Origin of the sequence: Terrabacter carboxydivorans (genome assembly GCF_039532035.1) — a bacterium.
Classification (GTDB): domain Bacteria; phylum Actinomycetota; class Actinomycetes; order Actinomycetales; family Dermatophilaceae; genus Terrabacter; species Terrabacter carboxydivorans.
Window position 1 is genome coordinate 227,531 of record NZ_BAAARE010000004.1, and the last position, 56,654, is coordinate 284,184.

The 56,654-nt window shown below is 72.8% G+C and carries 51 protein-coding genes and 2 tRNA genes; 18 read left to right on the top strand and 35 right to left on the bottom strand.

Translation table 11 applies throughout. The features are described from left to right. Positions 1 to 13: 13 nt before the first annotated feature. Positions 14 to 196 carry a hypothetical protein gene (locus tag ABD297_RS06235; protein WP_344253962.1) on the bottom strand — a complete coding sequence of 61 codons (183 nt, stop codon included), beginning with the start codon at positions 194 to 196 and terminating at the stop codon, positions 14 to 16. A gap of 225 nt (positions 197 to 421) precedes the next feature. Beyond that, positions 422 to 4,000, bottom strand: a complete 3,579-nt coding sequence (smc, locus tag ABD297_RS06240; RefSeq protein WP_344253964.1) for a chromosome segregation protein SMC — start codon at positions 3,998 to 4,000, stop codon at positions 422 to 424. A gap of 138 nt (positions 4,001 to 4,138) precedes the next feature. On the opposite strand from smc, the gene ABD297_RS06245 reads away from it, so the two are divergent. Next, positions 4,139 to 4,807 carry an MSMEG_1061 family FMN-dependent PPOX-type flavoprotein gene (locus ABD297_RS06245; protein ID WP_344253965.1) on the top strand — a complete coding sequence of 223 codons (669 nt, stop codon included), beginning with the start codon at positions 4,139 to 4,141 and terminating at the stop codon, positions 4,805 to 4,807. A 27-nt stretch (positions 4,808 to 4,834) separates the two neighbouring features. On the opposite strand, the gene ABD297_RS06250 is transcribed toward ABD297_RS06245, so the two are convergent. Both ABD297_RS06250 and ABD297_RS06255 read right to left on the bottom strand, forming a co-directional pair. Continuing rightward, entirely contained in the window at positions 4,835 to 5,137 is a 303-nt protein-coding gene (locus ABD297_RS06250; RefSeq protein WP_344253966.1) for a chorismate mutase, read from the bottom strand. Between the two features lie 18 nt (positions 5,138 to 5,155). After that, a complete protein-coding gene (locus ABD297_RS06255) occupies positions 5,156 to 5,470 on the bottom strand; it encodes an acylphosphatase (protein ID WP_344253967.1) in 315 nt (104 codons plus the stop codon). A 107-nt stretch (positions 5,471 to 5,577) separates the two neighbouring features. On the opposite strand from ABD297_RS06255, the gene ABD297_RS06260 reads away from it, so the two are divergent. After that, positions 5,578 to 7,608, top strand: coding sequence for an acyltransferase family protein (locus ABD297_RS06260; protein WP_344253968.1), 2,031 nt, complete (start codon positions 5,578 to 5,580; stop codon positions 7,606 to 7,608). A 118-nt stretch (positions 7,609 to 7,726) separates the two neighbouring features. Here ABD297_RS06260 and ABD297_RS06265 read toward each other — a convergent pair whose 3' ends face one another. From ABD297_RS06265 to ABD297_RS06285, 5 genes are read right to left on the bottom strand one after another with little or no spacing between them, the layout of a single operon-like run. Beyond that, positions 7,727 to 9,433, bottom strand: coding sequence for a DUF5671 domain-containing protein (locus ABD297_RS06265; RefSeq protein ID WP_344253969.1), 1,707 nt, complete (start codon positions 9,431 to 9,433; stop codon positions 7,727 to 7,729). 1 nt (position 9,434) lies between these two features. After that, entirely contained in the window at positions 9,435 to 9,893 is a 459-nt protein-coding gene (locus ABD297_RS06270) for a hypothetical protein (RefSeq protein ID WP_344253970.1), read from the bottom strand. A gap of 58 nt (positions 9,894 to 9,951) precedes the next feature. Then, positions 9,952 to 10,827: an MOSC domain-containing protein gene (locus ABD297_RS06275; protein WP_344253971.1), complete on the bottom strand. Its 876-nt coding sequence runs from the start codon at positions 10,825 to 10,827 to the stop codon at positions 9,952 to 9,954. Further along, on the bottom strand, positions 10,812 to 12,737 hold the full coding sequence (locus ABD297_RS06280; protein ID WP_344253972.1) for a M3 family metallopeptidase: 1,926 nt from the start codon (positions 12,735 to 12,737) through the stop codon (positions 10,812 to 10,814). Before ABD297_RS06280 ends, ABD297_RS06275 begins: the two co-directional genes overlap by 16 nt. Before the next feature lie 53 nt (positions 12,738 to 12,790). Further along, positions 12,791 to 14,086, bottom strand: a complete 1,296-nt coding sequence (locus ABD297_RS06285) for a hydroxyacid-oxoacid transhydrogenase (protein ID WP_344253973.1) — start codon at positions 14,084 to 14,086, stop codon at positions 12,791 to 12,793. Positions 14,087 to 14,109: 23 nt separating this feature from the next. Here ABD297_RS06285 and ABD297_RS06290 point away from each other — a divergent pair, with 23 nt between their 5' ends. The 3 genes from ABD297_RS06290 to ABD297_RS06300 are packed head-to-tail and all read left to right on the top strand — an operon-like array spanning position 14,110 to position 17,560. Further along, positions 14,110 to 15,393, top strand: coding sequence for an NAD(P)/FAD-dependent oxidoreductase (locus ABD297_RS06290; protein ID WP_344253974.1), 1,284 nt, complete (start codon positions 14,110 to 14,112; stop codon positions 15,391 to 15,393). A gap of 60 nt (positions 15,394 to 15,453) precedes the next feature. Further along, positions 15,454 to 17,214 carry a sodium:solute symporter family protein gene (locus ABD297_RS06295; RefSeq protein WP_344253975.1) on the top strand — a complete coding sequence of 587 codons (1,761 nt, stop codon included), beginning with the start codon at positions 15,454 to 15,456 and terminating at the stop codon, positions 17,212 to 17,214. 13 nt (positions 17,215 to 17,227) lie between these two features. Further along, on the top strand, positions 17,228 to 17,560 hold the full coding sequence (locus tag ABD297_RS06300; protein WP_344253976.1) for a hypothetical protein: 333 nt from the start codon (positions 17,228 to 17,230) through the stop codon (positions 17,558 to 17,560). A 47-nt stretch (positions 17,561 to 17,607) separates the two neighbouring features. Here ABD297_RS06300 and mutM read toward each other — a convergent pair whose 3' ends face one another. The 8 genes from mutM to ABD297_RS06340 form a co-directional block, all read right to left on the bottom strand. Next, positions 17,608 to 18,468: a bifunctional DNA-formamidopyrimidine glycosylase/DNA-(apurinic or apyrimidinic site) lyase gene (gene mutM / locus ABD297_RS06305; RefSeq protein WP_344253977.1), complete on the bottom strand. Its 861-nt coding sequence runs from the start codon at positions 18,466 to 18,468 to the stop codon at positions 17,608 to 17,610. A gap of 5 nt (positions 18,469 to 18,473) precedes the next feature. Further along, on the bottom strand, positions 18,474 to 19,355 hold the full coding sequence (rnc, locus tag ABD297_RS06310; RefSeq protein WP_344253978.1) for a ribonuclease III: 882 nt from the start codon (positions 19,353 to 19,355) through the stop codon (positions 18,474 to 18,476). Positions 19,356 to 19,374: 19 nt separating this feature from the next. Then, positions 19,375 to 19,569, bottom strand: a complete 195-nt coding sequence (gene rpmF / locus ABD297_RS06315) for a 50S ribosomal protein L32 (protein ID WP_030146690.1) — start codon at positions 19,567 to 19,569, stop codon at positions 19,375 to 19,377. A 1-nt stretch (position 19,570) separates the two neighbouring features. Further along, on the bottom strand, positions 19,571 to 20,146 hold the full coding sequence (locus tag ABD297_RS06320; protein ID WP_344253979.1) for a YceD family protein: 576 nt from the start codon (positions 20,144 to 20,146) through the stop codon (positions 19,571 to 19,573). 89 nt (positions 20,147 to 20,235) lie between these two features. Further along, positions 20,236 to 20,724, bottom strand: a complete 489-nt coding sequence (gene coaD, locus ABD297_RS06325) for a pantetheine-phosphate adenylyltransferase (protein WP_344253980.1) — start codon at positions 20,722 to 20,724, stop codon at positions 20,236 to 20,238. A gap of 44 nt (positions 20,725 to 20,768) precedes the next feature. After that, the gene (gene rsmD / locus ABD297_RS06330; protein WP_344253982.1) at positions 20,769 to 21,350 is read right to left on the bottom strand and encodes a 16S rRNA (guanine(966)-N(2))-methyltransferase RsmD; all 582 of its coding nucleotides are present in this window, start codon (positions 21,348 to 21,350) and stop codon (positions 20,769 to 20,771) included. A gap of 1 nt (position 21,351) precedes the next feature. After that, a complete protein-coding gene (locus tag ABD297_RS06335; protein ID WP_344253983.1) occupies positions 21,352 to 23,610 on the bottom strand; it encodes an ATP-dependent DNA helicase RecG in 2,259 nt (752 codons plus the stop codon). A gap of 1 nt (position 23,611) precedes the next feature. Next, complete coding sequence (locus ABD297_RS06340; protein ID WP_344253984.1) at positions 23,612 to 25,405, bottom strand: DAK2 domain-containing protein; 1,794 nt, start codon at positions 25,403 to 25,405, stop codon at positions 23,612 to 23,614. 208 nt (positions 25,406 to 25,613) lie between these two features. Here ABD297_RS06340 and ABD297_RS06345 point away from each other — a divergent pair, with 208 nt between their 5' ends. Both ABD297_RS06345 and rpmB read left to right on the top strand, forming a co-directional pair. Further along, a complete protein-coding gene (locus tag ABD297_RS06345) occupies positions 25,614 to 26,390 on the top strand; it encodes a fructosamine kinase family protein (protein WP_425581135.1) in 777 nt (258 codons plus the stop codon). Positions 26,391 to 26,570: 180 nt separating this feature from the next. After that, positions 26,571 to 26,759, top strand: coding sequence for a 50S ribosomal protein L28 (gene rpmB, locus ABD297_RS06350; RefSeq protein ID WP_020142801.1), 189 nt, complete (start codon positions 26,571 to 26,573; stop codon positions 26,757 to 26,759). 239 nt (positions 26,760 to 26,998) lie between these two features. Here rpmB and thiL read toward each other — a convergent pair whose 3' ends face one another. Next, entirely contained in the window at positions 26,999 to 27,967 is a 969-nt protein-coding gene (thiL, locus tag ABD297_RS06355; RefSeq protein WP_425581137.1) for a thiamine-phosphate kinase, read from the bottom strand. Between the two features lie 255 nt (positions 27,968 to 28,222). Here thiL and ABD297_RS06360 point away from each other — a divergent pair, with 255 nt between their 5' ends. Further along, a complete protein-coding gene (locus ABD297_RS06360) occupies positions 28,223 to 28,456 on the top strand; it encodes an Lrp/AsnC family transcriptional regulator (RefSeq protein ID WP_030146698.1) in 234 nt (77 codons plus the stop codon). A 61-nt stretch (positions 28,457 to 28,517) separates the two neighbouring features. After that, positions 28,518 to 28,916, top strand: coding sequence for a DUF3515 family protein (locus ABD297_RS06365; RefSeq protein WP_344253987.1), 399 nt, complete (start codon positions 28,518 to 28,520; stop codon positions 28,914 to 28,916). Between the two features lie 103 nt (positions 28,917 to 29,019). Here the strand turns inward: ABD297_RS06365 and ABD297_RS06370 are convergent, their stop codons facing one another. Then, positions 29,020 to 30,159, bottom strand: a complete 1,140-nt coding sequence (locus ABD297_RS06370) for a D-alanine--D-alanine ligase family protein (protein ID WP_344253988.1) — start codon at positions 30,157 to 30,159, stop codon at positions 29,020 to 29,022. A gap of 49 nt (positions 30,160 to 30,208) precedes the next feature. On the opposite strand from ABD297_RS06370, the gene ABD297_RS06375 reads away from it, so the two are divergent. From ABD297_RS06375 to ABD297_RS06385, 3 genes are all read left to right on the top strand, one after another. Next, entirely contained in the window at positions 30,209 to 31,294 is a 1,086-nt protein-coding gene (locus tag ABD297_RS06375; protein WP_344253990.1) for a trans-sulfuration enzyme family protein, read from the top strand. A 140-nt stretch (positions 31,295 to 31,434) separates the two neighbouring features. Then, on the top strand, positions 31,435 to 31,842 hold the full coding sequence (locus ABD297_RS06380) for a phosphatase PAP2 family protein (RefSeq protein ID WP_344254019.1): 408 nt from the start codon (positions 31,435 to 31,437) through the stop codon (positions 31,840 to 31,842). Between the two features lie 122 nt (positions 31,843 to 31,964). Beyond that, on the top strand, positions 31,965 to 32,672 hold the full coding sequence (locus tag ABD297_RS06385; protein WP_344253991.1) for a VOC family protein: 708 nt from the start codon (positions 31,965 to 31,967) through the stop codon (positions 32,670 to 32,672). A 34-nt stretch (positions 32,673 to 32,706) separates the two neighbouring features. Here ABD297_RS06385 and ABD297_RS06390 read toward each other — a convergent pair whose 3' ends face one another. Both ABD297_RS06390 and ABD297_RS06395 read right to left on the bottom strand, forming a co-directional pair. Beyond that, the gene (locus tag ABD297_RS06390) at positions 32,707 to 33,708 is read right to left on the bottom strand and encodes an NAD(P)H-dependent glycerol-3-phosphate dehydrogenase (protein WP_344253992.1); all 1,002 of its coding nucleotides are present in this window, start codon (positions 33,706 to 33,708) and stop codon (positions 32,707 to 32,709) included. After that, a complete protein-coding gene (locus ABD297_RS06395; RefSeq protein ID WP_344253993.1) occupies positions 33,705 to 34,505 on the bottom strand; it encodes a lysophospholipid acyltransferase family protein in 801 nt (266 codons plus the stop codon). Before ABD297_RS06395 ends, ABD297_RS06390 begins: the two co-directional genes overlap by 4 nt. 113 nt (positions 34,506 to 34,618) lie before the next feature. Between ABD297_RS06395 and cofC the strand changes: the two genes are divergently transcribed. Next, the gene (gene cofC / locus ABD297_RS06400) at positions 34,619 to 35,488 is read left to right on the top strand and encodes a 2-phospho-L-lactate guanylyltransferase (RefSeq protein WP_344253994.1); all 870 of its coding nucleotides are present in this window, start codon (positions 34,619 to 34,621) and stop codon (positions 35,486 to 35,488) included. A gap of 149 nt (positions 35,489 to 35,637) precedes the next feature. Here the strand turns inward: cofC and ABD297_RS06405 are convergent, their stop codons facing one another. From ABD297_RS06405 to leuC, 3 genes are all read right to left on the bottom strand, one after another. Next, on the bottom strand, positions 35,638 to 36,429 hold the full coding sequence (locus ABD297_RS06405; protein WP_344253996.1) for an HU family DNA-binding protein: 792 nt from the start codon (positions 36,427 to 36,429) through the stop codon (positions 35,638 to 35,640). A 285-nt stretch (positions 36,430 to 36,714) separates the two neighbouring features. Continuing rightward, complete coding sequence (leuD, locus tag ABD297_RS06410) at positions 36,715 to 37,308, bottom strand: 3-isopropylmalate dehydratase small subunit (RefSeq protein WP_344253998.1); 594 nt, start codon at positions 37,306 to 37,308, stop codon at positions 36,715 to 36,717. 3 nt (positions 37,309 to 37,311) lie between these two features. Next, positions 37,312 to 38,772 (bottom strand): 3-isopropylmalate dehydratase large subunit, encoded by a 1,461-nt coding sequence (leuC, locus tag ABD297_RS06415; RefSeq protein ID WP_344253999.1) that lies wholly within the window; start codon positions 38,770 to 38,772, stop codon positions 37,312 to 37,314. 153 nt (positions 38,773 to 38,925) lie between these two features. Here leuC and ABD297_RS06420 point away from each other — a divergent pair, with 153 nt between their 5' ends. The 4 genes from ABD297_RS06420 (at position 38,926) to ABD297_RS06435 (ending at position 44,325) form a co-directional block, all read left to right on the top strand. Continuing rightward, complete coding sequence (locus tag ABD297_RS06420; protein ID WP_020142814.1) at positions 38,926 to 39,678, top strand: IclR family transcriptional regulator; 753 nt, start codon at positions 38,926 to 38,928, stop codon at positions 39,676 to 39,678. A gap of 229 nt (positions 39,679 to 39,907) precedes the next feature. Next, positions 39,908 to 40,906: a L,D-transpeptidase family protein gene (locus ABD297_RS06425; protein ID WP_344254000.1), complete on the top strand. Its 999-nt coding sequence runs from the start codon at positions 39,908 to 39,910 to the stop codon at positions 40,904 to 40,906. 108 nt (positions 40,907 to 41,014) lie between these two features. Continuing rightward, positions 41,015 to 42,022, top strand: coding sequence for a glucose-6-phosphate dehydrogenase (coenzyme-F420) (fgd, locus tag ABD297_RS06430; RefSeq protein ID WP_344254001.1), 1,008 nt, complete (start codon positions 41,015 to 41,017; stop codon positions 42,020 to 42,022). Between the two features lie 197 nt (positions 42,023 to 42,219). Further along, a complete protein-coding gene (locus tag ABD297_RS06435) occupies positions 42,220 to 44,325 on the top strand; it encodes a bifunctional lysylphosphatidylglycerol flippase/synthetase MprF (RefSeq protein WP_344254002.1) in 2,106 nt (701 codons plus the stop codon). Here ABD297_RS06435 and ABD297_RS06440 read toward each other — a convergent pair. The 10 genes from ABD297_RS06440 to ABD297_RS06485 form a co-directional block, all read right to left on the bottom strand. Further along, positions 44,310 to 46,037 carry an alpha/beta hydrolase gene (locus ABD297_RS06440; protein WP_344254003.1) on the bottom strand — a complete coding sequence of 576 codons (1,728 nt, stop codon included), beginning with the start codon at positions 46,035 to 46,037 and terminating at the stop codon, positions 44,310 to 44,312. The two genes, ABD297_RS06435 and ABD297_RS06440, sit on opposite strands and share 16 nt — an antisense overlap. A 134-nt stretch (positions 46,038 to 46,171) precedes the next feature. Then, positions 46,172 to 46,244, bottom strand: a tRNA-Glu gene (locus tag ABD297_RS06445). A 91-nt stretch (positions 46,245 to 46,335) separates the two neighbouring features. Beyond that, positions 46,336 to 46,407, bottom strand: a tRNA-Gln gene (locus ABD297_RS06450). Between the two features lie 57 nt (positions 46,408 to 46,464). Beyond that, positions 46,465 to 47,217, bottom strand: coding sequence for an HAD family hydrolase (locus tag ABD297_RS06455; protein WP_344254004.1), 753 nt, complete (start codon positions 47,215 to 47,217; stop codon positions 46,465 to 46,467). Further along, entirely contained in the window at positions 47,214 to 47,867 is a 654-nt protein-coding gene (locus ABD297_RS06460; RefSeq protein WP_344254005.1) for a GNAT family N-acetyltransferase, read from the bottom strand. The genes ABD297_RS06455 and ABD297_RS06460 overlap by 4 nt, the downstream gene beginning before the upstream one ends. Positions 47,868 to 47,877: 10 nt before the next feature. Further along, on the bottom strand, positions 47,878 to 49,317 hold the full coding sequence (gene gltX, locus ABD297_RS06465) for a glutamate--tRNA ligase (RefSeq protein WP_425581138.1): 1,440 nt from the start codon (positions 49,315 to 49,317) through the stop codon (positions 47,878 to 47,880). Between the two features lie 279 nt (positions 49,318 to 49,596). After that, positions 49,597 to 49,776, bottom strand: a complete 180-nt coding sequence (locus ABD297_RS06470; RefSeq protein ID WP_344254007.1) for a hypothetical protein — start codon at positions 49,774 to 49,776, stop codon at positions 49,597 to 49,599. Positions 49,777 to 49,799: 23 nt separating this feature from the next. Further along, complete coding sequence (locus ABD297_RS06475; RefSeq protein WP_344254008.1) at positions 49,800 to 50,579, bottom strand: fumarylacetoacetate hydrolase family protein; 780 nt, start codon at positions 50,577 to 50,579, stop codon at positions 49,800 to 49,802. A gap of 44 nt (positions 50,580 to 50,623) precedes the next feature. Beyond that, positions 50,624 to 52,087, bottom strand: a complete 1,464-nt coding sequence (locus ABD297_RS06480; protein ID WP_344254009.1) for a nitroreductase family protein — start codon at positions 52,085 to 52,087, stop codon at positions 50,624 to 50,626. Positions 52,088 to 52,160: 73 nt separating this feature from the next. After that, positions 52,161 to 53,696, bottom strand: a complete 1,536-nt coding sequence (locus ABD297_RS06485) for a phospholipase D family protein (protein WP_344254010.1) — start codon at positions 53,694 to 53,696, stop codon at positions 52,161 to 52,163. A gap of 94 nt (positions 53,697 to 53,790) precedes the next feature. Between ABD297_RS06485 and ABD297_RS06490 the strand changes: the two genes are divergently transcribed. Next, positions 53,791 to 54,681, top strand: a complete 891-nt coding sequence (locus ABD297_RS06490) for a 3-methyladenine DNA glycosylase (protein ID WP_344254011.1) — start codon at positions 53,791 to 53,793, stop codon at positions 54,679 to 54,681. A gap of 40 nt (positions 54,682 to 54,721) precedes the next feature. Here ABD297_RS06490 and ABD297_RS06495 read toward each other — a convergent pair whose 3' ends face one another. Next, on the bottom strand, positions 54,722 to 56,515 hold the full coding sequence (locus ABD297_RS06495; protein WP_344254012.1) for an HNH endonuclease: 1,794 nt from the start codon (positions 56,513 to 56,515) through the stop codon (positions 54,722 to 54,724). Positions 56,516 to 56,654: the final 139 nt, after the last annotated feature.

The following is a 56,654-nucleotide window of genomic DNA, read 5'->3' on the forward strand; positions in this document are numbered from 1 at the left end:
GGTCGGCGCGGCCCTAGTGGGTGCGGGCGCGCGGTCGGCCGAGGGTGGCGGCGCGGCGACGTGCCGAGCGTGCGACCCCTTCCCCCTTGGTGGTGAGCAGGTCGCGGCCGCCGCGGTGCGCGGGCACCGCCACGACGCCGACGACCGCGACACCGAGCACGGTGACGACGAGCATCGAGATGACCAGGAAGACCATGTGACAAGAGTGACGCATGTGACTGGCGTGACGCAAATAGCATGAAGTGACGATTTGGCAACTCCAACGTGCCGGCGCGCGGCCACTCCGGGCATCCCGACCGATCGGACCGAGCGACACCGAGCCACGCGCGCGACCCACCTCGGGCGACACCGAGCAGCCGGACACGGCCGGGCCGGCCCTCCCTGGCCCTCCCGGGCCCACCGAGGGCGTATGCCGGGTGCGTCAGGCCGAGCGGTCGGCGACGTCGCGCAGGCGCTGGCTCACGACCGTCGTGACGCCGTCACCCCGCATGCTGACGCCGTAGAGGGCGTCCGCGATCTCCATCGTCTTCTTCTGGTGCGTGATGACGATGAGCTGGGAGCTGTCGCGCAGCTCCTCGAAGAGCGTGATGAGGCGGCCGAGGTTGGCGTCGTCGAGAGCGGCCTCGACCTCGTCCATGATGTAGAAGGGCGAGGGCCGGGCCTTGAAGATCGCGACGAGCAGGGCCACCGCGACGAGCGAGCGCTCGCCACCGGAGAGCAGCGACAGCCGCTTGATCTTCTTGCCCGGGGGGCGGGCCTCGACCTCGAGGCCGGTGGTCAGCATGTTGGACGGGTCGGTCAGCACGAGCCGCCCCTCACCGCCCGGGAAGAGCCGCTGGAAGACGCGCTCGAACTGGACGGCGGTGTCCTCGAAGGCCTCGGCGAAGACACGCTCGACGCGCTCGTCGACCTCCTTGACGATGTCGAGCAGGTCTCGCTTGGAGTTCTTGAGGTCCTCGAGCTGCTCGGTGAGGAACTTGTGGCGCTCCTCGAGGGCGGTGAACTCCTCGAGGGCGAGCGGGTTGATGCGCCCGAGGGCGTTCAGCTTGCGCTCGGCCTGGCGCAGCCGCTTCTCCTGCGCCTCGCGCACGAACGGCACCGGGTCGGGCTGGGGCGCGTCGGGGTCTGCGTCGGGGTCGGGGACGGCCGGGACGAGCTGGTGCGGGCCGTACTCCTCGACGAGGTCGGACGGCGCGATGCCGAGCTCCTCGACCGCCTTGGTCTCGAGCTGCTCGATGCGCAGGCGCTGCTGGGTGCGAGCCACCTCGTCGCGGTGCACGCTGTCGGTCAGCTCGCGCAGCTCGGCCTGCAGCACCGAGATGTCACGGCGCACGACAGCCAGCTCGGCGTCGCGCTCGGTGCGCTCCGCCTCGCCTGCGGCACGGGCGTGCCCGGCCTGCTCGGCGGACTCGGCGAGCAGCTCGTGGGCCCAGGTCGCAGCCGCGCGCACGGCGTCGGCGACGGCGGCCTCACGGGCGCGGCGCTCGCGCTTCTCGGCGAGGCGCCGACGGGTCTCCTCCTCGTGCCGGGCGCTGCGCTCGAGCGCGTCGCCCCGGTCCTTGAGGGCTCGCGCCCGCTCCTCGCGGGTGCGCAGTGCCAGGCGCAGCTCCGTCTCGCTGGCCCGGGCCTCGCGCGCCACGGCCTCGAGCCGGTCGCGCTCCTCGGTCGACGGCTCGTCGGCGAAGTCGCCCTCGCCGCTGGCGGCCTCGAGGCGCTCGAGCAGCGCCGCGTGCTCGGTCTGGTCGGCCTCGAGGGCGGTCATGGCGTCGGCGATGGCCTTCTCGGTGCGCTCGACCTCGGACCGCGCGGCGCGGAGGGTCTGGCCCAGCGAGCCGAGCTTCTCGGCGATGGCGGCCATCCGGGCGTCGCTCTCGTTGAGCCGCTCGAGGGCGACCTCGACCGACTCGGCGAGCTCGGCGCGGCTCGACTCGGCACCGGCCACGCGGAAGCGGGCCTCCTCACCCTCCCGGGTGGCCCGGGCCATGGCGTCCTGGGCGTCGTCGAGGGCGGCCTGCAGCTCGATCAGGCTCGGGGCGCTCGTGCTGCCACCGCGGACGGCGCCGGGGGCGTAGACGTCGCCGCCGCGCGTGACGGCGGTGACGCCCGGGTGCTGGCGCACGAGGGTCCGGGCGGCAGAGCCGTCCGGCACGAGGGCGACGCGCTCGAGCACCTGCTCGACGGCAGGACGCACGGAGTCGGGGCACTCGACGACGTCGCGCGCCCAGCGGGCCCCGCCGGGCAGGACGGGCCACGACGCACGGTCGACGGCGGTGGCCGACTCGGAGACGAGCAGGCTGGCGCGGCCGTTGTCGCCGTCGCGGAGGGCGTCGAGGGCGGCCGCCGCGGCATCGAGGGACCCGACGGCCAGTGCCTCCGCGGCGGAGCCGAGCGCTGCGGCGACGGCGTTCTCGAGGCCGGCCTCGACGGTGACGAGAGAGGCGACCGACCCGAGGATCTCGTGTCCGTCGTCGGCGGCGGCGAGCAGAGCGGCGGCGCCGTCCTTGCGGCTCAGGCTGAGGCCCAGGGCCTCGACGCGGGCGGCGGCCGTCGTGCGGGCGCGCTCGGCGGTGGCCTCGGCCTCCTTCCAGCGGGCGAGCTCGGCCTCGGCGGCCTCGAGGCGCGCGGCAGCCTCCTCGTAGGCGGTGTCGAGCCCTTCCTCGCCCTCCTCGTCCTGGGCGACGCTCGACTCGAGGCGCGAGAACTCGTGCTCGGCCTCGGCGGCGCGGGCCTGGGCGGCCTCGATCGTGCTGCGCAGGCGTCCCACCTCGGCCTCACGGGCCTCGATGCGCGAGGCCTTGGCGCCGACCTGGCCGCCGAGCTTGGCCAGTCCCTCGCGCCGGTCGGCGGCGGCCCGCGCCTCGCGCTGGAGGCGAGAGGTCTCCTCGGCGTGGCCGCGCTCCGCGTCGGTGCGGTTCATGACCGCCTCCTCGAGCGCGGCCTTGGCCTCGGCGATCTCCTCCAGGAGGTAGGCCTCCTGCTCGCGCACCTCGGCGGCCTGCTCGCGCAGCTGCACGGGGTCGCGGCTCTGCCCGGGGGCGTCGGGCTCGTCGTCCTCGCTGAGCAGGCGCACCCGCTCGGCGGCGAGCGAACGCGTCGAGGCCATCCGCTCGACGAGGCGACCGAGCGCGACGTACTCGTCCTGGGCGCGGGTCAGCGCGGGGCGGGCGGCCTCGGCCGCCTCCTCGAGCGCGGACAGCCGGTGGGCGAGGTCACCGATGGACTCCTCGACCTCGGAGCGGCGCTCGATGAGGGCCGACTCGTCGGCGACCTCCTGCTCGAGCGTGGACGTCAGCTGGACGAGGTCGTCGGCGACGAGGCGCAGTCGGGCGTCGCGCGCGTCGGTCTGGATGACGGCGGCCTTGCGCGCGGTCTCGGCCTGGCGCCCGAGCGGGCCGAGCTGGCGGCGGATCTCCCCCGTGAGGTCGTGCACCCGGGTGAGATTGGCCTCCATCGTGTCGAGCTTGCGCAGCGCACGTTCCTTGCGCTTGCGGTGCTTGAGGACGCCGGCCGCCTCCTCGATGAAACCGCGGCGCTCCTCCGGGGTGGCGCGCAGGACGGTGTCGAGCTGCCCCTGCCCGACGATGACGTGCATCTCGCGGCCGATGCCGCTGTCGGAGAGCAGCTCCTGCACGTCGAGCAGGCGGCAGGGGGTGCCGTTGATGGCGTACTCGGACCCGCCGTTGCGGAACATCGTGCGCGCGATCGTCACCTCGGTGTAGTCGATCGGCAGGGCACCGTCGGTGTTGTCGATCGTCAGGGCCACCTCGGCGCGTCCGAGCGGCGCGCGACCGGAGGTGCCGGCGAAGATGACGTCCTCCATCTTGCCGCCGCGCAGCGACTTGGCGCCCTGCTCGCCCATGACCCAGGCGAGCGCGTCGACGACGTTGCTCTTGCCGGAGCCGTTGGGGCCGACGATGCAGGTGATGCCGGGCTCGAGCCGCATGTGGGTCGCCGAGGCGAAGGACTTGAAGCCCTTCAGGGTGAGGCTCTTGACGTACACGACCCGAGAAATCCTTTGTCCAGCCAGCCAGCGATCCCGGTCAGCGTACTAGCCGGTGGGCGCTGCCCCGGGGAGGCGAGCGACCTGCGCGTTCGCAGGGCCCCCGCGTGACGGCATACGACCGCCTACCGTGGACGGGTGGACACCGACGCGACCCGGCCCCGAGCGACCCCCGACCCGAGCGACGCGCACGCGGTCACGACGCTCGAGCGGCTGCTCGAGGTCTACCCGGGCGACCCGGCGCCCAACAGCCTCGCCAAGGAGTCCGCGACGATCACCCCGAGCCACGCGCGGATCATCGCAGCCGCGCCGTTCGTCGTCATCGCCACGGTCGGTGCCGGCGGCCTCGACCAGCCACCTCGCGGTGATGCCGCGGGCTTCGTCGTCGTGCGCGACGAGCGCACCCTCGTCGTGCCGGACCGCCGCGGCAACCACCGCCTCGACACGCTGCGCAACGTCGTCGCCGACCCGCGCGTCGGGCTCCTCTTCCTCGTGCCCGGCCTCGGCGAGGAGCTGCGCGTGCGCGGGACCGCGGTCATCTCGACCGACCCCGACGAGCTGGCCCGGCACACCGTCAGGGGCATCGCCCCGGCGTCGGTGCTCGTCGTGACGGTCGAGCGCATCTACTTCCAGTGCGCGCGGGCGGTGAAGCGAAGCCGGCTGTGGGACAGCAGCGCCCAGGTCGACCCGAAGACCCTTCCGACCGCCGGCACGATGACCCGCGAGGCGGGCGGGTTCGCCTCGGACGACGAGGCGGCCGCCTACGACGCGGCGCTCGACGAGCGGCAGGCAGCGACGCTCTACTGACGACCCGTCGTACGCGTCGTACGCGTCCTACGCGTCGCCGTTCGCGATGCGCTCGTGGTGGTGGATGACCTCGGCGATGATGAAGTTCAGGAACGCCTCGGCGAAGACGGGGTCCAGGCCGGCGCTGTCGGCGAGCGACCGGAGCCGCGCGATCTGACGTTCCTCGCGCTGGGGGTCGGCGGCGGGCAGGTGCTGCTCCGCCTTGAGCCGCCCGACCTGCTGGGTGCACTTGAACCGCTCCGCCAGCAGGTGCACGAGGGCGGCGTCGATGTTGTCGATGCTGCTGCGCAGCCGGGCCAGCTCGGCAGGGACCTCGGGCACGTCGCTCACGCGGCCAGCCTAGGTGGACTAGCGCTCCACGAAACCCGTGGTCCCGTCCCTCGGAACGCCGGCCTGCACGACGACGCTCTCGACGTGGCCGGGGCGGCGCGTCGTCGAGGGCGTCTCGCGCAGCAGCGCCTCGAGGGCGTCGACGGCGTCCGCGCTCCCCTGGGCCACGACCTCGACGCGGCCGTCGGCCGTGTTGCGGGCGTGCCCGACGATCCCGAGCTCGAGCGCGCGGGCCCGGGTCCACCATCGGAAGCCGACGCCCTGCACCGAGCCCCGCACGAAGATCGTGCGCCTCACGGTCTCACCGGCCGGTCCAGTCGATCGCTCGTCCACCCCGACACGGTATGCCGCGTGGCGCCGCGGTGTCGGCACCACCCGTCACTATGCTCACGGCAGGCACACCGGTGACTCCACTCACTGCAGCCCACGGAAGGAGCGACGTGACGACGTCGGCGATTTCACGGGCGGCTGGCACGAGCCAGACCGCCGAGGCGGCCACGGAGGCCGGACCGCGATCGGGGCGTGCCCGTCCGGTCGGCACCTCCCCGGGCCGCTCGGGCCGGATCGAGGGGCTCGACGGACTGCGGGCCCTCGCCATCGTCGGTGTTCTCGTCTACCACCTCAACGCGTCGTGGCTGCCGGGCGGCTTCCTCGGCGTCGACGTCTTCTTCGTCGTCTCGGGCTTCCTCATCACCACGCTGCTCGTGCGCGAGCACGAGCGCACGGGGCGCATCGCCCTGTCGCAGTTCTGGGTCCGCCGGGCCCGCCGCCTCCTGCCGGCCCTCGTGCTCTGCGTCCTGACCAGCGTCCTCATCGCGCGCGCGGTCAGCCAGGACCTGCTCGTCGAGGTGGGCCGCCAGATGCTCGGCGCCCTCACCTTCTCGACGAACTGGATCGAGATCACGGCCGGCAGCAGCTACTTCGACCAGACCGCGCCCCAGTTGTTCATGAACTTCTGGTCGCTGGCCGTCGAGGAGCAGTTCTACCTCGTGTGGCCGTTGGTGACCCTGGCCCTGCTCGCCGTGGCGAGCCGGGTGCGGGTGGGCGTCGCGCTCGCCGTAGGTCTCGCCTCCTCGGTGCTCATGGCGGTGATGTTCACGCCGGGCACCGACGCGACCCGCGTCTACTACGGCACCGACACCCACGTCATGGGTCTCATGGCCGGCGCCGCGCTCGCCTTCGCGTGGGCCAGTCCGCGGCTCGCGGGGTGGGTGGCCCCGTCCCGCTGGGGTCGCTTCGGGGCGTATGCCGTGCCGCTGGCCCTCGTGGTCCTGCTGGCCGAGATGTTCCTCCTCGACGAGCAGTCGAGCCTGACCTTCCGCGGCGGCATCGTCATGGCGTCGGTCGCGACCGCGGTCCTCGTCATGGGGGTGCTCGAGCGGCGCCCGGGTGGCATGACGGCGACCCAGCGGGTGATGCGGCACCCCGTGGCCGGGTGGGTCGGGGCGCGGTCCTACTCCATCTACCTCTGGCACTGGCCGGTCATCCTGCTCGTCGCCCTCGACAACCCGTCGGCCCCCGGCACGCCGTCGCACCTGCTGACACGACTGTGGTGCGTGCTCGTGACGCTCGCACTGGCCGACCTCACCTTCCGCTTCGTCGAGACGCCCTTCCGCACCCTGGGCTTCAGGGGTGTGGCCACGGCACTGCGACGCGGGCTGTCGATCCTGACCCTGCGCGGCCGGCGTGGACTCGCGGCGGTCGTCACGGTGCTGGCCGTCGGGACTACCGTCATCGTCCTGACGGCCCCCGACCAGAGCGAGACCGCCCGCCTGCTCGCGGCCAACGAGGCCGCGGCGGACGCGTCCGCGACGGCCGCCCCCACCGCCGCTGCCACGCCCGGGTCCGCCACGCCCACCTCCGTCCCGGCGGCGACGACGACGCGGGCGACCGCCCCAACGGGCGCGTCCCCGTCCCGGAGCGCGTCGGGCGCGAACGCGTCGTTCACGATGCCCACCGGCAACGAGATCGACGCCTACGGTGACTCGATCATGGTCGGCAGCCTGCAGGCGCTCCAGTACTACTTCCCCGGCATCCGCATCGACGCCAAGTCCAACCGCCGGTGGTCCGACGGGCTGACCGAGGTCTCGGCTCGCGGCGACGGCAACCGGCGCGCGGTCATCCTCGCCTTCGGCACCAACGCGGGTGTCGACGAGGACCGCGTCAAGCAGGTCCTCGACGTCCTCGGCCCCGACCGGATGGTCGTCCTCGTCAACATCATGGGCCCGTTCGCGCGCGTCGACACCGACAACGCCACGCTCGAGCTCGTCGCGCGCGGACGCCCCAACGTCGTGGTGGCCGACTGGGCGGACGCCATCCGGGCCCACCCCGACCAGGTCCAGTCCGACCGGATCCACCCGACGATCAGGGGCGCCCACCTCTTCTCCAAGACGGTGCGACAGGCAATGGCCGACCTCTCCGCCAGGAACACCGGCACGAAGGTCGTGCTCAAGGACCTCCCGATCCCCTGAGGCCGCAGGCCTGCCACGCCGCGAGGGCCGGCCGGGTGCCCGGGCGCCGTCATCGACGCCTGACCGCCCGGGCTGCCGCCGGGTCGCGTCGCCTGACGTCGCCGGACCGTCCCAGCCGTCAGGGAGGGGTGACGGGGATCGTGCGCAGCTCACCGTCGTCGCCGGCGAGCACCACCACGGCCGCGTCCGGCAGGTCGGCCAGGACCTCGTTGAGGGCATCGACCGTCCAGGGTGGCGCCGTCGTGTCGGTCCGCGCCAGCAGGCTGACGGCTCCGCCCGTGCGTGCGTGCACGGCCCGGACGACGTCCGGGTCGGCCGGCCCGACGAGCATGACGTAGCGCGGCCCGTGCCGCTGCTCCCCCAGCACGCCGCGGTCCGCCCGGAGCACCGTCCAGTGGTAGGCGGCCACGAGCCCGGACGTCACGATGATGCCGAGCGGGTAGCGCACGGCCTGGAGGGTCTGCGGCCCGACCGTGCCGGCGAAGACGTCCTGCAGGGCACTGACCACGCCCGCGAGCAGGGCGCCGACGGCGGCCACCCCGGCCACCCCGAAGAGCACGAGCACGTAGACCCGACGGCTGGCGGACCGCCGCTCCCCCACGGGGTCCGCCGCCACCTCCCGCTCCAGGCGTCGCCAGAAGAACCACCAGACCGGCCCTCCCACCGCCATGAGGGTCGCCGCGGCGATGACGGTGTCGAGCGGGTCGCTCCCTCCGACGAGGGCAGCGTCGGCGCCGCCCAGCCCCTCGACCCCGGCCACGATCATGACCACGAGGCCCACGGCTGCCGCCACGATCCCCACCCCCGCGAGCAGGTAGTCGTAGGCCCGGCGCACCTCGGTGCGTCCCGTGTCGGCCGCCGGGCGCAGGACGGCCCGGTGGTAGGCCCAGACCACCCCGCCCACGACGACGGCGCCGAGGGCCCACGGCAGCGCCTCGAGCTGCGACGTGCCACTCGCCCCGGCTCCTCTCAGGAGCCACACGAGGAGCCGGTCGAGGGCGACGCTCGCCCCCACGACCGCCGTGAGCAGTCCGCCGGCCACCCCGACGAGCAGGACCAGGACGTGCCACAGCGTGCCGCGCTGGAGGTGGCGCGCTGGCAGCAGCCAGCACACCGCCCAGACCGGCAGCCCTGCCGCGAGCGTCATGACTCCGAGCTGCACCGCGGAGGGCGCGTCGGGCGCGGTGCTCGTGGAGATCCCCAGGACCTGGCCGAGGAGACCGCCGAGGAGCAGGACCGTCCCCGCCGATGCGACGCTGAGCCCGACGGCGGCTCCGAGGAGCCCGGCCACCGTCAGCACGTCCCGCCCCACGACGCGGCGCTCGATCGCGCGGTGGACGAGCCAGACACCGCCCCAAACGACGATCTCGGCGAACTGCGAGCCACCGCTGAACGGCACTCCGAGTGCCCACCCGACCGTGATCTGGAGGGCGAAGACGACCGAGACGACCGAGACGACCGATGCGGCGGTCAGGTAGAGGGTGAAGCCGCGCGAGCGTGCCTCGGCGGCGTCGCTGCGGATGTGGCCCCTGGTCCACGCCGCGAGCACCACGTAGAGCGGCAGCCCGACGACCGCGAAGGCCGTCTGCTGGGCCAGCAGGTCCTCGAAGCCCTCCGTCGGCCGCCCGACGTCGATGACCCGGGCGAGCAGGCCGACGACGCCGGTGACGGCCACCATGAGGAGGCCGAAGAGGACGAGGTAGGTGAAGAAGCGGCGGATCGAGGTCCCGTCGGAGCCACGGGGACCGCCGTGCGACAACGCTCGTCTGCCGCCCCATGCCACCAGGGCGATGACGACGAGCGCCAGGACCAGTGTGCCGACCATCTCAACCTCCCATGTCGCAGAACTCGAGGGGCCACGGCGTCCCGGTGAGACGCCATGCGCGCTCGACGGTGCGGAGCGAGAACGTCCGCCGCTCCACGTAGCCTGAGCCGCCGAACGGGTCCATCCCGCCGTCGGCGAACCGGATCTCGACGTCCACGGTGGCCGTCGAGCCGCTCGCGCTGCTGGCGACGAGGTCGACCCGGGAACCGGGCGCGCCGTAGCCGGGCGCCACCGAGCCGTTCTCGAGGTCCCGGGCACGACAGGGTCCGGCGGGATCGATCCAGCCGGCGGCGTCCGCGGTGCGTCCGTCGAGGACGGCCGTCAGGTAGGACTGCACCGCTGCGACCGGCCCTCCAGCGGGGACCGCCGGCGGGGCGCGCCGTGAGGCGACGACCGCCGAGACGGTGGCCAGCGCGATGATCACGGCCACGACACCCCCGAGGACCCGACTCGTCCTCATGCCTCCAGTCTCGACCGGTTCCGTTGGCGCCGAGGACCTTCGGACGGTGATGTGGGACTCACCGACCCAGCGCGACGACCTCGTCCCCGACGCGCAGCGTGGCGTCCGGCCCGACCGGCAGCACCGGAGTCAGCCGGATGCCGAACCACGTGGCGCCCTCCCACTTCCGGTGCCGGGCCAGGGTGCGGATCGGCTCCTTGCCGGTGCTCAGGTCGTCGCGGTCGATCGTCGTCATCACGCACCGGTCGCACACCATCGTCGTCCGGAACGCGACGTCGCCGATGCGAACCGTCGCCCAGGTGTCCTCGGCGAACGGCTCTGCACCCGCGACGACGACATTGGGTCGGAATCGCTCGTGCCCCAACGGATCCCGCGGTTCCTCACCACGCTCGAGGGCGGTCTCGGCCACCCAGTCGTTCAGCCTCGCGAGAGACGACTCCGACGTGACGTGGAGCGGGGCGGCGTCCGAGAGCGAGTTGCGGTCGCCGTCGGCGCCACCGAGGTCCGGCCGGATCGGGCGGTGCGTCGTGTCGTCCTGCCACACCAGCCGCAGGGGTCGTCCCACCCGGGCCGTCAGCCAGTCGTCGGCGCGTGGCCCGGCTGGCCGGGCCCGGTCCTGTCCCGAGAAGCCGACGCGCACGGGCGGTGCGTCGTGGGGCGGCGCCACCTCGACCGGGTCGCCACCGGATCCGAGCAGCCGGACTCCGCCCCCGTCGAGCGGCTCGGCCCGCAGACCGAGCAGCGCGTGCTCCTCGCGGGCGGTGACCTTGGTGCCGTCCGGGTCGACGACCGCCCACCGCCGGTCACCGCGCAGTCCTTGCGCCTCGACGGCCGCGGCCTCGAGGGACACGCCGCCGAGCGACTTCACGGGGTATGCCGTCAGCGCCGTGACGTGCACACCCTCACGCCCGCGCGGCGTCACTCCGCGAGCCACGCGGCATACGCGTCGAAGGTGTAGGGCCGGCCGAGGAAGTCCTCGACGAGGTCGGCCGCGTCCCGCCGGCCGCCCTGGGCGAGGACCTTGTCACGGTAGGCGCCCGCGACCTCGGGGTCGAAGAGGTCGCCGTGGTCGAAGGCCGAGAACATGTCCTTGGCGATGACGAGCGACCACATGTACGTGTAGTAGGCCGAGCTGTAGCCGTCGAGGTGCCCGAAGTGGCACTGCATGTGCGTGCCCGAGAGGTGCGGGAAGACGGAGTAGCGCTCCATCAGCTCACGCAGGCGGTCCGTGAGGTCGTCGGTCTCGTGCACGTGGAAGTCGTAGGACAGCGCGGCGTAGAACATCTGCGTGCGCGCGTCGTAGCCCTTGCCGAAGTCGTCGGCGCGCCGCATGGCCCGCACGAGCTCGGCCGGGATCGTCGCCCCGTCCGTGTTGCGGGCGAAGGTCGCGAGGACGTCGGAGTCCCAGGCCCACTCCTCGAGCATCTGGCTCGGGGCCTCGACGAAGTCCCACTCGGTCGCGACCCCCGAGAAGCGCACCCACTCGGTGCGGCCGGCGAGGACGTGGTGCACGAGGTGGCCGAACTCGTGGAAGAGGGTGACGACCTCGTCGTGCTCCATGAGGCCACGGTTGAAGTTGCACACGAGCACGCCCTCGGCCAGCTGCGTGCCGGCGACGCCGCGGGCCAGGTCGAACTGGGCCGCGTGCTTGTACTTGCCCTCGCGCGGGTGCAGGTCGAGGTGGATGCGCCCGATGCGCTCGCCCTGGAACGACACGTCGTAGGTCGCGACCTCCTCGTGCCAGGTCCGGGCGTCCTCGCGCGGGACGAGGGACCACTCGAGGCCGAAGAGGCGGCCGGTGACGTCGAGCAGCCCCTGGCGCACCGACTCGAAGGGGAAGTAGGTGCGGACCTTCTGCGCGTCGACCGCCAGCTGCTCCTTGCGGACCAGCTCGGCGTAGTAGGAGACGTCGGCGCCGTCGATGTCGGTGGCGTCGGGCCGGTCCTGGCGCAGGCGCTCGAGCAGCACCGCCTTGTCGCGCTCGGCGCTCGCGGTGGACAGCTCGGTGATGCGGTCGATGAACTCGCCGATCGCCTTGCCGCTGCCGATCATCTTGACCTCGGCGTCGTAGTCGGCCCACGACGCGTAGCCCAGCAGCGCGGCGTGCTCGCGCCGGACGGCGAAGATCTCCTGCAGCACGCGGTCGTTGGCCGGCCAGGCGATGGTGAGGAACTCGGTCACGAGGTCACGCCGGGCCTGCGCGTCGTGCGCGAAGGTGCGGAACGGCACGACGTCCGGGTAGTCGGTCGTCACGGTGACGAGACCCTCGTCGTCCACGGGGTGCGCGTCGACCCAGTCCTGCGGGAGGCCGGCCAGCCGGTCGGGGGTGAGGCGGATGCTGCGGACGTTCTCACGGATGTTCTTGCTGAACTCCTGGCTCAGCAGGATGGCGCGCTCGCTCAGCTCGCGCAGCCGGTCGCGCGTCGTCTCGTCCTGGTCGACGCCCGAGCGGCGGAAGTCGCGCAGGGTGCGCTCGAGGACCCGCGTCGCGTCCGCGTCGAGGCCGGTCGCGTCCAGACCGGCGAGGACGGCATACAACCCGGTGTCGAGACCGAGGTCGGTGTCGAGCTTCTGCACCTGCTGCGCCACGGCCTCGGCGCGCTCGCGCACCGCCTCGTCCGGGTGGACCTCCGAGAAGAGCGACCCGACGGAGGCTGCGTTGGACAGCGCCGTCTGGGCGTCGTTCCAGACGCGGAGGACCTCGAGCGGCTCACGCGGCGGGTCGCTGCGCAGGCCCTCGACGAGGGAGCGCGCCAGCGCGAGCTGCTGCTCGCCGCGGGCGCCGACCCAGTCGAGCCAGTCGCTCTCGAGGGGCAGGGGCAGGTGGGTGGGCACGGTCGTCACAGTCGGCACTGTATGCCGCCGGCCGGCCCGGACGTCGAACCCCGGTCCCCGAGCTAGTCCCAGAGCTGCAACGACCGCGTCAGGATGCCGTGGAGGTCGTCCGGCCCGACCTCGCGCGGGCTCGTCGCCAGCAGCCGCTGCTGCTTGAGCGAGCCGTCGACGAGGTCGGCCACGTCGTGCTCGCCGTAGCCGACCTCCCCGAGCCCGTTCGGCAGGCCGATGTCGCGCATCAGGTCGACGAGGATCCCGGGGAGCACGTCCCGATCGTCCGAGTCCCACCGGGCGCCGTGGGCCGGGTCGAGCAGCCGGGCGGCCGCCAGATGACGGGCGGGGTCGGACTCGAAGGTCCACCGGAAGGCCTCGGGGGCCGTCAGCGCAACAGCCATGCCGTGGGGCACCATCGGCTCGTCCTGCGGGTAGCCCTCGGGGTGGAAGTCACGCACCCGACCGGCGATCGGGTAGGCGTTGGCGTGCGGCACGTGGACCCCGGCGTTGCCGAAGCCGAGCCCGGCGAACGTCGCGGCCAGCGCCATGTCACCGCGCGCCGCCTCGTCGGACCCGTCGCGCACCGCGGTGCGGAAGGCCTTGGCCAGCAAGGACATCGACCGTTCGGACCACATGTCCGAGATCGGGTTGCTGCCGCAGTACGGCACCCGCTCCCCGGGCTGCTTGCGCTCGTAGCTCGTGAACGGGCGCGCCGTCCAGCTCTCGAGCGCGTGGCACAGGATGTCCATGCCCGCGCTCGCCGTGACGCCGGCGGGCTGGGTCGCCGTCAGACGGGGGTCGACCACGGCCAGGCTCGGCCGCAGCCGCACGTGGCTGATGCCCGTCTTGACCTTGAGCGAGAGGACGTCGAGCACGCAGATCGTCGTGCTCTCCGCACCGGTCCCGGTCGTCGTCGGCACCGCGACGAGCGGCGCGAGGGGGCGGCTCGGGGCCCGTCCCGCCCCGACCGGCACGTTGACGTAGTCCATCAGCTCGCCGCCGTCGCTGAGCAGCAGGTCGACGGCCTTGGCGGTGTCGATGGCCGAGCCACCACCCACGGCGACGAAGCCGTCGAAGGGCCCGTCGGCGCGGGCTCGCTCGACGGCAGCCACGAGGCTCGCGTCCGTCGGCTCGACGTGGGCCGAGTCGTGCACCACCGCGTCGATGCCGAAACCTCGTATGCCGTCCGCGACCCGGTCGGGCCAGCCCGTCGACAGCACGCCCGCGTCGGTGACGACGAGCACGCGGTGCGCACCGAGTGCTGCGAGGTCGTGGCCGATCTCGTCGGCGGCTCCCGCACCGAACTTCAGCTGCGGGGCGCCGTAGGTGAAGACGGACTCGGGGTTCGCAGGCGACCACGTCATGGGGCCACCCTAGGCTGGGACCCATGTCCAGTGACGAGCGCGCCGGCACCCTCGTCGTCGGGGCCGGCCAGGCCGGCATCTCGCTCGTCACCGCCCTGCGCGACCTCGGCGACACCGGTCCCGTGGTGCTCGTCGGCGACGAGTCGGACCCGCCCTACGAGCGGCCGCCACTGTCGAAGGGCTACCTCCGCGGCGAGCACCACCGCGACTCGCTCGTCTTCCACGACGCGGCCTGGTTCGCCGACCTCGGCGTCGAGCTCGTCACCGGTGACCGCGTGGTGTCGCTCCGGCGGGACACCTCCGGCGGCAGCGCCACCACGGCCTCCGGACGCACCCTGACCTTCGGCCGGCTGGCCCTGACGACGGGGGCCGCCAACCGCACGCTGCCCGTCGAGGGCGCCGAGCTCGACGGGGTGCACTCGGTGCGGACCCTCGCCGACGCCGACCGGCTCGCACCACGGCTCCGTTCGGCCCGCCAGGTCGTCGTCGTGGGTGGCGGTTTCATCGGGCTCGAGATCGCCGCAGGGGCCCGCTCGCTCGGCGCCGCCGTCACGGTCGTCGAGGTGACCGACCGCCTCCTCGGGCGCGCCGTCACCCCCCTGCTGTCCGACGCCGTCCGCGACGCGCACCGGCGCCGAGGCACCCGGATCCTGCTGGGCGGCGACGCCGTCCGCGTCGTCGGGACCGACGGCGCCGGCGGTGCGGTGACCGGTGTCGAACTCGCGGACGGCACGACCGTGCCCGCCGACCTCGTCGTCGTCGGCATCGGGGCCATCCCCCGCACCGAGCTCGCCGAACAGCTCGGCCTCCACGTCGAGCCCCACGGCATCGTCGTCGACGAGCACGCCCGCACCTCCGACGGCCTGACCGTCGCGGCCGGCGACTGCGCTCTCGGCCCCAACCCGTTCACCCGCGGCGAGCCCGGACCCACGAGGCTCGAGAGCGTGCCGCACGCGACCGACCAGGCACGCACGGCCGCGGCGACCCTCGCAGGCCACGACACGGCATACGACAGCGTGCCGTGGTTCTGGAGCGACCAGGGCGACCTGCGGCTGCAGATGGCGGGCCTCCCGCACGGCGCAGACCGCACCGTGGTCCGGGGCGACGTTGCGGCAGAGCGGTTCTCGCTGCTCAGCTACCGCGACGACCTGCTCATCGCCGTCGAGTCGGTGGGCGTCCCTGCCGACTACCTCGCCGTGAAACGAGCGCTCGGGAAGGGTATGACCATCCCTGCCGACGGCGCGACGGACACCTCCGTCCCGCTCAAACGGCTCATCACACGGGCACGAGACACCGACCCGTCCTGACGCGCCCCGCGCCGGACGCTGCGTTAGCGTGAGTCGTCGCCCAACGAAGGGACTGAACGCATGCATGCACTGGCGGGTCTGCCCACCGCGGACACCCTCATCAGCGCCAAACCCGTCGACTACGTCATCATCGCGCTCTACTTCGTCTTCGTCCTCGGCATCGGGGTCATGGCGAGGCGCGCGGTGTCCGACTCGATCGACTTCTTCCTCTCGGGCCGGTCGCTGCCGGCCTGGGTCACCGGCCTCGCCTTCATCTCGGCCAACCTCGGTGCCGTCGAGATCATGGGCATGTCGGCCAACGGCGCCGAGCTCGGCATCTCGACCGTGCACTACTTCTGGGTCGGCGCCATCCCCGCCATGCTGTTCCTCGGCGTCGTGATGATGCCCTTCTACTACGGCTCGAAGGTGCGATCGGTCCCGGAGTTCATGTTCCGCCGGTTCGGCACCGGGGCCCACCTCGTCAACGCGATCAGCTTCGCCGTCGCGCAGCTGCTCATCGCCGGCGTCAACCTCTACCTGCTCGGCTCGATCGTGCACGCGCTGCTCGGCTGGCCCCTGTGGGTGGCGCTGCTCGTCGCGGCCGCGATCGTGCTGTCCTACATCACGCTCGGCGGCCTCTCGGCGGCGATCTACAACGAGGTGCTCCAGTTCTTCGTCATCGTGGCGGCGCTGCTGCCCCTGACCCTCATCGGCCTGCACCGCGTGGGTGGCTACCAGGGGCTCAAGGACAAGATCACCGAGTTCGCGTCGTCCCCGGCCGCCGCGGCCGCGAAGGTGCCCTCGGCCGACCAGCAGCTGCACTCCTGGCCCGGCGAGGCCCTCTCCGGCTTCAGCTCCCCGGTGTGGTCGGTCATCGGCATCGTCTTCGGCCTCGGCTTCGTGCTCTCCTTCGGCTACTGGACGACGAACTTCGTCGAGGTCCAGCGCGCCATGGCGTCCAACTCGATCTCCGCGGCCCGCAAGACGCCGATCATCGGCTCGTTCCCCAAGATGTTCGTGCCCTTCATCGTCATCCTGCCCGGCATGATCGCCGCGGTCCTCGTCCCGGAGATCACCAAGCTCAAGGCCGGCGGCTCACCCCCCGGTGGGGCCTCGGGCGAGGGCGTGAAGTTCAACGACTCGCTGCTGCTGCTCATGCGTGACGTCCTGCCCAACGGCCTGCTCGGCGTCGCCATCGCCGGACTGCTCGCCGCCTTCATGGCCGGCATGGCCGCCAACATCTCGGCGTTCAACACCGTCTTCAGCTACGACCTGTGGCAGCGCTACATCCGCAAGGACCACAGCGACGACTACTACCTGCGCATCGGCCGCCTCGCGACCATCGGCGCGACGGTCATCGCCATCTTCACCGCCATCGTCGCAAGCTCGTTCAGCAACGTCATGGACTACCTCCAGACGCTCTTCGGCTTCTTCAACGCGCCGCTCTTCGCGACGTTCATCCTCGGCATGTTCTGGAAGCGGATGACCGCGACCGCAGGTTGGGTCGGCCTCTCGGCAGGCACCCTGTCGGCCGTCCTCGTCGCCTTCCTCAGCAAGGACGCGTTCGGGACCCTCAGCCTCGGCGTCATCCCCCTCGGCGGCCAGGGCGCCGCGTTCGTCGCGGCCTCCGCTGCCTTCGTCGTCGACATCGTGCTGAGCGTCGTCGTCTCGCTCATGACCGAGCCCAAGCCGGCGAGCGAGCTGCGCGGGCTCGTCTACTCCGAGACGCCGCGCGAGGACCTCGTCGACCCCGAGGAGCGCAAGCTCCCGTGGTTCCGGCGCACGCTCCCCCTCGCGGGCCTCTCGCTCGTCCTCGTCCTCATCCTCAACTTCTTGTTCTGACAGGAGCATCGACATGAGTCAGAAGCACGATCTCGACGCTCCCGACCCCGACGGGGCACCCGAGGGGCGCCACACCGCGGGTGCCTTCGACATCCGCAACTTCATCGGGGCCCTGCTCGGTCTCTACGGGGTGATCCTGCTCGCCATGGGGCTCTTCGGTGACCAGGCGCTCGCCAAGACGGGCGGCGTCAACGCCAACCTGTATGCCGGCATCGCCCTCATCGTGGTCAGCGCCTTCTTCGTCGTGTGGGCACGGGTCAAGCCGATCGTCGTACCCGAGCACGTGGAGCGGCCCGACGACGACCCGGTGCGCCCGGCGCCGAAGCGCCGTCCCGGCGGGCACTGACACCCACCGGTCCCACGGTCCCGCAGCCCGTCCCTCGTCCTCGACGGTCAGGACGGGTTGCGGCGTCTCGGGCGGGGCTGGCACACCGGGCACGAGAACGACGAGCGGTTCATGAACTGCTCGCGGCGCATGATCGTGCCGCACCGGTCGCACGGGGTGCCCGCCCGTCCGTAGGCGTGGAGCGAGCGGTCGAAGTAGCCGCTGGCCCCGTTGACGTTGACGTAGAGCGCGTCGAAGCTGGTCCCGCCGTGGCCGAGCGCCTCGGACATGACGTCCCGGGCGTGGTCGAGGATGCGCGACAGCGTCGGCTTCGTCAGCGACGAGCACAGCCGCTCTCCGTGCACCTGCGCCCGCCACAGGGCCTCGTCGGCATAGATGTTGCCGATGCCCGAGACGAGGGTCTGGTCGAGCAGGGCGCGCTTGACGGCGCTGTCGCGCTGCTTCATCCGACGCACGACCGAGGCCTGGTCGTAGGCGGCCTCGAACGGGTCGGGCGCGATGTGGGCGACCGACTCGGGGATACCGTCGGCGCGCAGGGGTGACAGCGCCAGCCCGCCGAAGGTGCGCTGGTCGACGAAGCGCAGCTGCGGGCCGCCGTCGGCGAAGTCGAACCTGGCGTGGCAGTGCTTCTCGAGCGGTGCATCGGCCGGCTCGACGAGCATCTGACCGCTCATGCCCAGGTGGACGATGAGGGCGTCCTCGCCGTCGAGGGCCAGCCACAGGTACTTGCCGCGGCGGGAGGCCGCCGTGACGGTCACGTCGTGCAGGCGCGCTGCGAGGTCCTCGGGACCGGCGTCGTGGCGTCGGGCCACGCGCACTCCGGTGATCCGGGCACGGGTGACGTGCCGACCGACGACGTGGTCGGCGAGGCCACGACGGACGACCTCGACCTCGGGCAGCTCAGGCACGCGGCTCAGCCGTGGGACGAGCCCGGGGCGCCGGCCGGCCCACCGGCACGGTCCGAGGAGGTCGCCGACGCGACGGCACCGGCCGACGTGCCCGCGTGGTCCAGCGGGTCGAGGACGGGCGCGGCATCCACCGCGGTCACGGCGCCCACCGGCTTGCGACGGGCGTCGAGCGTGTGCCAGGCCTCCTTGGCGGCCTTCTGCTCGGCCTCCTTCTTCGACCGGCCGTGACCTTCACCGAGGACCTCCTCGCCGACGACGACGCGGGCGTGGAACTCCTTCTCGTGGTCCGGTCCCTGCTCGCCGACGCGGTACTCGGGCGAGCCGAGCGCCGACCCGGCGGCCATCTCCTGCAGGCTCGTCTTCCAGTCGAGCCCGGCGCCGAGGGTGGCGGCGTCCTCGATGAGGGCGTCGAAGTGGTGGTGCACGAAGCGCGCGGCGTAGTCGATGTCCGTGGAGAGGAACACCGTGCCGATGAGGGCCTCGAGGGTGTCGGCGAGGATCGAGGCCTTGTCGCGGCCTCCGGTCGCCTCCTCACCCTTGCCGAGCATGACGTACTGCCCGAGGTCGAAGGTGCGGGCGACGTCCGCCAGGGCGCGCATGTTGACGACCGCCGCGCGCAGCTTGGCCAGCTGGCCCTCGGCGAGGTCGGGGTGCTCGCGGTAGAGGGAGTCGGTGACGACGAGTCCCAGCACCGAGTCACCGAGGAACTCGAGACGCTCGTTGTTGGGCAGGCCACCGTTCTCGTAGGCGTACGAGCGGTGCGTCAGGGAACGCAGGAGCAGCGGCTCGTCGATGTCCTGGCCGACCACCTCGCGGAGGTGGGCGATCAGAGCATCGACGGGCCGCTGCGGCACCGCCGGAACACCCCCAGCGCCAAGGTCGCTCATGGGGCTGCTCACGGTGTGATCAGGCCTGGTGCTCGGTGCGCTCGGCAACGGCGTAGTGACGGCCCTTGTACGTGCCACACGAGGGGCACGCGATGTGCGGCTGGGTCGCCGCACCGCACTGGGGGCACGTGGTGAGCGTCGTCGGCGTTGCCTTCCAGTTCGCGCGACGCGAACGGGTGTTGGAGCGCGACATCTTCCGCTTCGGGACAGCCACGTCAGTTCCTCTTCTCTTGCGGGTCGTCGCTCAGCAGTCCACTGAGGGACGACCACCTCGGGTCGATCACTTCATGTTGATGGTCCGGGTCCTCCGCGAGGTGCATCCCACACTCGGAACACAACCCCGGGCAGTCCGGCCGGCACACCGGTTGGAACGGCAGCGTCGGCACGACAGCGTCCCGGAGCACGGGCTCGAGGTCGATGAGGTCACCGACCAGCTCGTGCACCTCGTCCTCGTCCGAGTCGGCTCCCACCTCGTGGTGGTGCGCCGCCCGGTCGGCGTAGGCGAACAGCTCCTGGAAGCGCCCCTCGACATCGAGCTCGAGAGGATCCAGGCACCGCACGCAGACGCCGGTCGCCGTGCCACTGACCGAACCCGTCACGAGGACACCCTCGACGACGGACTCGAGTCGCACCTCGACCTGGACCGGATGACCGGCCGGGATCGAGATGACGTCGGTTCCGAGGTCTTCGGGGAACGTCACCGTGCGCGAGAGCTCCAGCATCGTTCCCGGTCGCCGAACGAGCTCCCTGGTGTCGAGCACCAGAGGAGAACGAGGATCGAGAAGGTCCATGGCTCCTGCGCACAGTTGAGGATTCGGCCCGCGCCAAGACGGACGTGGACCGACCTCCAAGGCTACTAGAGGCGCGCCGTGCGCCCAAATCAGGCGAGACGGTCGGTCAGGGCCGCGAGGACGGGGTCCGGGACGAGCCCCCGGACGTCGCCGCCGTAGCGCACGACCTCCTTGATGAGCGAGCTCGACACGTGCTGCAGGGTCGGGTCGGCCGCGAGGAAGAGGGTCTCGACACCGGTGAGGTGGCGGTTCATGTGCGCCATGGGCAGCTCGTAGGCGAAGTCGGTCCCGCCGCGCAGGCCCTTGACCATCGTGGCGGCCCCGACCTCGCGGCACACGTCGACGACGAGCGTGCCCGCCCAGGCGCCGATGCGGACGTTGGGCAGGTGCCCGACGGACCTCTCGATGAGGTCGGTGCGCTCCGGCACGCTGAACGCGCCCTGCTTGCTGGGGTTGTGCAGGATCGCGACGACGACCTCGTCGAACAGCCTGCTGGCCCGGGTCACCACGTCGACGTGACCGTTGGTGATCGGGTCGTAGGAGCCGGGACACACACAGCGGCGCGCTTCGCTCGTCACGCGCCCAACCTACCGTCCGGGTCACGCCACCGGCGGGAGCCGGCTCAGGCGACGACCTCGCGCGGCGGCGGCTCCGCGAACCACACCGCGGTCTCGCCGTAGCGCTTCTCCCCCGACAGCTCGAGCCCGTCCGGCCACGTGGGCTGGGGCGAGCGGCTCGAGCGCTCGACGACGACGAACGCCTCCGGCGCGAGCCACTGCTGCTCGACGAGGGCGGCGAGCACCGCCGCCAGCGCCTCCTCGGACACGTCGTAGGGCGGGTCGACCAGCACGAGGTCCATGCGCACTCCCGGCGGAGGGCCCGCCGCGAGGGCGCGCTCCACGCTCTCGGCGAGGACCCGGACGCCGTCGTGCCCGACGACGGCGACGTTGGCGCGGATGACCTTCGCCGCCGCCCGGTGGGACTCGACGAGCATCACGAGCGCAGCCCCTCGGCTCGCAGCCTCGAGGCCGAGGGCCCCGGACCCGGCGTAGAGGTCGAGGACGTTGGCCCCGTCGAGCAGCCCGCGGTGCTCGAGGCGGCTGAAGAGCGCCTCCCTGACCCGGTCCGACGTGGGACGGGTCGAGGACCCCGGGGGCGTCTGGAGCCGCCGCCCACCGGCGGCCCCACTGATGATCCGCGTCATCTCATCCTCGCTCGAGCCACACGGCCTGGTCCTCGTCGAGGCGCATCGCGACGGCCGCCGCGAGCGCCGGGTGCTCACGCAGCCCGGGGTCGCGGTCGACGAGGGCGAACGCGTCCTCCCGGGCGTCGGCGATGATCTGCTCGTCCTCGGCCCGGCCGAGGCGCAGGTGCCGCACGGAGTTGCCCCGGCCGCTCTGACGTGCGCCCAGCACGTCGCCCTCGCGGCGCAGCAGGAGGTCGGCGCGGGCGAGCTCGAAGCCGTCGGTCGTCGCCGCCACCTGGTCGAGGCGCTCGGCGGCCCGCTCCCCCGCCCCCTGGGTCATGAGCAGGCAGAGGCCGGGCACGGCGCCACGGCCGACGCGCCCACGGAGCTGGTGCAGCTGTGAGATGCCGAAGCGGTCGGCGTCGACGACGACCATGACGGAGGCGTTCGGCACGTCGACACCGACCTCGATGACGGTCGTGGCCACGAGGACGTCGATGTCGCCCGCGGCGAAGGCGCGCATGGTGGCGTCCTTGGCGTCCGGGTCGAGGCGGCCGTGCAGCACCTCGAGGCGCACGCCCTCGAGCGCCGGGGTGGCGCGCAGCGTGGCGAGCATCGCGTAGACGCCGGTCAGCTCCTTCGTGGGAGCGTCGGGCCCGGCGTCCGGACCCGTCTCGTCGTCGCCGTCCCAGTGGGCGTCCCAGCCGGCGTCCTCGTCGGAGGTGTCCCGGGAGAGCGCCGCCGAGCCCGGCTCGTCGTCGACGTCACCGATGCGGGGACAGACGACGTAGGCCTGGTGCCCCTTGGCGACCTCCTCGGCCACGCGCTGCCAGGTACGGTCGACCCAACCCGGTTTCTCTGCGTCGACGACGTGGGTGGCGATGGGCGAGCGCCCGCGGGGCAGCTCGCGCAGGGTGGAGGTCTCCATGTCGCCGAAGACCGTCATTGCGACGGTGCGCGGGATCGGCGTCGCCGTCATGACGAGCACGTGGGGTGGACGGATCCCCTTCTCGCGCAGCGCGTCCCGCTGCTCGACACCGAACCGGTGCTGCTCGTCGACGACGACCAGCGCCAGGTCGGCGAACTGCACGTGCTTCTGGATCAGGGCATGGGTGCCCACGACGATGCCTGCCCCGCCCGATGCCGCGTCGAGCAGGGAGCGTTTGCGCGAGGCGGCGTTCTGGCTGCCGGTGAGCAGGGCCACGGTCGTGCCGAACTCGGAGCCCCCGAGCATCCCGCCCTGGGCCAGGTCGCCGAGCATCGCCGTGATCGACCGGTGGTGCTGGGCCGCCAGGACCTCCGTCGGTGCGAGCAGTGCGGCCTGGCCGCCGGCGTCGATGGCGGCGAGCATGGCCCGGAGGGCGACCACCGTCTTGCCCGAGCCGACCTCGCCCTGCAGCAGCCGGTGCATCGGGCGCTCGGACGCCAGCTCGGACGCGAGCACCTCACCGACCTCGCGCTGGCCCTCGGTCAGCTCGAAGGGCAGGCGGGCGTCGAACGCGGCGAGGAGGCCGCCCGGTCGTGGGAGGCGCGGCGTCGCGAGCTCGGACTCGGCGGCCTTGCGACGCTGGGCGAGGATCGTCTGGAGGACGAAGGCCTCGTCGTACTTGAGGCGGTCGAGGCCCCGGGCGGGCTGGTCGTCGACGGCGGGGCGGTGGACGAGCTCGAGCGCGACGGCCCGGTCGACGAGACCGCGCGCCACGCGTACGTCCTCGGGGACGGGCTCGCGGATGCGGTCGACGGTGTCGAGCGCCGTGTGCACGAGCTTGCGCAGCCGCAGCGAGTTGAGCTTGCCGGTGGTGGAGTAGACCGGCACTCGGTGCGTGCGGTACCACTCGACGGCGGCCTCCCCCGCCTCCTCGTCGTCGAAGAGCTCGTACTCCGGGTGGGTCAGCTGCAGGCGACGGCCGTAGGCGCCGATCTGCCCGACGAAGAAGCCGCGCACCCCCGGCCGGAGCTTGCCCTCGTGGCCGTAGGCGCTGAAGAAGGTCACGTCGAGCTCGTTGCCGAGGTCGTCGCCGATGACGACCGTCAGCATCTTGCCCCGGCGGTTGCGCATGGACCGGGTCGTCGCCGTCTTGACCTCGGCCACGACGAGGACGTCCTCGCCGACGTGGAGCGCGGACAGGTCGGTCAGCTGGCCCGGCCGGACGTAGCGTCGCGGCACGAACTCGAAGAGATCGGCCACGCTGAGCAGGCCCTTGGTGCGGGCGAGCTGCTCGGCCTCGTTCTTCTTGACGAGCTTGGTCAGGGGCGAGTCCTCGGTGAGCACGGGCACCTCACTCCACCCCCAGCAGCACGGGGTAGACGGCCTGGCCGCCGTCGATGAGCGACACCTCGATGCCGTGCTGCTCCCGCCTCGCCTCGTCGGCGACGGCCGGGAGCAGTCCCTCCGGGGCGTCGACGCCGGCGACGACGGTCACGAGCTCGCCGCCGCTCGCGAGGAGGCGGCGCACGACCTCGCGCGTCACCGAGAGCTGGTCGGAGCCGACGATGACGACGTCGCCGTCCACGACGCCGAGCACGTCACCGGCCTCGCACGGCCCGCCGCTCGTCAGGGCGGCCCGGTTGGCGACGGTGACGGCGCCGTGCCGGGTGGCCGACGCCGCCGCCTGCATCGCCAGAACGTTGGCCGAGGCCGGGGCCGAGGGCTCGAAGACGGCGAGGGCGGCGATGCCCTGCACGGCGGTGCGGACGTGCACGAGGTGTGCCTCGATGCCGTCGTCGGCGACGGCCCGGACCGCCGCCGCGGCAGCGAGCAGCGTGTCGCCGTCGTTGGGCAGCACGACGACGCCCGAGGCACCCCGGGCGTGCTGCTCGCGGATGGCGCCGATGAGACCGCCGGTGGACGCCCGCCGTCCGGGGCCGGAGCGCACGACCACGGCGCCGGCGTCCTCGAAGAGTCCCTCGAGCCCGACGCCCGCCGCGCACGCGACAATGGCTGCTCCGGCCCGTGGGACCGCGGCCGCCCCTGCGCCCCGCTCGAAGCGGCTGCCGGGCTCGTGCCCGTCGGTGAGTCGCGAGATGCGGACGCGGTGTGGTCGACCGGCCTCGATACCGGCCTCGACGGCCGCCCCGGCGTCGTCGACGTGCGCGTGGACGTTCCACTCGCCGTCGCCTCCGACGACGAGGACGGAGTCGCCGAGCTCGACGAGACGTGCCCGCAGGACCTCGACGGCGGCGTCGTCGGACTCCGCGAGGAGGTACATCACCTCGAACTCGGGGATGCCCTCGGTGTCGACGCTCGCGGGACGTCCACCGGCCAGGCCCGCGCCTGCCGGGTCGGGCCGGCGGCGGGAGCGGCGGTCGGAGTCCTCGGCACCGGACCGGGCCCGCTGGCCGGCGCACACCCGCTCCAGGCACTCGAGCAGCACGACGAGCCCGGCGCCGCCGGCGTCGACGACCCCGGCCCTCGCGAGCACCTCGAGCTGCTCGGGGGTGCGGGCCAGCGCCTCGCGGGAGGCCTCGACGGCGGCCGAGGCCACGACGTGCACGCCGACCGGCGTCTCCCCAGGGGCGTCGGACGGTGCGCCAGCCGATGGTGCGTCAGCCGACGGTGCGTCGCCGGACGGTACGTCGCCGGACGTGAGGTCGGCGCCGCAGGCCCGCTCCGCCGCCTCGGCCATCGCGCTCGCCACCGTGAGGATGGTCCCCTCCTTGGGGTCCGTCACGGCCTGTCGCGCCCGCGCCTCGGCGTGGCGCAGACCGATGGCCAGCACCCGACCGTCGATCTCCGCGGCGCCGGCACAGCCCTCGGCCAGGCCCCTGGCCAGCTGGCTGAGGATGACGCCGGAGTTGCCGCGGGCCGTCCAGAGCAGGTGCTTGGCGAAGACCGCGAGCAGCGCGTCGGCCGTCGCGACGTCGCTCGTGGCCAGGGTGCGCTCGACCGCGCCGTCGAAGGTGAGGTAGAGGTTGGTCCCCGTGTCGCCGTCGGGCACAGGGAAGACGTTGAGGGCGTCGATCTCGGCGCGCCTTGCCGCGAAGAGCGACCGGGTCAGGACCGCCCAGCGGCGCACGGCGACGAGGTCGAGCAGCGTCAGCGGCCCCTCGGGCGTCGGCTCGGCGCCGGGCATCGGACCTCCTGCTCGTCGGACGTGACCCGGCGCCCGGACGTCGTCCGGACCTCGAACGAGTCGCGGGCTCGCCGGTCCTCGGCAGGCTAGCGCCTCGGTCGGACCGTCGCATGCACCGCTGCGTGCCGAGCCGCGGCCGATCGGATGTCGAGTCCCTGCCGATCGGATGCCGAGTCCGTGCCGATCGGGTGCGGCTAGCGTGGTCGCCGTGCCGACCCCCTCGTCCGCCCACCACCGCAAGTCGTGGGCAGCCGCCCCTGACGGCTTCTTCGAGGTCGAGGCGGCCGGCCTGCGCTGGCTCGGCGAGGCGCAGCCCCTCGGTGGGGCCCGGGTCGTGGAGGTGCGAGGCGTCGGCCCCGACCACATCGACCTCGAGCGCCTGCACCCGGCGCGCCCGACCCCGGAGGCCGCCGAGGCTCTCGGGCGGGGCCTCGCGGTCACGCACGGCGCCGGCGCCCCGGCCTTCGGGTCGCCGCCGCCCGGATGGAGCGGCGACGCGTGGATCGGCCGGCAGACCCAGGGCAACGACCCCACCACGTCGTGGGGACGGTTCTACGCGGAGCAGCGGGTGCGCCCGTTCGTGCGCCGAGCCGTCGACCGCGGACACCTCGACGCCGTCGGCGCCCGCACCGTCGACCGGGTGTGCGACCGCCTGGCGTCGGGCGACTTCGACGACCACCGTGCGCCCGCGCGGATCCACGGCGACCTGTGGTCGGGCAACGTCGTCTTCACTGCTGCCGGCGCCGTCCTCATCGACCCCGCGGCGCACGGCGGGCACGGCCTCACGGACCTGGCGATGCTCGCGCTCTTCGGGTGCCCCGGCCTCGACCGGGTCCTCGCCGCCTACGAGGAGGCCGCCGGGCTCGAGCCGGGATGTCGGGCTCTCGTGGGCCTGCACCAGCTGCACCCGCTCGCCGTGCACGCGGCGTCGCACGGGCCTGCGTATGCCGTCCAGCTCGTCGAGTCCGCCCGCGCCTTCGCGTGAGGCGGGCTCGGACCCCGGCCCGGCGGCCCGCTCCGCCGTTTTGTCGTCCGAGCGACTCGTCGGCTACTCTTTACCGGTTCCCCCCGTGCACTGCGGGGTGACGCGCGCCCTCGTGTGCGTCGACCCGATCCGGTGGTGGAGCACAGCATTTCGTCGACATCGAACTTTCAGGAGATACCCGTGGCTGCCAACTGCGACGTCTGCGGCAAGGGACCGAGCTTCGGTCACAACATCTCGCACTCGCACCGCCGCACCAAGCGCCGCTGGAACCCCAACATCCAGCGCGTTCGGACGCTGGTGGACGGTGTGACGCCGAAGCGACTCAACGTCTGCACCTCCTGCCTCAAGGCGGGCAAGGTCGTTCGCTGAACGTCCCTCACCAACGTTGAAGGCCGGTCCCCGCACGGGGGCCGGCCTTCGTCGTGTCCGTCGTGTCACCCGTCCCCGCTCCCCCCGAGCCGTGGCCGGTATGCCGGGCACCCGGCATACGTGATGGTCCGCGACGTCGTGCAGGTGATCGCGCAGGTGAGGTCGCCCCGGCGCACCGGGCGCGCGATCTCGCGGCCGGTCCGACGACGGACACCCCCGTCGACGAGCGGGGCTGCGGCTCAGCCGTTGCGGAAGTGGTCCCACCCGGTGTGCGCGACGGCCCGACCCGCGACGACGATCCCGTCCGCCTCACCCTCTGCCGGCGCCCGGACCGAACCGATGACCCGCCATCCGTCCGTCACCGAGCCGGCCGGGAAGGTGGCGAGCAGCGAGTGCTCCTCCCCTCCGGCGAGCACGCAGTCGAGGGCCACCTCGGCCCCGAGCGCCCCGGTCAGGGCGTCGACGTCGCCCGCGAGCGCCCCTGGGTCCAGGTCGACGACGACGTGGCTCGCGTGCGCCAGGCGGCCACCGTCGCGCAGCAGGCCGTCGCTGAGGTCGAGCATGGCGGTGGCCCCGGCGGCGGCCGCCTCGGGCCCGGCCGCGAGCGGCGGCTGGGGACGCCGCTGACGCTCGACCGCCACGGGCAGCCGCTCGACCGCATCGGCCCGGAGCAGCCGCAGCCCCGCGTCGGCGAGACCGAGCGTCCCGTGGACGGCGAGGACGTCGCCCGGGCGGGCCCCCGATCGCAGCACCGGCTCGCCGTCGAGGCGTCCGAGGGCCGTGACCGAGACCATGACGACGCCCGCCGGCGCCGACGACAGGTCGCCGCCGAGCACCGCCACCCCGGCCTCGAGGCAGGCCTCGGACAGGCCGCGGACGTGGTCGAGCACCCACTCGAGCGAGAGCTCGGGGTCGGCGACGAGAGTGACGAGGACACCGGTGGGCCGGCCGCCCATGGCGGCCACGTCGGCGAGGTTCTGCGCCACGACCTTGTGACCGATGTCGGCGCCCGAGGACCAGGCGTCGAGCCAGTCGCGGCCGAGCACGACGGTGTCGGTCGTGGCGATGACGCGCCCCGTGGTGCGCAGCACGGCGGCGTCGTCGCCGGGCGCCACCACGAGGTCGTCGCTCACCGGGAAGCCGGGCAGGATGCGGGCCAGCAGCTCGTCCTCGTCGAGGGAGCGCAGCGGGGTGCCGCCCGTCATCATCGGGCCTCGCTCGACGCGGTCGAGCCGTTCGGCCCGCTCGAGTCCCTCGAGCCGCTCGGTGTTCGGCACGGACCACTCACCCTTCCGGTGGACGGCCCTCGTCGGGCCCGGTTTCCAGGGGACGTGGAGCCCCATGGCAAGGTAGCGTCAGGGCACGGTCACAGTCACACTGGGACCTGCCGTTCCGACCGGCCGGTGCCGGGCCATCGCGCCCCCTCCCGGCCGACCAACGATCGACACACAGTGAGGTGACACGTGGTCCAGGCCTACATCCTGATTCAGACCGAAGTCGGCAAGGCCGCGAGCGTGGCGGAGCAGATCGCCGGCATCTCGGGCGTGACCCTCGCCGAGGACGTGACGGGTCCCTACGACGTCATCGCCCGCGTGGAGGCCTCCAACGTCGACGACCTCGGTCGCCTCGTCATCGCCAAGCTCCAGGACGTCCCGGGCATCACCCGGACCCTGACCTGCACGGTCGTCCACGTCTGAGGCCGGCCCCCTGACCGGACGCCCGTACCTCACGACGGCGGCGCTCATCGGCGCCGCCGTCGTGCTGTCCGCGTGCAGCCACGCCCCCGAGGTCGCGCTGGCCCCCCAGGCATCCGCGCCGGTGTGCACGTCGGCGCCCTGGCCCGGTGAGGTCAGCGGCCACCCCCGCGTCACCACGCAGCCCGACGACCGCTCGGTCGCGGCGTGGGGCGACCCGGCGATCATCGCGCGCTGCGGCATGGACCCCCTCGCCCCCACGACGCAGGACTGCGTCACCGTCGACGGCGTCGACTGGGTCGTGCGACCGCTGTCCGACGGGTCGGCGGCCACGACCTACGGGCGCGACCCGGCCATCGAGGTGCTCGCGCCGGCGACCTACGGCGCCGTGCCCCTGCTCCTGCCGGCCTTCACCGCGGTCGCCAAGACCCTCCCGGAGACCGGCCGCCACTGCGTCGGCTGACCCGGCCGCACGGCATACGACCGTCCGTATGCCGTGTACTGACCCGTCACGCCGACGTGAGGGACGAGCACGGCGGGCACACCAGCGCCCACCCGGGGGCACGTCAGCGCAGGCCCGTGCGCCTCTCGAGGGCGAGCGAGATGAGCTCGTCGATGAGGTCGGGGTACGCCAGGCCGGACGCCGCCCACATGCGCGGGTACATCGAGTGCGGCGTGAAGCCCGGCATCGTGTTGATCTCGTTGATGACGACGTCGCCCGAGGGCGTGTAGAAGAAGTCGACCCGGGCCAGGCCCTCGCAGCCGGCGGCCTCGAAGGCGAGCACCGACATCTCCCGGATCCGGTCGGCCACCTCGGCCGGCACGTCGGCCGGGCAGTCGAGCCGCACGTCGCCGTCGGCGAGGTACTTCGCCTCGAAGTCGTAGAACGCGTGGCCCGACACGACGACGGCCTCGCCGAGCTCGGAGGTGCGCGGCCCGTCGGTGTCGTGTCCGTCGAGGACCCCGCACTCGATCTCGCGTCCGACGACGGCGGCCTCGACGACGACCTTGGGGTCGTGCTCGCGCGCGGCCTCGACGGCGGCGCGCAGGCCCGACGCGTCGTCGACCTTCGAGATGCCCATGCTCGAGCCGGCCCGGGCCGGCTTGACGAACACCGGCCAACCGAGCGGGTCGACTCGCGACAGGGCGGCCTCGGGGTCCCGGCGCCAGTCGCGGTCGGTGATGACGACGTACGGTCCGACCTTGAGACCGGCGGCCTCGAAGACGACCTTCATCATCGCCTTGTCCATCATGACCGCCGAGGCCGTGACACCGGAGCCGACATAGCGCACGTCGGCGAGGTCGAGCAGGCCCTGGATCGTGCCGTCCTCGCCGAACGGGCCGTGCAGGAGCGGGAAGACGACGTCGACGTCGCCGAGCGCGCGCGGCGGCTCACCGGGCTCGAGGACGGTCAGCGAGCGGTCACCGGTGCTCAGGGGCACGACGACGGACGCCCCGGCGCCGTCGACCTCGGGCGTCCGGCCGGGAAGCAGCCGCAGCGGCTCGGGGTCGTCGGCGACGAGCACCCAGTGGCCGTCGCGGGCGATGCCGACGGGGACGACGTCGTACTTGTCGCGGTCGATGGAGCGCAGGACGCTCGCGGCCGTCGAGCAGGAGACGGCATGCTCGGAGGAGCGGCCTCCGAAGACGATGGCGACGCGGGGGCGGCGGCTCGGCTGGTCGGGCTGGGGCTGGTCCGTGGTCATCAGACGAGACTCTATCCCGCCCCGTGGGCACCGCTCGTACCCTGACGAGGTGGTCAGGGAAGAGGACGCGCAGCAGCTGCAGGTGGAGACGTTCCTCGTGGCGTCCGGTCGTCCCGAGCGCTCCCCCGGCGCGTCGGTCAACGTGGGCGTCGAGCTGACGTCAACGTATGCCGCGGACGGCGTCGTCAACTACGCCCGGTCGGGCAACCCGACGTGGAACGCCTTCGAGGAGGCTCTCGGCGGCCTCGAGGGCGGTCACGCGCTCGTCCACGCCTCCGGGATGGGGGCCATCTCGGCGGCGCTGTCGCTCGTCCCTGCCGGTGGCACCGTCGTCGCACCCGACACGACATACAACGGCACCGGCGACCTGCTCGTGGCGCACGAGGAGGCGGGCGGGACCGTCGTCCGCGTCCACGCCACCGACACGGCGGGCTTCCTCAGCGCCCTCGAGTCGGCGGACCTGCTGTGGCTCGAGTCGCCGACCAACCCGCTCATGGACGTCACCGAGCTCGACGTGGTGCTCGCGCGCTCGCGTGAGCTCGGAATCACGAGCGTCGTCGACAACACCCTCTCCACCCCCCTGCTCTGCCGTCCGCTCGCGCTCGGCGCCGACGTGGTCGTGCACTCGGTGACGAAGTACCTCTCCGGCCACAGCGACGTCGTGCTCGGCGCGACGGTCGTCGGCGACACCGAGCGGGGACGCGGGCTGGGTGAGCGGCTCCGCCGCCACCGCACCCTGCACGGGGCCATCGCCGGGCCGATGGAGGTCTACCTCGCCCTCCGTGGCCTGCGCACGCTGGCGGTGCGCTTCGAGCGGGCCAGCGCCAACGCGGCCGAGCTCGCCGACCGTCTCCAGGGCCACCCCGGCGTCGCACGGGTGCGCTACCCCGGCGCCGGCGCGATCCTGTCGGTCGACGTCGCGGGCGACGCCGACGCCGCCGAGCGGGTCTGCGCCGCGACCAGGCTGTGGCTGCACTCGACGAGCCTGGGCGGGGTGGAGTCGCAGCTCGAGCGCCGGCGGCGCCACCCCTCGGAGTCCACGGAGGTGCCCGTCAGCCTGCTGCGACTCTCGGTCGGCATCGAGCACGTCGAGGACCTCTGGGCCGACCTGGACCAGGCTCTCCGGGCCGTCTGAGCCCGACTCTGAGATCTCCCCCAGAATCCTCCGGGAGGGTTGGCCGTTCGCCGCGGGTCGTCCGCGGCCGCCGCCGACCCCTGCGAAGGATCCTCACGTGAGCAACCTGCTCGACCTCAGCACTGCGGTTCTGGGCGGGCCTGGGCACGCTCGTGGCGGTCGGGGCCAACCAGCCCGTGGCCGCGCTCGTGGCCGAGGCCCGGCCGTATGCCACCCACCCCTCCGTGCTCGTGCTCGTCGACCGGTCGACCGACTGGTCGTTCCCCTCCGACCACTCCGTCATGGCGGGTGCCGCTGCGATGGGGCTCCTGCTCGTGTCGAGGCGGCTCGGTGCCGTCGCGGCGGTCGCGGCGGTGCTGATGGCGGCCGTGCGGGTCTACGTCGGTGCGCACTACCCCCTCGACGTGGTGGCCGGCCTGGCGCTCGGCGCGGTCGTCGTGGTCGTCGGGTGGCTGCTCGTGCGTCGACCGCTCACCTGTCTCGTGCACCGCGGCCGGGCGCTGCCCGTCGTCGACCGCGTGCTCGCGCCCAGCGCCCTGGAGGCCTGAGCGCCACGACCGCCGGCGTATGCCGTGCAGGAGCGGTCGTCGGCCTGCCTCCCTCCGGCCGGGTTCGTCGTCGTCGCGCCTCGCGGACGTGGATCGTCCGAGTCCGCGCCTAGGTTGGGCGCATGGACATGCTGACGGGAACCCAGATCACCGAGGCCGCCCTCACCGACTGGCGCAAGCTGGGCCAGGGCCTGCACGGCCGCTACCTCGTCGACGACTTCGCGAGCGGTGCCCGGTTCGTCTCGGCGATCGCCCAGGCGGGTGACGCCACGGCCCACCACCCCCTCGTGACGATGGGCGACACGTACGTCGACCTGGTGCTCGTCAGCGACGACGCGGTCCACCGCGACGCCGACGGCATCGACCACGTCGTCGAGTGGGTGACGCAGCAGGACGTCGACCTCGCGCGCCGCATCTCCGAGCTGGCGGCCGACCTCGGCGCCCGGCCCGACCCGACCGCCGTCACGACCGTCGAGCTCGCCCTCGACACGGCGCATGCAGACGCGGTCTCCCTCGTGTGGGCGGCCCTGCTGACCGGGTCGACGGATGCCCGGGGCCGGGGCACCATCGGCGACGACGTGCGCGACGCGACCCGCCGCGTGCCGATCCTGTGGTTCCAGGAGACCGACGAGCACGAGACCCCGCGTCAGCGCTTCCACCTCGACGTGTGGGTCGCACCCGAGGTGGCCGACGAGCGCATCGCCGCCGCAGTCGCCGCGGGCGGGGTCGTCGTCGACGACAGCCAGGCCCCGTCGTTCACCGTCATCGCCGACCAGGACGGCAACAAGGCATGCGTCTGCACCTCGCTGCGAGCCGCCTCGGAGGGCTGACCACCGCCGGGAGCAGCGCGGAACCGGCTCGGCGTCAGTGCTTCTCGGCCTTGAGGTCGCGTGACATCAGGCGCGGGCCGACCTCGCTCGCCGAGTGCCCGTCACGGATGACCGCGACCACCTGCTCGCAGATCGGCATGTCGACGTCGTGCTGCTGGGCCAGCGTGAGGATCGACTCGCACGACTTGACCCCCTCCGTCGTCGTCCGGAGCTCGGCCGTCGCCTCGGCGACGGTCATGCCGCGCCCGAGCCGCACGCCGAAGCTGTGGTTGCGCGACAGCGGGGACATGCACGTCGCGATGAGGTCGCCCACGCCGGCGAGGCCCATGAACGTCTGGGGGTGGGCTCCCAGGGCGAGCCCGAGACGCGTCGTCTCGGCGAGGCCGCGGGTGATGATCGTGGCCTTGGTGTTGTCGCCGAAACCCATGCCCTCGGCCATCCCCGAGGCCAGCGCCACGACGTTCTTCGTCGCCCCGCACACCTCGGCCCCGGTCACGTCCGTGTCGGTGTAGGGGCGGAACCACGGCGTCGCACAGGCGGCGGCCACGCGCTCGGCCGTGGCCATGTCACGACAGGCGACGACGCCGGCGGCCGGCTGCCGACGGGCGATCTCCGGCGCCAGGTTGGGGCCCGACACGACGACGACGCGGTCGGCCTCGACGTGGGCCGCCTCGGCGATGACCTCGCTCATCCGCATCGTCGTCCCCAGCTCGACGCCCTTCATCAGCGAGACGACCGGCACCCCTGCCGGGATGGCGTCGCCCCACTGGACGAGGTTGTCGCGCAACGTCTGCGACGGGACGGCGAGCACGACGACGTCGGCGGAGTCGAGCGCCTCGGCGGGGTCGACGGTGGCACGGACCGCCGAGGGCAGGTCGAGCTCCGGCAGGTAGGCCTCGTTGCGTCCCCCGTTGATGGCGTCGGCGACCTCGGCACGGCGGGCCCACATGGTGACGCCGCACCCGGCGTCGGCGAGGATCATCGCGAAAGCCGTGCCCCAGTTGCCGCTGCCCAGCACCGCGACCCGCGTCGTCACGCCCCGTCCCCGTCCGTGTCGGCCGCCGGCCTCGGGCGCCCGATCTCGTGGTGCTTCAACGGGTTGCCGATCTCGGGGACCCCGTGGGTGCGTGGGTCGAAACGCTCGGTGGGTCGCTTCTCGCCGCGCAGCTCCTCGAGCAGCTCGGTGATGCGGTCCATGAGCCGGTCGGTCGCCTCGCGCAGGATCTTCGTGTCGATCGGCCGGTCGTAGAGGTCCGACAGGTCGACGGGCGGACCGGCATACATCATCATCGTCTTGCGCGGGAAGAGCGAGGGCCGGTGGCCGTAGGGCGACAGGATCTCCTGGGCACCCCACTGCGCCACCGGGACCAGCGGGCAGCGCGTCTCGAGCGCGACGCGGGCGGCGCCCGTCTTGCCGCGCATCGGCCACAGGTCGGGGTCGCGCGTGATGGTCCCCTCGGGGAAGATGCCCAGCGCCTTGCCGTCGCGCACGCCCTGGACGGCAGCGCGGTAGGAGTCGGTCGCCGCAGCCGAGTTGCGGTAGACCGGGATCTGCCCGCACTTCTTGAGCAGCCAGCCCGCGACCGGGATCGCGAAGAGGCTGTCCTTGCCGAGGAAGTAGGCCTCGCGGCCGCTGTCGAACATGAAGTGGGCGAAGACGAGAGGGTCGGCGTAGGAGATGTGGTTGGTCGACACGACGAAGCCACCCTCGGAGGGGATGTTCTCGAGCCCGCGCCAGTCGCGCTTCGTGACCCACATCAGCACGGGCCGGAGCACGAACGCGACGGCCCGATAGGCCCAGGGCAGCCGCCTCTTGCGTGCGCCGGCAGTCACGTGGTCACGTCCTTCTCGTCGTGCGCACGCCGGTCGACGTGGCTGGCTTCATCTTGTCCACCTCGCGGCGCGGTGTCGAGCAGCACGGCGGCGAGTGGGACGATATCGCCAGCATGACGATCTCACCCGACACGCCTCCCACCGCAGCCCGGTCCCTCCAGTGGCAGGTCGTGGTCCCCGTCAAGGACACGCGCCACGGCAAGTCGCGCCTGGCGCGCGCGGTCGGCTCGGACCGCGCCGACCTCAGTGCGGCCATCGCGACCGACACGCTCTCCGCCGCGCTCGAGGCCGTCGGGTCGGCACGTCTGGTCCTCGTCTCGAGCGACGTGACCCTGTCGGGCACGTGGCGGGACAGGGGCGTTCGCGTGGTCCCCGACCCTGGCGGCGGGCTCAACGACGCGATCCGAGCGGGTATGCGTGTGGCCGGTTCGGGCGCCCACGTGGCGGCCCTGCTGGGCGACCTCCCAGCACTCGACGCCTCCTCGCTGCGAAGGGCGCTGGAGGTCGCGGGCCTGCAGGGCGAGTCGTTCGTGCCCGATGCGGACGGGACCGGCACGGTGCTGCGCTGCGGCCAGGACTTCACGCCGCGCTTCGGCGCCGCCAGCGCCTCCCGCCACGAAGCCGACGGCGCCCTGCGCCTCGAGCTGCCGCTCCCCCGCCTGCGCACCGACGTCGACGACGCCCGGAGCCTGTCCCGAGCGAGACGTCTCGGTCTCGGCGCCGCGACGCGTGCGGTCCTGCACCACCGCGCATCTGGTTGGATCAGGAGCATGCAGGCCACGGTCCACCGCTTCGACCCCGAGACCCACACCGGCAGCGTGCTGCGCGACGACGGCGTGGAGCTGGCGTTCGAGGCGTCGGCCTTCGACTCGAGCGGCCTGCGCCTGCTGCGCATCGGCCAGCGGCTCACGGTCGAGGTGGTCGACGACCTCGTGGTCGCGCTGCACATCGTGGGCGTCGGTCCGGGACAGCCGATCCGCTGACGCGCACTGACGAGCCCTGACGCGCACTGACGGCGCTCGAGGCCCGACGGCCCGCGGCGGCCGGAGCCTGACACGCACGTGGGCCCGGCCGATCCCGGCCGGGCCCACGTGGGGCGAGCGGCGACCCGGTTGCGGGCGCCGCTCGGTGGTCACCTGGAGGCGGTCTTCTTCGTCGCGGCCTTGCGGGTCGTCGTCTTCTTCGCAGCGGTCGTCTTCGTGGCGGCGGCCTTGGCCGTCGTCTTGCGGGCCGTGGCCTTGGTCGTCGCGGCGGCCTTGGTCGCGGTCCTGGCGGCGGTCGCACGCTTGGCCGGAGCGGCCTTCGTCGCCGTCGTGCGCTTGGCGGTCGTCCTGGCCGGAGCGGCCTTCGTCGCCGTCGTGCGCTTGGCGGTCGTCCTGGCCGGAGCAGCCTTGGCCGTCGTGGTGCGGGCCGCGGCCTTGGTGGCGGAGGCGGCCTTGGTCGCGGTCTTGGCGGTCGTGCGCTTGGCCGGAGCGGCCTTGGTGGCAGCCGCCTTGGAGGTCGCCGTCGTCCGCTTCGCTGCGGCCTTCGCCGGAGCGGCCTTGGTGGCCGTGGCAGTCCGCTTCGCCGTGGTCTTCTTGGCCGGTGCGGCAGCGACCGAGGACCCGGCCGAGGCGCGCGAGGCAGCCGACTCGGTCTTGGAGAGCTTCTTGGCGCCCGACACGACCTCCTTGAAGTTCGTGCCCGAGCGGAACTTCGGGACGCGGGTCTTCTTGATCTTCACCGTCGCCCCCGTCTTGGGGTTGCGGCCGGTGCGCGCGGCGCGGTCGGCGCGCTCGAAGGTGCCGAAGCCGGTGATGCCGACCTTGCCGCCACGGGCGACCTCACGGATGACGACGTCGAGGAACGCCTCGAGCGAGTCGGAGGCGACCTTCTTGCTGCCGAGCTTGGCCTCGAGTGCGTCGATCAGTTCTGCCTTGTTCACGTCTTCCCCTCCAGAGGACTGTCGGTGTCAGGCGACCCGACGATGTGAGTCCGGAACCGGTCCGGCTAACTCCTGACGTTAGGCCGCTGCGGCGAGCACGTCCATCACCACTCAGTGGGTTTTTCGTTGTGTCGCAAGGAGTTTGACGGGTTCTGACCGGGCTGGAGAGGCCTCCGGGAGCCTGTCGACCCGCGCCCCGTGGAGACGCATAGGAAAACGGATCCCCCTGCCAGGCAAGGGGATCCGTTCAGATTCGTGGATCAGGAGGGCGTCCCGGTCCGACCGTCAGGCCGGGCTGGTCACCGGCTTGTGGCTCGGGCGCCGGGACTCGAAATCTGCGACGAGATCCTCGTGTCGAAGGGTCAGTCCGATGTCGTCGAGACCCTCGAGCAGCCGCCAACGGGTGTAGTCGTCGATCTCGAAGGGCGCCACGATCTCGCCGGCGCGGACCGACCGCGCCACCAGGTCGACCGTGATCTCGGCGCCCGGGTTGTTCTCGAGGTACTTCCAGATCAGCTCGACGTCGTCCTGCGAGACGATCGCGGTGAGCAGCCCCTGCTTGCCGCTGTTGCCGCGGAAGATGTCGGCGAAGCGGGAGCTGATGACGACGCGGAAGCCCCAGTTCATCAGGGCCCACACGGCATGCTCGCGACTCGACCCGGTGCCGAAGTCAGGACCGGCCACGAGGACCGAGCCGTCGGCAAACACCGGGTTGTTGAGGACGAAGGACTCGTCCTTGCGCCAGGCGGCGAAGAGGCCGTCCTCGAACCCGGTGCGCGTCACGCGCTTGAGGTACTCGGCCGGGATGATCTGGTCGGTGTCGACGTTGCTGCGGCGCAGGGGCACCCCGACGCCGGTGTGGGTCTCGAACTTCTCCATGGCTCAGGCCTCTCCGGTCGTCGCGGAAGCCAGCTCGCCGTGCGAACGGTCGGCGGCTCCGGGGGTCGTGTCGTCGAGGTCAGCCGGGCTCGACAGGGTGCCGCGGACCGCCGTGGCGGCCGCGACGAGCGGGCTGACGAGGTGGGTGCGACCGCCCTTGCCCTGGCGGCCCTCGAAGTTGCGGTTGGACGTCGAGGCGCTGCGCTCCCCAGGAGCCAGGGTGTCGGGGTTCATGCCGAGGCACATCGAGCAGCCGGGCAGGCGCCACTCGGCGCCGGCCGCGGTGAACACCTTGTCGAGGCCCTCGGACTCGGCCTGCAGACGCACCTTGGCCGAACCGGGCACGACGAGCATGCGCACGCCGTCCGCGACGTGGTGACCCTGCACCACGGCGGCGGCCGCACGCAGGTCCTCGATGCGCCCGTTGGTGCACGAGCCGACGAAGACGGTGTCGACCTTGATGTCGCGCAGCGGGGTGCCGGGCTCGAGACCCATGTAGGCCAGGGCGTTCTCGGCGGCGACGCGGTCGCTCTCGTCGGCGAACTCCTCGGGGTCGGGCACCGAGGCGGACAGCGGCAGGCCCTGTCCCGGGTTGGTGCCCCACGTGACGAAGGGCGTCAGGTCGGCGGCGTCGAGGTCGACCTCGGCGTCGAAGACGGCGTCGTCGTCGGAGCGGAGCGCGGTCCACTCGGCGACGGCAGCGTCCCAGTCGGCGCCGGTGGGCGCGTGCGGACGACCCTGGAGGTAGTCGAAGGTCACCTGGTCGGGGGCGATCATCCCGGCGCGGGCGCCGGCCTCGATCGACATGTTGCACACCGTCATCCGGGCTTCCATCGACAGGGCCTCGATGGCCTCGCCGCGGTACTCGATGACGTAGCCCTGGCCACCGCCGGTGCCGATCTTGGCGATGACGGCCAGCACGACGTCCTTGGCCGTGACACCGTCGGGGAGCGCACCGCGCACGTTGACGGCGAGGGTCCGGAACGGCTTGAGCGGCAGCGTCTGGGTGGCGAGCACGTGCTCGACCTCCGAGGTGCCGATGCCGAAGGCGAGCGCCCCGAAGGCGCCGTGGGTCGAGGTGTGGCTGTCGCCGCACACGACGGTCATGCCCGGCTGCGTCAGGCCGAGCTGCGGCCCCACGACGTGGACGATGCCCTGGTCGGCGTCACCCATCGGGTAGAGCCGGACGCCGAACTCCTCGCAGTTGCGGCGGAGCGTCTCGACCTGGACCTTCGAGACCGGGTCGGTGATGGGGCCCGGCGTCGTCGGGACGTTGTGGTCCTCGGTCGCGAGCGTCAGGTCGGGCCTACGGACGGGGCGCCCGGCGAGGCGGAGGCCGTCGAAGGCCTGCGGACTCGTGACCTCGTGGAGCAGGTGGAGGTCGATGTAGAGCAGATCGGGCTCTCCCTCGGCGCGACGAACGACGTGTGCGTCCCAGACCTTCTCGGCCAGTGTCCCTGCCATGACTCCCTCTGACTTCCCTCCGCGACGGCGTTCCGATGCCCGAGCGGCGCGCGCCATCGAGGACCGGGTCGCGACATCGCTCTTCCGAAAGACTGGACCTTTTATGGGTCAGGTGGATTGACGTCTCAGTGCCTGAGACGTCAGTATCAGTGCATGGACAACTCTTCAGGGGTCGGCGTTCTCGACAAGGCCGCGACCGTGCTGGGCGCCCTCGAGGCCGGACCGGCCACCCTCGCCCAGCTCGTCGGCGCCACCGGGCTCGCGCGACCGACCGCCCACCGTCTCGCGGTCGCCCTCGAGCACCACCGCCTCGTCTCGCGCGACATGCAGGGCCGCTTCGTGCTCGGCCCGCGCCTCGGCGAGCTGGCCTCGGCCGCGGGCGAGGACCGTCTGCTCGCTGCAGCCGGCCCCGTGCTCGGTGCCCTGCGCGACCACACCAACGAGAGCGCGCAGCTCTTCCGCCGCCAGGGCGACCAGCGCATCTGCGTCGCCGCGGCCGAGCGCCCCGTCGGCCTGCGCGACTCGATCCCCGTCGGCGCGACGCTGTCGATGCTCGCCGGCTCCGCCGCCCAGGTGCTGCTCGCCTGGGAGGAGCCGGACCGCCTCCACCGCGGACTGCAGGGTGCGGCGTTCACCGCGACGGCCCTCTCCGGCGTCCGCCGCCGCGGCTGGGCCCAGAGCGTCGCCGAGCGCGAGGCCGGGGTCGCGTCCGTGTCGGCCCCCGTCCGCGGCCCGTCGGGTCGGGTCGTGGCCGCCGTGTCCATCTCCGGTCCGATCGAGCGCCTCTCGCGCCAGCCCGGCCGCCTGCACGCCGCCACGGTCGTCGCCGGCGCCAACAAGCTGACCGAGGTTCTGCGCCGCCACCACGCGATGCAGCAGCAGCAACAGCAGCAGCACAACGCCTGAGCACCTCCTGCCCGCGGGGCGCTCCGTCCCGACCCCCGCGCGACCCCCCGGCCCGACCCCGTCGCACGCCACCACGGCTCGACCTGGACGCACGACCTGAGCACGCCTGCACAACGGATCGGTCACGATCGGTATCACCACCGATGCCGGGACAACCATTCCGGGGGTGCTCGCGTCACTCTCGGTGCAGTGCAACGACGCACGGCACGTCGCGTTCAGACAAGGGGTCATGATGCAGGCAGCCAGCTCACCGGTCCGCGCCACGGCTGGGGTGCGCCGCGCCCTGGTGCTCGCCGGCGCCATCGCCATGGTCGTCGCGTCGACGGCCTGCACCCCGAACCAGACGGTCGACCGGGGAGCCGGCGCGACCGGCACGGGGGTTGCGGGCAGCGGCACCCCGTCCGGCCCGACGACCACCGAGTCGCCCTCGAGCGCGCCGACGACGGTCCCGACGACCACCCCGAGCACGTCGCCCACCTCCGCACCTCCGGCCACGACACCCGTGCCGGCGCCGACGAAGCCCGTGACGAAGCCGGCGACGCCGACGAAGACGGCCGAGCCCGCCCCGGCACCGGTGGTCGTGCTGCGGCCCGGCGACTCGGGCCCCAAGGTGCGCGCGCTCCAGGCGCGACTGCGCCAGCTCAACTGGTTCGAGGGCGACGTCAACAACGGCTACGGCTCCCGGACCACGGCGGCGGTGCGCGGCTTCCAGGCCAAGCGCGGCTTCGACGCGACCGGAGTCCTCGACGAGCGCACGTGGGACAGGCTCGTCGCCATGACGCACACGCCGACCTCCGACGAGCTCGCCAACGTCAAGCCCACACTCGTGCAGCCGAAGCCGGGTGCCATCTCCTGGGACGTCGACCCGCGCTGCCTGACCGGTCGCGTCATGTGCGTCAGCAAGACGACCAGGCAGCTGACGTGGGTCGTCGACGGCGTGCCGCAGTACGGCTTCGACGTCCGCTTCGGCAGCGACGAGCTGCCCACCCGCGAGGGCGTCTTCTCCGTCTACAAGAAGCAGGTCGACGTCATCTCGAACCTCTACCACACGCCGATGCCCTACTCGATGTTCTTCTCGGGCGGCCAGGCGGTGCACTACTCCTCGAACTTCGCCCGCCTCGGCTACGCAGGGGCCTCGCACGGCTGCATCAACGTGCGCAACAAGCCCCTCCTCGTCCAGCTCTACGGCGAGGTGCGCATCGGTGACAAGGTCGTCGTCCACTGGTGAGCGGTCACGGCCACGCGACCGGACGGCATACGACCGCACGGGTGCCGGCGGACGCGTCATGGCGCGGCCGTAGGCTGACCTGACACCCAGGTCACCCCAGGAGGCACCGTGCTCAAGGTTGGTTGGAAGGCGTCGGCGGAGCAGTTCGGTCCCCGCGACCTCGTCACGTATGCCGTGCAGGCCGAGGAGGTCGGCCTCGACTCGGTCTTCATCTCCGACCACTTCCAGCCCTGGCGCCACGAGGGCGGGCACGCACCCTTCGCGATGAGCTGGCTGGCTGCCGCCGGCGAGCGCACGGAGCGGGTCGTCCTCGGCACGTCCGTCATGACCCCGACCTTCCGCTACAACCCCGCAGTCGTCGCCCAGGCGTTCGCCACGCTGGGCGCCCTCAACCCCGGTCGCGTGGTGCTCGGCATAGGCACGGGCGAGGCCCTCAACGAGGTGGCGGTCGGTGCGGCGGGCTCGCCGTGGCCGGAGTTCAAGGAGCGCTTCGCGCGGATGCGCGAGGCGGTCACGCTCATGCGGCGCCTCTGGACCGAGGACCGGGTCGAGTTCGAGGGCGACTACTACCGCACCCACGGGGCATCGATCTACGACCGGCCCGACGAGCCGGTGCCCGTCTACGTCGCCGCCGGCGGACCGCTCGTCGCGCGGTATGCCGGCCGGTCGGGTGACGGGTTCATCTGCACGTCCGGCAAGGGCCGCGAGCTCTACGAGGACAAGCTGCTGCCGGCCGTCGACGAGGGCCTCGAGAAGTCGGGCCGCACCCGCGACGACCTCGACCGGATGATCGAGATCAAGCTGTCCTACGACCGCGACCCCCAGCAGGCCCTGCACAACGTCCGCTTCTGGGCACCGCTGTCGCTCAGCGCCGAGCAGAAGCACGGCGTGGACGATCCCACCGAGATGGAGCGGCTCGCCGACGAGCTGTCCGACGAGGAGATCGCCAAGCGCTGGATCGTCACCAGCGACCCGGCCGAGGCGGTCGAGGCGGTGCGGCAGTACGTCGACTGGGGCTTCAACCACGTCGTCTTCCACGCGCCGGGCCACGACCAGGGCCGGTTCCTCGAGCAGTTCTCCGCCGACGTGCTGCCCGGCCTGCGCGAGCTGGCCTGACGACGCGTCCCCGGCGGGCAAGCTGCCCGACCGCCCCCGCGACCCGGGCCCCGACCACTAGCATCCAGGACAGGGAGGGCGCGATCACCGACGCGTAGGGGGCGGTTCGGATGCCGGCAGGAGGTCCCGCGGAGGCCACGGGTGGGGCGACCACTCTCCCCGCCACTCGCACGGCTCGTGCCGCTCAGGTGGCCCGGATGGCCCGGCGCGTGCCCTTCACCGTCGCGGTCGTCTCGACGATGGTGGTCCTCGGTGTGGGGACGCAGTCGCTCTGGTCGCCGCTGCAGGACCGCGACCTGCTGGAGACCGTGGCCTACGGGCTCCCTGCGCTGCAGGCCGGTCGGTGGTGGACGCCCGTCAGTGGTGCGTTCTTCGCGCTCGTCCCGGCGCAGTACCTCCCCGTCGCCGGAGGCGCGCTGCTGCTGGTCGGGTGGGCAGAGCTGCGCCTCGGCACGCGCCTCGTCGCGGTGGCGTCGGCCGCCGGCCACTTGGCGGGCGTGCTCGGCGCGGCCCTCGTGCTGCTCGTGCTGTCGCAGACCGGGTGGGCGTGGGCCGACCGAACCGCCGCCGTGCTCGACGTCGGTTTCAGCGCCGGAGCCCTGGGCGCCGTGGCCGCGGCCAGCGCGACGCTCCTGCCGCCGTGGCGCGGTCGGCTCCGCCTCGTGCTGAGCCTCTATGCCGGTCTGGCGCTGCTCTACGTCGGGCTGCTCTGGGACCTCGAGCACCTGCTGGCGGTCCTCGTCGGGCTGGCTGTCGGTCCGCTGCTGCTCGGGCGACGACCGAGACCCGAGCTGCCGACCTTCAGCCGGCACGAGTGGCGCATCATCGCCTCGACGCTGTTCGTCGTCTCCGCCGTCGTGCGCATCCTGCTCTACTTCACCCCGTCCGACGGGCCGCTCGGTGCCTCGACCTCCGACTCCGACGCCACGACCGTCCTCGTCGGGGCCGCGATCTCGCTCGCCCTGGCGTGGGGCCTCGGGCGCGGGTCACGGCGCACGTGGCAGCTGGCCGGCGCCCTGGCCTCGCTCTCGGTGCTCGTCGGGCTCGCGGCCCTGGTCCTGGAGCTCCTCGCCCCCGACGAGCTCGACGCCCAGGGCGACATCGTGTCGTCGGTGCCGCAGCTCGTCGTCGACAACCTGCTGTGGCTCCTGCAGCTCGTCGTGCTCGTCGCCGGCCGAGCGGCCTTCCAGGCACGGTCCGGGCGGCGTCGGCGGGCCGAGCTCGCGGCCGGCTCGAGCGACCGGGACACCGCCATCGGCCTGCTCAAGACCCACGGCGGTTCGACGATGTCGTGGATGGGCACGTGGCCCGACAACCACTGGTTCATCCACCGCGACCCGGACGGCACGCCGCTGGGCTACGTCGCCTTCCAGGTGCATCGCGGCACCGCGATCGCCCTCGGCGACCCGGTCGCCGCCGACCGGCCGACGCGCGACGCCGTGCTCCGGGCCTTCGTCGACGAGCAGGAGCTGCACGGCCTCAAGGTGTGCTTCTTCTCCGTGACCCGGGAGGTCGCGGACTGGGGTCGGGCGCACGGTCGGCGCGACGTGCTCGTGGCCGAGGAGGCGATCATCGACCTGCCCGACCTCGAGTTCAAGGGCAGGTCGTGGCAGAGCGTGCGCACGGCCCTGAACCGGGCCGCGAAGGACGGGATCACCTACCGCGAGGGCCGTCTCGCCGACATGCCGCGGGGCCTGCTCTCGCAGGTCCGCGCGATCTCCGAGCTGTGGGTCTCCGACAAGGGACTCCCGGAGATGGGGTTCACCCTGGGAGGGGTCGACGAGGCCCTCGACCCCGACACGGTGGTCGGGTTGGCCGTCGACGCCGACATGACCGTGCACGGCGTCACGTCGTGGCTGCCCGTCCACTCGCCCGGCGGCGAGGTCCGCGGGTGGACCCTCGACGTCATGCGCCGCCTGCCCGACGGCTTCCGCCCGGTGACGGAGTTCCTCATCGCGAGCGCGTGCCTGTCCTTCCGCGACCAGGGCGCGTCGTTCGTGTCGCTGTCCGGTGCACCGCTGGCCCACTCCGGCGACGGCACGGCCGAGCGGGCGTCCCTCGAGCGGCTCCTCGACCAACTGGGCGAGGCGATGGAGCCGCTCTACGGCTTCCGCTCGCTCGAGAGCTTCAAGCAGAAGTTCCGTCCCCGCCACGAGCCGGTCCACCTCGTCTTCTCCGACGAGGCCGCGCTGCCCCGGATCGGGCTCGCCCTGACCTCGGCGTACCTGCCCGGCGCCTCCCTGCGGGACCTGGCCCGGGCGGGGCTCCAGTCCCGCAGGGACGACGATCACGTGTCCTTGTAGGGCCGCTTCTCGAGGACGGAGGCGAGGGCGGCGGTCTTCTCGGGCGTCCAGCCGGGCGGGTTCGTCACGGCGACCCAGGACTCGAGGTTGGACGTGGCGGAGTAGAGGTGGCCGTAGCCCATCGGAATGCTTCCGGCGCCGGGCAGGTCGAGCAGCACCTGCCACATGGTGACGAGCGGGAACCAGCCCATGCGGGCCGAGACGTCGGGCCCCCGCTCCCCGTCCTTGAGCCACTCGGGCGAGCTGAACGCCATGCTCGGGGAGAAGAAGACGATGGGGTCGCTGGCGTGCTGGAGGTAGACGAGGCGCGTCGGGCCCCAGACCGTGCCCCCGCGACCGAGGCCGTTCTGCTCGGCGGTGAACCGGACTGTGCGCCCCTGCTCGTAGACGGGCAGGTATGCCGGGCTGTCGGGTTGGCGCTGCGCCGTGAGCCGGGCGTGCATCTCGTTGACGAACGGCGGCCCCGACATGAGGGCGCCGTCGATCGGCTCGTTGATGACGTTGATCGAGCTGAGGATGCTCTCGACGCCCAGCGAGCCGAGGGACAGCCCGTAGAGGTAGAGCTTGGGCAGCCCGGTCTCGGGCAGGGTCGACCAGTACTGGTGCACCGTGTCGAAGACGACGCGTGAGGTCTCGCGGACCGCGTCCTGGTCGGCGAGCAGGGAGATCCACGACGGGAGGTAGGAGTACTGCACGCCGGCGATGGCGGTGTCGCCGTTCCAGAGGAACTCGAGCGGGTCGGTGCCGTTCTGGTCGAGGAAGCCGGTGCCGGTCGTCGTGGCGATGACGAGGACCTTGCGGTCGAAGGCGCCGGTGCGCTTCAGCTCGGCCAGCACGAGGTCGGCGCGCCCCTGCACCGTGTCGGCGGAGCGCAGGCCCGCGTAGACGCGGATCGGCTCCTTGGCCCCGCCACCGTTGGCCGCGTCGAGCTCCGCGACGGACGGGCCGCCACCGACGAAGTAGCGGCCCTGACGGCCGAGCAGCTCCCAGCTCGACAGGGACTGCGGGCTGCCCGAGCGCTCGGGCTCGGTGGTTCGTCGCATGTCCTCGGCGATGAGGGTGTCGCGAGGCGCGAAGATGTTGTTGGCGACGGTGAAGAAGCCGTTGACGAGCACGCCCGTCAGGATCGACCAGATCAGGGCGAGCAGGACCGCCGAGCCCACGACCACCGCCACGCGACGCGGCAGCCGGCGCCCGAGCCACCGGAAGACGGTGCGGAAGAGCAGCCGCAGCCCCCGCGACGCGGCGAGGATCAGCACGGCGAGCAGCAGGGTCAGCCCGATGATGACCGGCCACTGCGTCGGGGAGGCGGGCTCCATGCCGTAGAGCGTGCGGATCTCGTTCTGCCAGCCGACCTGGCGCCATCCGGTGAAGACCGCCGCCCAGAGGCCCAGCCCCACGAAGATCGCCACGAGGACCCGCCGCGCCCGGCCGGGGACGCTGGGGATCCCGAGGTAGCGCCAGAGGGCCTGGGCGCCGGCTCCGAGGCCGTAGCCGATCATGACGGTGACCCCGGAGGCGATGCCCTGGACCATGGCCCCGCGGGGCAGGAGCGACGGCAGGAGCGAGAGGGCGAAGAACCAGGCCGCGACCGTGAGACCGACCCCGGAGAACGTCGTGTCGAAGACCCTGCGTGGAGCGCCGAGCGAGGGTCGCCAGGGGCGACGCCGGGCCGGGACCGCCGGAGGGGCAGCGGTGGTCTGAGCGGTCATGGCGTCTGCTCCTTGCTCGGCGTGGCCTATGACGAGCGCCAGCATAGGACGGCGTGCAGCCGAGAACCCCTGACATGCAAGAAGACCCCGGTCCGTGTGGACCGGGGTCTTCCTCTGCTCTCACGAGCATCACGTAGCCCCGACGGGATTCGAACCCGCGCTACCGCCTTGAGAGGGCGGCGTGCTAGGCCGCTACACAACGGGGCCGTGAGCGGTGCCGAGCGGACTCGGCACGAGAAGAAACCTTACCGTGAAGGCTGGATTTCTCCGAATCGGACCACGTTGCCGTGGACCAGAGCTGGGGTACCAGGACTCGAACCTAGAATGACGGAACCAGAAACCGTAGTGTTGCCAATTACACCATACCCCAAGGGGTTTCACTCCGAGCTGCCCTCGCGGGCCGTACGGGGTGAACCGAATGGGAATACTACCGGTCCGTGCCCGGTGGCCCAAATCGGCGGTCGAGCACCGCGGTCAGCTCGTCCAGGCCCCGCACCGAGGCGACCGGTTCGGACGTCCCACGACCGTCACGGTCGAGCCACACGGCACGCAGACCGGCGGCCTCGGCACCGAGCACGTCCCACTCGAGGTTGTCACCGATGCAGACGACGCGGCCGGGCTCGGCGCCGAGCAGCCGGCACGCCTCGAGGTACACGCGCGGGTCGGGCTTGCCGAAGCCGAGGGTGTCGGTCGTCACGACGACGTCGAACCGCTCGACGAGCTCGAGCGCCTCGAGCTTGACGCGGGTCGGGGCCAGCGCGGAGTTGGTGAGCAGGGCGACGGGCAGCCGCTCCCCCTCGGCTGCGTCGAGCAGGTCGGGCACGTCCGGGAAGAGCCGCTGGGCGCTGCGGAAGGCCGGCGCGTAGGCCTCCTCGTAGGAGCGGTGGGCCTCACCGGGGACCTCGACACCGAAGGCCGCGGCGACCTCGGCCAGCCGCCCGGCCCGCATCACCTCGAACGGGACGTCTCCGGAGGCGTAGCGCGGGAACCACCGCTCGGGGTCGTCGTAGTAGCGCTGCGCCATGGCGCGGTGCTCCTCGGTGCGGTGCGGCCAGACGGCGGCTGCCGCGTGGGTGCCGGCGACCACCATGGCCTCCTGCGTGTCGACGATCGTGTCGTCGACGTCGAGCAGCAGGGCGTGGACCCCGTCCAGCGTCTGCTCCAGCGACCGCGGGCTCACGAGGCGCCTTCGATGCCGAAGAGGGGCAGGGCCGGAGCCACGCCGTCGACGACGGTGCCCCCGGCGAGGTCCGCACCTCCGGCCCTCGCCCACGCCGCGCGGGTGAGGCGCACGTGCTGCAGGGTCTCGCCCGAGTGCTCGAGCACCGAGCGGTGCGTGTCGAGGTACCCCAGCGACCGGGAGACCCCGAGGGAGCCCGCGTTGCCGAGCACCGCCGAGCTGACCGCCACCTCGGCCCGCAACGGACCGAACGCGAGGGCGAGCACCGCTGCCCTCATCTGCTTGCCGAGGCCTCTCCCCCGGGCCGCAGGCACGAGCCACGAGGAGGAGTCGACCGCGTGGTCCGCGCGCCAGTCCGGGCCCTCGAGCCACTGGGCACCCACGACCTCGCCGTCCCTGCGGACGACGAAGGGCAGGGCCCAGTCGTCGGGTGACCACAGACCGAGCGCGCGCCAGTAACCCTGCGCGAGGACCGCGCGACGGTTCGCCGGGACGTCGAGACCGGCATACGTCGTCGCGTGGGGGTTCATCTCGACGTCGTCGGGCAGCAGCTCCCACAGCTCGGGCAGGTCGGCCTCGGTCATGACCCGGAGGTCGAGGTCGGCCGTGCGCAGACGGATGCCGTGCAGCGGCCAGGCCGAGGCGCCCACGCCACCTGCCTCAGAGCGAGTCGCGGAGCGACCGGAGACGGTTCAGGGTCGAGGTCTTGCCGAGGATCTCCATGGACTCGAAGAGCGGCGGCGAGATGCGGGCCCCGGAGACGGCTGTGCGCAGCGGGCCGAAGGCGAAGCGCGGCTTGATGCCCAGCCCGTCGACGATCGCGGCACGGAGCGCCTCCTCGATGCCGGCGGCGTTCCAGGGGCTCCCGGTGCCGAGGACGCCGGCGCCGTGGTCGTCGATGTCGCCGAGCACCTTCAGGGCCGCGTCGAGCACCGCCGGGGCGTCGTCCTTGAGCTGGGCACGGGCGTCGTCGTCGATGGCGAGCTGGTCGTCGCCGACGAAGAACGGGCGCACGAGCGACGGCGCCTCGGTGAGGTGCGCCATGCGCGTCTGGATGAGCTCGGCGACCGCCTTGAGGCGAGCGAGCTCACCGAGCGACTGCGTCTCGCCGAGGACGTCCTCTGCGATGAGGTAGGGCAGCAGCCGGCTCGCGAACTCGCCCACCTCGAGCGAGCGGATGTAGACGCCGTTGAGCCAGTCGAGCTTCTTGAGGTCGAAGATCGGGCCGATCGGGTTGACCTTGGCCCAGTCGAAGGTGCGGCTGAAGTCCTCGAACGTGAAGACCTCGACGTCGGCGCCCTCGGCGTCCTGCTGCGGCGGATAGGCAAGCAGCGCAAGGAAGTTCACGAGCGCCTCGGGCAGGTAGCCCTCCTCGCGGAACCACGTCAGCCGTGCGGCGGGGTTCTTGCGCTTGGAGATCTTGGACTTGTCGGTGTTGCGCAGCAGCGGCATGTGCGCGAACTTCGGCGCCTCGAGCCCGAGCCAGCGGTACAGCAGGATGTGCTTCGGCGTGGAGCTGATCCACTCCTCGCCGCGCACGACGTGGGTGATGCCCATGAGGTGGTCGTCGACGACGACGGCCAGGTGGTAGGTCGGGAAGCCGTCGGCCTTGAGGATGACCTGGTCGTCGGGACGGGGCGCCGAGACCTTGCCGCGGATGACGTCGTCGAAGACGAGCGGCACGTCGTCGGGGACGAGCATGCGCACGACCGGCGTCTCGCTGAAGCCGGGCAGCGCGGCGCGCTCCTCTCGCGTCTTGCCGACGCAGAGGCGGTCGTAGCCGGTGGGCTGCTTCGTCTTCTGCTGGACCTCACGCATCTGCGCGAGGCGCTCGGTCGAGCACCAGCAGAGGTAGGCGTGGCCGTCCTCGATGAGGCGGTCGACGTAGGGGCGGTAGGTGTCGAGGCGCTCGGACTGGCGGTACGGCGCGAAGGGGCCGCCGAGGTCCGGGCCCTCGTCCCAGTGCAGCCCGAGCCACGCGAGGGTGTCGTAGAGCTGCGCCTCGGAGTCCTCGCGGAAGCGCGCCCGGTCGGTGTCCTCGACGCGCAGGACGAACTGGCCGCCCTGCTGCCGGGTGAAGGCGAGGTTGAAGAGCGACATGTAGGCGGTGCCGACGTGGGGGTCGCCGGTGGGCGACGGTGCGACGCGGGTGCGCACCGGGCCGGAGCCGTCGGAGGTCGAGACGCGCCGGGACGGCGCAGTGCGGTCCTCCACCTGGCCGAGGGGCTCGCTGGCGGGGGAAGAGGGCATGCCGGTGCTGGTGCTGTCGTCGCTCATGGTGCGACCCAGCCTAGTGGGCGCGTCCCGACGGTCCGGACGCGGAGACGCCGCCCGACCACGGGGGTCGGGCGGCGTCGAGGAAGCGCGGGTCGCGTCCGGTCAGCCCTGCACGGCTCCGGGAGGGCCGTCGATGTCGTCGTGCCGCGCGTCGTACGTGGCGTCCTCGTCGGGGCCCTGGTCCGGCTTGCCCGGGCGCGCGTGGCGACCGATGTAGCCGCTGTCGCCGGTCGTCTGGCCGTGTCCTGTCGGCGGCTGGGGGTTCATATCGTCCTGTTCCATGACATAAACCCTAATTCGCCCAGTCAGCGACGGACGAAGGTGTTGGTCAGCGAGCCGATGCCGGCGATCTCGACGGTGACCTGCTGTCCCGCCTCGACGAGCCCGACGCCGGCGGGTGTGCCGGTGAGGATGACGTCGCCGGGCAGCAGCGTGAAGGCGGCCGACGCGTACTCGATGATCGTCGCGATCCCGTGGATCATGTCGGCGGTCGTGCCGTCCTGCTTCACGTCGCCGTCGAGCGTCGTGCGGATGGACAGGTCGGCCGGGTCGAGCTCGGTCTCGACCCACGGGCCGAGCGGGCAACTGGTGTCGAAGCCCTTGGCCCGCGCCCACTGTCCGTCGGAGCGCTGCCAGTCACGGGCCGTGACGTCGTTGGCGATGGTGTAGCCGTAGATGCACTCCGCGGCGTTCTCGGCCTTGACGCCCTTGGTGATCGTCTTGATGACCACGGCGAGCTCGCCCTCGTAGGAGATCTCCTCGCTGCCCGCCGGCAGGACCACGGGGTCGAACGGCCCGACGACGGCCGTGTTGGGCTTGAAGAACATCATCGGCTCGGCGGGGGCCTCGCCGCCCATCTCCTTGGCGTGGTCGGCGTAGTTCTTGCCGATCGCCACGATCTTGGAGCGCGGGATCACCGGGGCCAGGAGCCGGGCGTCGTCGAGCATGACGGGCGGCTGACCGCTCGGCTGGAGCCCGACGTAGAGGGGGTCACCCGCCAACGGGGTGATGACCTCGCTGCCGGGTTCGCCCTGGACGATTCCGTATGCCGGGTCGTCCCCGGTCGTGTACCTCGCGATGCGCACGCGCCCACCCTACGACGGCGCGTCACCGCGGGTGCCGGTCGGTCTCAGCGCGGCCAGACGATCGTGACGTCCGCGGGCGAGCCGGGCTGCCCGCTGGGGCGTGTGCGGTACTCCGGCACGCCCACGCACGTCCACAGCAGGCCGGCGACGTCGGCGCCCATGAGGTGGGCGAGGTCGGAGTCACGGAACGTCATGCCCGACGCGGCCGCACCCAACGCATACGCCATGAGGTGGAGCCGGCCCTCGACGAGCCCGGCGAGCAGCTGGGCCTCGCGGTAGTCGTGGTCGTCCAGCGTCGCCAGGTCGATGCCGCTCATCGCGACGAAGGCTGCGTCGCCGGCCAGCCCCTGCTCGAGCGACGCGGCGAAGAGCTCGTCACGGACGGTCGCCTCGTCGAGGGGACGCACGGCGTCGGCGACGTCGGGCCAGCGGTGGATGCCGGTGGGCACGCCGTCGACGGCGCTGACCCCGACCCAGTGCGGCACGTGGATGCCACGCGTCGCTACGGCCATCGCGTCGACGAGCAGGACGCGCGACACCGACCGGTCACGGTGCAGACGCCGGATCGAGCCCTTGCTGGCGACGACCGCGTCGGTGCTGGGCCCGGGGCCGGCCGACAGCACGGGGACCGCGGGGCCACGGGCGTGCGGCGCTCCGAGGACGTCGCGCTCCCCTGCCCGCTGGGCGGCCGTCACGAGCGGGAACTCGAGACCGTCCGCGTCGTGGCGCCCGGGGAACGGGTCGCCCGTGGGGTGGATCGCGGGGCCACCCTCGCCGAGGGCCACCAGCGCGACCGGGAACTCGTGCACGCGGTCCGCGCCGACGAGGGCGGCCACCTCGGTGTCCGGGAACGTCGTGACGAGATGCGCCGGCAGGCCGGCGGAGTCGGCGAGGGCGAGGGTCTGGGCGAGCATGGTGCCGGCGTCCCAGTAGATGTGGCGGAAGCCGCGCTCGCGGTAGCGCCAGCCGGTGCGCCAGGGCACTCCTGTGACGACGAGAGTCACCGCGTCGCCCGACGGTGGCGGACCGAGGACCACGAGGGCGTGCGCCTCGGGGTCGTACCAGTGCAGACCGGCCTCGAGGCCGTCGACGCCGGCGCCGCGGGGCACCGCGACGTAGATCTCGAGCGGGAAGCGCGCTCCGGCCGACCCCGCGGCGCGGAAGAGCACGAGGCCGCCGTCGGGACGTGTGGTGCGGCGCGTCACCCCGGACGAGAGGTAGAGCAGACGGGCGAGCCCGGCCAGGTCGAGCCGCGCCGGTGCGACCTGCGCGGTCCCGGCCAGCACGGCCGTGGCCGGGGACGTCGTCGCGGGCAGGTCCGGTGGCAGCAGGATCCGACGGAGGTCGTCGTCGTAGCGCTTGTAGGCCTGCGGACGCCGGGTGACGTCGTTGGGGACGAGGTCCTGGACAAGCCGGTCGTCGTCGGGGACCTCGGTCCACTCCCGTTCGTGCGAGTAGGACGTCAGGCGGTGCAGCAGGTGCGTGGGGCGCTCGGCGTCGGGTGCCATGGACGACATCCTGCTCCGTCGTGACGGCCCGTGCCGGGCGAAGGGCCGCAGACCTCCGGAACGGAGGCCGACGTCACATCGAGCGGCGGAGGCGCAGGTCGAGGGGCCTGCCGTCCGGGTCGTAGACGACCCGGTAGAGCGGCATGGCCCAGAGCCGGGTCAGGCGGCCCTGGTCGGGGCTGTCCAGGGGCCGGATCCGGCCGGGCGGGCGCGCCTCCCCCGCGGTCCCATCGCGCCACGACTGCAGGGCGGCCGCGCTCGCGGCGAACGCCTCGAAGTGCTCCTCGATCGCGAGATCGCCATCGCTGTCGAGGTGCTCGCGCGCCAGCCACTGGCGCAGGGCCCTGGCGTAGCCGTCGTGCGCGACGGCGGCCGAGAGCTCGGAGTCGTGCGTCCAGGACCGGCGGTTGAAGTTGTCCGAGCCGACGCTGGCCCACTCGTCGTCGATGACGCACACCTTGGCGTGGACGTAGACCGGGGTGCCCTGCGGGTTCTCCACCCCGTAGACCGCGACACGTCCCGGGCCGGCTTCGTGCAGCTGCGTGAGCAGGCGCGCCCGGCTGACGAGGTTGGGCGGCCGGCTGATGCGCCCGTCCTGGTCCGGCTGGTGCGGCAGGACCGCGACGACGCGGAGCTCCGGCGCCCGGCGGAGCGCATCGGCCAGCAGCGAGCCCACCTCGGCGGACCACAGGTACTGGTCCTCGATGTAGACGAGGCGCTCCGCCCGACCGAGCGCCTTGGCGTAGGCCCGGGCCACGCTGCGCTCGCCCCGCGGCGCGAAGGGGTAGCCGCCGAGGCGGTGTCCGTAGGTGCGCAGCAGCTGCACCGGGTGGGGGCCGCACGGCTCCGGGTCCGCCAGCTGCTGCGGCAGCGGACGGCGCGGTGGGCGGTCGTGCCGCAGCGCGTCACCGACCCAGCGGACGGGTGACCGGCTGAGCGCCTGCGGGTCCTCCCACCGCTCCCGGAAGACCGTCTCGACGTCGCCGACCGCCGGCCCCCGGACCGCGAGCTGGATGTCGTGCCACGGCGGCCTCGGGCCGTAGACCTTGGCCATGCTCTGGCGCTGGGGGTCGCCCGCATGGCTCGCGTCGTCGCGCCTGCTGTGGCACAGGTCGATGCCGCCGACGAACGCGACGTCGAGCTGGGGCCGGGTCGGGTGGCGCAGCACGACGAACTTCTGGTGGTGCGAGCCGCCCGTGCGCACCCGCATGTCGAGCACGCACTCGCCCCCTGCGGCGTTGATGTCCTCGCCGAGGTGGCGGTTCTCCCCGGCCGAGAAGGAGAGCCGGTCCCAGTGCGAGCGCCAGACCAGGCCGCGGACGTCGACACCGCGACGGGCCGCGTCGGCGAGGAGCGCGCCGACCTCGCTGTCCCGGCTGCCGGTCAGGTGCTCGTCAGGGTCACCCCGCCAGTCGACGAAGAGCAAGAGGTCCCCGGCCCCCATGCGGGAGACGGCGTCGACGAGGGCCTCGAAGTAGGCGGCTCCGTGCACGAGCGGGGTCACGAGGTTGCCCTCGGTCCACGACCGTCCGTCGGCATGGCGTCGGTCGAGGCGCGTCGCGGGGTTGCCTCTCTCACTCGGCGAGAGGTACCAGTCGGCGGGGTCCACGTCCCGAGGCTAGGTCCTCACGCCGGTCACGGCGACGACTTGCGCGGCCGGGTGCTGTCGACGACCGGTTGGACGGCTGACCTACGATCGCGGGGTGGAGGTGCTCGACGAGCCGGAGTGGCGCAGACGGACGGCGGCGCACGAGGCGCGGGTCGACGCCGCCACCGCCGGGCACCTGACGCGGCGCCGCGACCACCGGAAGCACCCGGTCGAGGACTTCCTCTTCACCTACTACTCCTTCAAGCCGTCGCAGCTGCGCCGGTGGCACCCCGGCGCAGGGGTTCGGCTCTCGGGGGCGGACGCCTCCCCCCATCGGGAGTGGCGCTTCTACTCGCTCGAGGCAGACGGCGTGTGTCTCGACGTGGAGGCGTTCGCCCAGGACCGCGGTGACACGCTGCGCTTCGTGCGCGAGCTGCTGGTCCGCACCGCTGAACGGCCGGGCCGCTTCGGCTGCTTCGGCCTCCACGAGTGGGCCATGGTCTACCGCCTCGACCCGTCCGACGTGCGGCATGCCGGCTGGCCGCTGCGTCTCGGCGCGTCGGGCACCGACGCCGTCGTCGAGAGTCACCAGGTCGCCTGCTCGCACTTCGACGCCTACCGCTTCTTCACGCCCGAGGCCCTGCCGCTCAACGCGTTGACGCCGACGCGCGAGAGCCAGCCCGCCCTCGAGCAGCCGGGGTGCCTGCACGCCGGCATGGACCTCTACAAGTGGGCCCACAAGCTCGTGCCCGCCGTGTCGAGCGACCTCGTCATGGACTGCTTCGAGCTCGCACGCGACATCCGCGCGCTCGACATGAGGGCCGCGCCCTACGACCTTCGTGAGCTGGGCTACGAGCCCGTGCGGATCGAGACGGCCGAGGGCAAGGCGGAGTATGCCGCGGCGCAGCGTGGTTTCTCTGTCCGCGGTCAGGCACTCCGGGCGCGTCTCGTGGAGGCGATCGACGCCGTCGTCGTGAGCGACGACGCCGCCACATTGCGCCCCTGAGCGCTCCTCGACGCCGCGCAGGCGCTGACCTGGGGACGGGTCAGGCTGCGAGGGCGAGGGTCAGGGCGTGTTCGAAGGGGCTGAGCATGTCTGGCTCGCCGGGTTCTGGTGGTTGCTCGAGGGACAGCCCGGGCCGTGGTCCGGGTGGGAGGCCGGGGAGCAGGGGTGGGGCCTGGGAGGTGTAGGTGTGTCCGGTAGGGGTGGTGGTCCGGACGGTGTGGGGAGTGCCGGGCTGGCCGGCTGTGGCTGTGGTGGCGGTGAAGCCGGGGAGCTGTTTGGTGTGGTTGCAGCGCACGCAGAGGGCTTGGCCGTTGGTGTCGGTGGTGGGTCCGCCTGCGGCGTGGTCTCGGATGTGGTCGAGGTGGCGGGCCGGGGCGTCGCACCAGGGGGTGCGACAGGTGGCGGCGTCGCGGGTGAGCAGGTAGCGGCGCAGTCCGCCGTCGAAGGTGCGGCGGGTCGAGTCCATGGCGACGAGCGCGCCGGTGGCGGGTTGGATGAAGAGCCGCCGTAGCCACACCCCGGCCGCGCGGGCCCCTGAGGCCTCGACGCCGTCCTGCGGCACCGACCCGGTGCCCGACCCGGTGGCCGACCCGATGGCGGACGCGGTCGCGAGCTGGAGTCGGGTGAGGAGGTCGCGGACCCAGGCGGCGGGGACGGGGCCGTAACCGGTGAGCTGGGCGGGGGTGTCGTCGCCGGCGAGGAGGGCCCGGTCGGTCATGACGAGCTGGATCTCGACGGGGACCCCGTCGGGGGCGGCCTGCCCGGTGAGCGGGGTGACGAGGGTGTCGGCCATGACCTGGCCCTTGCCGCGCTCGTCTCCGGCGGCGCGGGCGGTGTCGGCGGCGACGGTGAGCGCGGCGTGGGCGGCTACGGCCTGGGCGACGGGCAGCAGCGCGGTGACGTAGGCCATAGTGTCCGGCGCCGGCCGCAGCGTGACGCGCCGGTCGGTCTCGGCCTTCGCAGCCCGAGCCATGACCGAGGCGGCGTCGATCCGGTAGGTGACGGCCCGCACCCGCCGGGCGAGGTCCCGGTCGCCGAGGCCGGCGACGGGCTGGGAGGGGTCGGTGTTGATCTCGGCGTCGACCAGCCGCCGGTCGGCCGGGGTGAGGACCGCTGTCTCGCGGACGATGATCTGGACGCGCCACTCGCTCAGCTGCCCGGTCTCGAGCGCGGCCAGCGTGCGCGGCATGTCCCGGGTCAGGGCCAACGCGAGCCGGACGTGCCCGGCGCCCCGCACCGGGGACTCGTGCCGGGCGAGCGCGACCTGCGCCGCGACCCCCGCCATCCCCGAGGGCCGACGCCGCCGCCGGCGCGACCCGGCCCCGGCCTCACCCCCGCCGGAACGCTGAGAGTCACCCCGACTCTCACCCCGACCGTCACCCCGGTCCTGACTGCGGCCCTCACTGCGGCGGTCGCCCCGACTCTCACTCCGGGTGTCGCCCGTGCCCTCGCCTGACCCGCGCGCGGGGGTGCCGCGGACGTCGCCCTCGTCGAAGGTCGCGGCGCGGGCCTGGTCCCGTGCGGCGCGCCACCCGTCGAAGTCGCCCGCGTCGGAGCACTCCCGCGCCCGCTGCGACCAGGCCTGCGCGACCTGCTCCTGGGAATCCACGAACGCCGCCGTGACCCGCACCTGCGCCGCCGCGACCGCGGACTTCACCCGTTCCAGCACCGCGAGCTGGTCGACCCGCGCCTGGTCGGACAGCTCCTGGTCGGCCGACAGCTGCTCGCCCCCTGCCCCGTCCACGCCTGCCCCGCCCACGCCGGCCCCACCCTCCACGGCCCCGACGCGCGACAGTGCCGACACAAGGGCTTCAAGGGCCTCCGTCGTAGGCACCGTCGCATCGTCGAACATGTGTTCTGCATATCTGCTTAGGTGAAGTAGCCTTTGTGGATGACCGCGAATCCGATTCGGGGGCAGGACTACCCAGCGACGTACCAGCAGCTGCTCGAGTGGTTCCCGGACAACCAGTCAT

What these genes read in the sequence shown, in the direction of transcription:
- ABD297_RS06270 (WP_344253970.1), bottom strand. Translation starts at nt 9,893, where the DNA reads ATGAGGACGAGTCGGGTCCTCGGGGGTGTCGTGGCCGTGATCATCGCG.
- ABD297_RS06235 (WP_344253962.1), bottom strand. Translation starts at nt 196, where the DNA reads ATGGTCTTCCTGGTCATCTCGATGCTCGTCGTCACCGTGCTCGGTGTC.
- ABD297_RS06290 (WP_344253974.1), top strand. Translation starts at nt 14,110, where the DNA reads ATGTCCAGTGACGAGCGCGCCGGCACCCTCGTCGTCGGGGCCGGCCAG.
- ABD297_RS06340 (WP_344253984.1), bottom strand. Translation starts at nt 25,405, where the DNA reads ATGCCCGGCGCCGAGCCGACGCCCGAGGGGCCGCTGACGCTGCTCGAC.
- gltX (WP_425581138.1), bottom strand. Translation starts at nt 49,317, where the DNA reads ATGTCGCTCTTCAACCTCGCCTTCACCCGGCAGCAGGGCGGCCAGTTC.
- ABD297_RS06285 (WP_344253973.1), bottom strand. Translation starts at nt 14,086, where the DNA reads ATGACGTGGTCGCCTGCGAACCCCGAGTCCGTCTTCACCTACGGCGCC.
- ABD297_RS06265 (WP_344253969.1), bottom strand. Translation starts at nt 9,433, where the DNA reads ATGGTCGGCACACTGGTCCTGGCGCTCGTCGTCATCGCCCTGGTGGCA.
- ABD297_RS06480 (WP_344254009.1), bottom strand. Translation starts at nt 52,087, where the DNA reads ATGGCACCCGACGCCGAGCGCCCCACGCACCTGCTGCACCGCCTGACG.
- ABD297_RS06370 (WP_344253988.1), bottom strand. Translation starts at nt 30,159, where the DNA reads ATGACCACGGACCAGCCCCAGCCCGACCAGCCGAGCCGCCGCCCCCGC.
- ABD297_RS06420 (WP_020142814.1), top strand. Translation starts at nt 38,926, where the DNA reads ATGGACAACTCTTCAGGGGTCGGCGTTCTCGACAAGGCCGCGACCGTG.
- ABD297_RS06385 (WP_344253991.1), top strand. Translation starts at nt 31,965, where the DNA reads ATGGACATGCTGACGGGAACCCAGATCACCGAGGCCGCCCTCACCGAC.
- ABD297_RS06435 (WP_344254002.1), top strand. Translation starts at nt 42,220, where the DNA reads ATGGCCCGGCGCGTGCCCTTCACCGTCGCGGTCGTCTCGACGATGGTG.
- thiL (WP_425581137.1), bottom strand. Translation starts at nt 27,967, where the DNA reads ATGATGACGGGCGGCACCCCGCTGCGCTCCCTCGACGAGGACGAGCTG.
- ABD297_RS06425 (WP_344254000.1), top strand. Translation starts at nt 39,908, where the DNA reads ATGATGCAGGCAGCCAGCTCACCGGTCCGCGCCACGGCTGGGGTGCGC.
- rsmD (WP_344253982.1), bottom strand. Translation starts at nt 21,350, where the DNA reads ATGACGCGGATCATCAGTGGGGCCGCCGGTGGGCGGCGGCTCCAGACG.
- leuC (WP_344253999.1), bottom strand. Translation starts at nt 38,772, where the DNA reads ATGGCAGGGACACTGGCCGAGAAGGTCTGGGACGCACACGTCGTTCGT.
- ABD297_RS06320 (WP_344253979.1), bottom strand. Translation starts at nt 20,146, where the DNA reads ATGGACCTTCTCGATCCTCGTTCTCCTCTGGTGCTCGACACCAGGGAG.
- ABD297_RS06470 (WP_344254007.1), bottom strand. Translation starts at nt 49,776, where the DNA reads ATGGAACAGGACGATATGAACCCCCAGCCGCCGACAGGACACGGCCAG.
- ABD297_RS06300 (WP_344253976.1), top strand. Translation starts at nt 17,228, where the DNA reads ATGAGTCAGAAGCACGATCTCGACGCTCCCGACCCCGACGGGGCACCC.
- ABD297_RS06295 (WP_344253975.1), top strand. Translation starts at nt 15,454, where the DNA reads ATGCATGCACTGGCGGGTCTGCCCACCGCGGACACCCTCATCAGCGCC.
- cofC (WP_344253994.1), top strand. Translation starts at nt 34,619, where the DNA reads ATGACGATCTCACCCGACACGCCTCCCACCGCAGCCCGGTCCCTCCAG.
- ABD297_RS06440 (WP_344254003.1), bottom strand. Translation starts at nt 46,037, where the DNA reads ATGACCGCTCAGACCACCGCTGCCCCTCCGGCGGTCCCGGCCCGGCGT.
- rnc (WP_344253978.1), bottom strand. Translation starts at nt 19,355, where the DNA reads ATGAGCGACCTTGGCGCTGGGGGTGTTCCGGCGGTGCCGCAGCGGCCC.
- leuD (WP_344253998.1), bottom strand. Translation starts at nt 37,308, where the DNA reads ATGGAGAAGTTCGAGACCCACACCGGCGTCGGGGTGCCCCTGCGCCGC.